This window comes from Rothia mucilaginosa (assembly GCF_019334805.1).
GTDB lineage: Bacteria > Actinomycetota > Actinomycetes > Actinomycetales > Micrococcaceae > Rothia > Rothia mucilaginosa_C.
The window spans coordinates 288357-346027 of the sequence record NZ_CP079822.1 but is presented as its reverse complement, the minus strand read 5'-3'; the positions used below and the strand labels follow the sequence as shown (position 1 = coordinate 346027).

Sequence of the window (57671 nt, the reverse complement as noted above, 5' to 3'; positions counted from 1 at the left end):
GGCGGCGGCTCCTATAACGCGTCCGGTGGTTTGCACGGTGTGGGTGCTTCCGTGGTGAACGCACTGTCTTCCCGCCTGGACGTGCAGGTGGACCGTGGCTCGAAGACCTACCAGATGTCCTTCCGCCACGGCATTCCCGGCTTCTTTGAGTCCGGCCGCACCCCCAAGCCCGAAGATCCGTTCACTCCCGCAACCGAGGGCACTGATGCTCTGCAGATTGTGGGTCGCGCTAAGCGCGGCGTGACCGGCACCCGTGTGCGCTATTGGGCTGACCCGCAGATTTTCACCCCCGACGCTAAGTTCAGCTACGAGGACTTGGCTGCTCGTGCGCGCCAGACCGCGTTCCTCATTCCGGGTCTGCGTATTTGCATCCGCGATGAGCGCCGACTGCCCGGCACCCCCGGCGAGTTGGAGCCCCACGAGGAAGTCTTCCAGTACGACGGCGGCATTAGCGAGTTCGTCGAGTTTCTGGCGCACGATGAGCGTATTACCGACACCTGGCGTTTTAGCGGCAGCGGATCTTTCACCGAGACCGTGCCGGTGCTGGGTGAGGACGGCCGCTCGCAGCTGACCGACGTGGAGCGCGATTGCGAAGTGGACGTTGCGCTGCGCTGGGGCATTGGTTACGAGACGACGGTCCGCAGCTTCGTGAACATTATTGCCACCCCCAAGGGCGGTACTCACACGACCGGTTTTGAGCAGGGCCTGCTGCGCGTGATGCGCAAGCACCTTGCCGATAATGCCCGCAAGTACAAGGTGGGTAACGACAAGATTGAGAAGGACGACGTGCTCGCCGGCTTGACCGCCGTGCTGACCGTGCGTCTTGCCGAGCCGCAGTTTGAGGGGCAGACCAAGGAGATTCTGGGTACCCCGGCGGTTCGCCAGATTGTGTCGAAGGTCGTGGGTGATGCGCTGAAGGCTCGCCTGGAGTCGACCGCCCGCGCCGAGAAGGCTCAGGCGACCGCCCTGTGCGAGAAGGTCGTCTCTGAGATGAAGACCCGCGTCTCGGCGCGCATCCATAAGGAAACTCAGCGCCGTAAGACCGCGCTGGAGTCTTCGTCCATGCCCACTAAGCTGGTGGATTGCCGTTCGACCAATGTTGAGCACTCCGAGCTGTTCATTGTGGAGGGCGACTCGGCGCTGGGTACTGCGCGTCTGGCGCGTTCTTCTTCGTATCAGGCTCTGCTGCCGATTCGCGGTAAGATCCTGAACACTCAGCGTGCCTCGGTGACCGATGTGCTCGCGAACGCCGAGTGCGCGGCGCTGATTCAGGTGATCGGTGCCGGTTCGGGCCGTACTTTTGATCTGGACTCTGCCCGCTACGGCAAGGTCATTATGATGACCGATGCGGACGTGGACGGCGCCCACATTCGTACCCTGCTGCTGACTCTGTTCTACCGTTACATGCGTCCGCTGATTGAGGCCGGTCGCGTGTACGCTGCGGTTCCGCCTCTGCATCGCGTGGAGGTGGTGCGCCGCGGCAAGCCGAACGAGATGGTGTACACCTACTCGGAGAAGCAGCTGCACGAGCTTCTGGATTCTCTGCGGGAGCAGGGGGTGTCCTATAAGGAACCCATTCAGCGTTATAAGGGTCTGGGTGAGATGGACGCCGATCAGCTGGCTGAGACGACGATGGATCCGCGTCATCGCATGCTGCGCCGTATTCGCATTGAGGATGCGGAGGCTGCCGAGCGTGCGTTCTCTCTGTTGATGGGTTCTGAGGTGGCTCCGCGTAAGGAGTTCATTATTGCGGGTGCTCATCAGCTGGATGCTGAGAGCATCGATATGTAGCTTGCGGTGTACCTTGCGGGGTAGTGGTGACTGGCGTGTCACATTTAATGATTTTTCCATGATAATAGTCACACTATTTCTTGGAAGTTTCAGTAAAATTGGTATGATTTAGGCAAATTTAAGCTTTGAGTACTGCTTGAACCACCTGTCATAATTCAGGAATCTGTCACCAAAACTTTGCAGAAATAATATAAAACCGCAAAGTTTCACCCTGGTTCCGAAAGTACCTCCCAACCCCGCAAGGCACCATCGTGTTTCGTCCCTCAATCCACCCGCATGCTGAGGGATAACGTCCAAGGTACCTTTAGCGAAACGTCAAACAATAAACGTCCATACTATGCACAGCATACTCACAGCTCCTCAGGAAAACCCTGTACCTTAGAAGCATGAGAGACACTGTGTCAGTAACTCTCGTACGCCCCCCATTGGCGGGGGACTACCCGAAATCTGGCACAAGCACACATTAAGTACACACATAGTAAGGACCTATCAATGGATCCCCTTGATTTTGGTAGGTGGCAGTTCGGTATTACCACCGTCTACCACTTCTTCATGGTTCCGCTGACTCTGGGTCTGGGCCTTGTGGTGACCTACCTGTACATTCGCTACGTTCGTACCAAGAAGGACGAATACAAGCGCATGACGAAGTTCTGGGGCAAGCTGTACCTCATTAACTTCGCTATGGGTGTGGCCACCGGTCTGGTTCAGGAATTCCAGTTCGGCATGGCGTGGAGTGAATACTCCCGCTTCGTCGGCGACGTCTTCGGCGCTCCGCTGGCAATGGAAGGCCTCTTCGCCTTCTTCGTTGAGTCGACCTTCCTCGGCCTGTGGATCTTCGGCTGGGACCGCCTCAAGCCTGCAGTCCACGCCTTCTGCCTGTTCATGGCTGTTCTCGGCTCCTGGATTTCTGCATTTTTCATTCTGGTTGCAAACTCCTGGATGCAGCACCCCGTTGGCGCAGAAATGATTGACGGTCGTCCCCGCATGACCGACATTGGCGCAGTGCTGATGAACCCCCTCGCATGGGTGACCTTCTCTCACGTCATCACCTCCGCAATTCAGGTTGCAGGTGGCTTCCTGGTTGGTATCGCATGGTACAAGCTGTGGCGTCGCCGCAAGGATGGTATCGACAAGGTCGTTGACGGCAAGGTTGTTGTTGGTGAGTCCGACAAGGGCGCACGTGACAAGACTGACTACCAGGTCTGGTTCAAGTCCCTGCGCCTGGGCGCTGTTGTGGGTCTCCTCGCCTTCGCAGGTATCGGCGCATCCGGTCACCTGCAGGCACAGATGATGATCCACGAGCAGCCCATGAAGATGGCTGCTGCAGAAGCCGCGTGCCACGATGGCACCGCCTTCTCCGTTCTGACCGTCGGCGAGCTCGGCGCTCAGAGCTGCGATAAGATCCACACCGTCATCGAGGTCCCCGGCGTGCTGTCCTTCCTGGCATACGACAACTTTGACACCCCGGTGAAGGGTATTCAGACCCTGCTGCCCGAGTACGAAGCTAAGTTCGGCACCAACCTGCCCAACAACCCGCTCTACGGTGAGCGTGCAGGTCAGAAGATTGACTACCTGCCCTCCCTCGAGGTCTCCTACTGGGGCTTCCGCGGCATGATTGGCCTGGGTGCAGTCGTACTGCCCTTCTATCTCTACGCGCTGTGGGTAACCCGTAAGAAGGGCGTGGGCACCGTCCCCGAGTCCAAGTTGCTCAAGAACGTTGCAGTCTGGTCCATCCTGGCTCCCTTCTTCGCTATCTCCCTCGGCTGGATCTTCACCGAAATGGGCCGCCAGCCCTTCGTTGTGGCTCCGAACCTTCAGGGTGACCCCTCGATTCACCTGTTCACTGCAGCAGCTATCTCCCCGGGTGTTTCCGGTGAAGAAATCCTCTTCTCCCTGCTCACCCTGGGTCTGCTCTACGGCGTGCTGATGGTGGTTGAGGTTTACCTGCTCATCAAGTACGTCAAGGCCGGTGTGGTGGCAGCAATGCCCGAGCTGGTTCAGTCGCACCACGAGGACGAGTCCAACGACAAGTCCAAGCGCGATGTGCTGGAGTTCGCCTACTAGGCGGGTAAGGATTGATTCACCATGAACTTTGATTTCAATATCTTTGCCGGTCAGCCTGGCCTGCCCACCCTCTGGTTCGTCGCCATTGGCGTCTTCCTCATCATGTACATGATTCTCGACGGTTTCGATCTGGGTGTCGGTATGCTGATGGGTTCCAAGTTCACCAAGAACGAGAAGGAACGTCGTCTGCTGCTGAACATCATCGGCCCCGTCTGGGACGGTAACGAGGTGTGGCTTGTGACCGGTGGTGCAGCTCTGTTTGCTGCATTCCCCATCTGGTACGCAGCCCTCTTCTCGGCTCTGTACATCCCCCTGACCCTCGCGCTGGTCTTCCTGATTCTGCGCGTGGTCGCCATTGAATACCGCGGCAAGAAGAACGATGAGAAGTGGATCCGTAACTGGAACATCGCTCTGTCTGTTTCTTCCTTCTTCATCGCGTTGCTCGTCGGCGCTCTGCTCGGTCTGACCTCCATGGGTCTGCCCATCAACGAGAACGGCGACCGCGTCGGCGGCGCCTTCGCATGGATCTCCCTGCCGGTTCTGCTCGGCGGTCTGGGCTTCGTTGGCTTCTCCCTGGTTCAGGGTCTTGCCTTCATCGCTCTGAAGACCGACGGTGACATCCGCCACCGTGCCCGCAACACCCTGGTACGCTGGTCTCCCGTCCTGCTGCTGCCGATTGTTGCATGGGTTCTGACTCTGGACTTCACCACCGGTAACGGCATCTCCTGGCTGTGCACCATCCTGGCTGTGGTTGCTGTTCTGATTGCTTGGATCTCCGCAAAGGGTGGCCGTGAGGGTCGCGCTTTCGCTGGTCTGTCCGTGTTCCTCGCATTCGGCGCTCTGGCAATCTTCACCGCAATGTACCCGAACGTTCTGCCCTCCACCCTGGACCCGGCATACTCGCTTACCATTGCGAACGCATCCAGCTCCGAGTACACCCTGGGCGTTATGACCTTCGTGACCTGCCTTGGTCTGCCGGTCGTGTTCGTCTACCAGGCATGGACCTACTGGGTCTTCCGTAAGCGTCTGCACGTGGATCACATCCCCGAGGCTCACGACGCTACCGAACTGGCTGAACTGCCGACCAAGTAGCATGTAGCTGATTGAAGGATCCCCCGAATTTCTCTTCTGAGAAGTTCGGGGGATTTTTCTATGCCCCCAGAGGACTATTCCTACAGAGGATATTCCCGCAGAGGCTGCAGCTCTCGGCAGATGAGTGGGCGCGCAAAAATTTTTGGTGCACACCCCCCCCGAAATTCGAGCGCGGCAAGGAGCAAAAAGTGTAATGTGGTGAGCAACTCACTCTTATGAAAGGTGTTCAACGATGAAGTCCCTCAACCGTAGCTCCACTGCATCCGCTCCTCGCACCGGAACTACCCCTCGCACCGGCACGCGCCGCCGCCTGCTCGCCACGGGTGCCCTGTTCTGTATCGGCATCATGCCCCTGAGCGCCTGCTCGCTCTTCAACCCGCCGCTGGAACGCGACGAAAGCGTCCACGCCATCTTCGACGCGGAACAGGACATCGTGAAGATGCCCCTGGACGATTACCTCTACTACGAGCGCACCAACTACGAATACACGGCCTTTCAGATTGCCATGAAGCAGTGCTTTGCCGAACACGGGCAGAACTACACCATCCAGGCTCCCTATTCTGAAAGCGCACCCCGCGGTGATTTGGGACGAAAGTACGGTCCCTGGAACGTCGAGTACGCCCAGAAGTACGGTTTTCAGAAGCGAGACCCCAACAACGCAGCCGCCCCCATCTCCTATAACTCGGGGGAGAGCATGAGCCCCGAGGACAAGCTTCGCACCGAATGCTACCCCAAGGCCCGCGAGACCCTGGAGGCCGCGGTGCCCGAAGGCAAGAGGCCCGAGAATGAAGGGCAGTCCACATCCAGTCGTATCTCTACTGAGGCGGGTAACGCCGTTTACGGTAGCAAACTGCACCGCGAGCTCGAAGAGAAGTGGAAGCAGTGCGTCTCAGACCGCGGCCTCACCCCTCGCTCGGCAGGCTCCGTCGCCGAGGAAACCCCGCTGGCTGAGCAGCTGAGCAAGAACAACGGATTCAACGAGCCCGCCTCCGAAGAAGAGATTCGCATCGCCACCATCCAGGCCGAATGTAACCAGCAGGTCGGCATGAGCAAGCAGCTCTACGACCTGGAAGCTCAGTACCAGATGCCGCTCATCCGCAAGTACCAGTCACAGCTTGAGCAGGACCGCAAGGCAGAACGTGAGCGTGACGAGAAGTTCAAGCAGTACGTTATGGAGCACCAGTAAACCGGGACGCTGAAAGACAGCACCACAAAAGACAGCGCAAAAACAGCTCAGAAAGACACCGCCATGACCACTCACTCACAGAACCAAAACAGCGGTCACCGCTTTAGCGAGCGCATCGCCCGACCCCGCGTGCTCCTGCTGCTGGCAATCCTCGCCATCGGCTCGCTCATGCTGTCCTTCTACCTTGGCACCCGCTACGCCGCAACAGGCCCCGACCCGACCGTGCAAGCGAAAACCGTGATCCCGGTCTGGGCGAAGGTCGAAGAACGCACCGTCAGCGAGGGACTCGCCATTGCAGGAACCACCAAGGCTGGAGAGACCGCCCCGATTAGCGCACGCACCAACGGTGAGCCGGTGCTCGTCTACCAGAACCAGAAGCCCGGTAACGTACTCAAAGCTGGTGACTTCATCGGCATTATCGGTGCCGACCCCGTCTTCGTGCTGGACGGGCCGCTACCGCTATACCGCGACCTGAACCTGGGCGATAACGGCGACGACGTGCTCGCCTTCCAGAAGGCACTGAACTCCGCCGGGTATGCCACCGCTCAAAGCGGCACCGTCACCGAAGACACCCTCGACGCCGTCACGCGCCTGCACCGCGCGCACCTGACCGGCGTGCCCAGCGAGGGGGTCACCAGCATTGCCCGCAGCAACTACGCGATTCTGCCCGGCGGCAGCCACACCGTCACCGCCGTTGCCGCGGTCGGTCAGCTCATCAGCGACGGCAACCCCATCGCGAGTGTAGAAACTAGCGAACCCTACGTGGAATCCAGCGTTGAGCTCTCCGTTGCCAATAAGCTCAAGGCCGGCGACCGCGTTAGCCTGCGCACTTCCACCGGCAGTGTGGAGGGCACCATCACCAGCATTGGTGAGCTGCAGAACGACCCCTCCAAGGGTGCGGCAAAGAGCGTGCGATTCAGCGCCGACGACCCGAGCAAGCTCACTCCGGGGCAGAGCGCATCCATCACCAGTAAGGGCAACACCTCAACCACCCTCGCCGTGCCGACTACCGCGGTACGCCAGGACTCCCAGGGCACCTACGTGCTCGTTGAAAAGGGCGGAAGCTCCACCTCGACCAGCAAGGATGCGCCCGCCACCGAACGAGTTAACGTTGAGGTTCTGCGCACCGCCGGCGGATACGCCGCAATCAACGCAAACCTCAGCGCGGGACAGAAGGTGCTTGTCTCATGAGCCGCCGTAAGATAACCCCAGACACAAGCCCAGGACGTGCGCCTACAATTGCGCCCAACGTAGCGTCCGCCGCTACACCTGCTGCCGGGCTCGGTACCGCGCCCGCTATCGAAATGCACGGCATTACCCGTGTTTTCGAGGGGAGCGAACGAGCAGTCCTCGACCACCTCGACCTGGTGGTCGAACGCGGCGAATTCCTCGCCATTATTGGTCCGTCGGGCTCCGGTAAATCCACCCTGCTCAACGCCATTGGCCTGCTCGACACTCCCACCAGCGGAACCTACAGCCTCTTCGGCAAAAACACGGAAGGACTCAGCGACAGAGAACGCGACGAAATGCGCCGAGACCACCTCGGCTTCATCTTCCAGTCCTCAAACATGCTGCTGGATGAAACCAGCACAACCAATGCCTCCATGGGCCTGCGCGTGCAGGGCGTACCCTACGGCGAGCGCCTGCAACGCACCGAAGAAACCCTAGAATTTCTGGGGTTGAGCGACCGCGCCAGCATCCGCACCCGCTACCTCTCCGGCGGCGAGAAGCAGCGCTGCGCCATTGCTCGTGCCCTCGCCACGCGCCCGCCGCTGATTCTTGCCGACGAGCCCACCGGCAACCTGGACAGCCACAATAGCGCCAAGGTCATTGAGATTCTTCAGCGCATTAACGCGACCGGCTGTACCGTGCTGGTGATTACCCACGACCCGGAGGTTGCCGCCGCCGCCCGCCGCGTGATCCGCATTGAGGATGGGCGGCTGCACGAGCAGAGCCGCACCGATTCGGCTACGGTGCCGGTTGCTGAGGTGCCGGTTGCCGAGGCTGTGTCGGCTGCAACGGATACCCCTGCAGAAGCTACGGTAGGTGCCCCGGTAGACGCCTCCGCGAGCCTTGCACCGGGGGAGAAGCCCGCTACGCATCGCCGCGGAAGCTTCCTCACCGACGACAGCATCGAGGCGATCTCTGCGCTCACCTCCCGACCGCTACGCACCCTGCTGCTGGGCCTGTCCTTCGCACTGGGCGTGGGCGGACTCATCAGCGCCTCCGGCATGAGCGAATCCGCCAGCTACCAGGTGAACCAGCGCCTGCTCGGATCCGAACAGTCCACGCTCTACATCAGCGACAGGGACAATGACCAGAACATGCTCGGAACCTACCGGCAGGGCGAATCCGCGCAGAATGTAGCCGACCGTATTAGCGCGCTGGACTACGTGAAGAACACCGGATTCGTCAGCAGTGTGGCACCCGCCGACGTGCGAATCACCCGGTTCAGCCCCTACGAGGACGAACCCAAAACGGCGATTGGACTCACTTCCACCTCGAAGACCAGGCTCGAGCAAATCGGTGCCCGCATGAACCCCGAAACCCTGCGTGCGCTCGAACAGATGAACGCGACCCTCACCCAGCAGAACGTTGCCGACCGTGAACGCTCCGAGCAGCTCTCCGGCGCTATTGTGTCGGTCTCCGCTGCCCGCGCCCTCGGCATTATTCCCGAAGATAAGGCTGCAGATAACGCCACAACCGAGCCCAGGCCCGGCGAGCTACCCGCCGTCGACTACGGCATTAAGCTCGGTGGGTTGCCGCAGGTGGCACCCGGTGTGAGCATCTGGGTGGAAGGTCAGCTGATGCCGGTCATTGGCCTCTTCGACCCCGGCAATAGCGGCTACGAATTTAGGAACACGGTCATTGTCTCGCCGGGCACACTTCAGCGCACCGGACGCGGCCAGGTCACATACATTGCCGAAACCGAACGGGGCTACGGCAAAGCGGTCGCCAAGGCAATTCCGCTGACCCTCAAGCCCGCTGAACCCAGCCAGATCAACGTGGAAACCCCCTCCGACCTGCAGAGCCTACGCGCGTCTATCGCCTCGGATCTGGGCCTGTACGTGGGTGTGCTCTCCGGTATTCTGCTGGTGCTCGCCTCCCTCTCGGCGGCAACCGCCATGTATCTGTCCGTGCAATCGCGCACCGCAGAGATTGCGCTGCGCCGCGCCATCGGATCGAGTAAATGGCTGATTGCCCGCATCTTCCTCATGGAGGGCGTCATGCTCGGCGTGCTCGGCGGCTCCATCGGCGCCTGCTCCGGCATGATTGCGACCATCATTCTTTCGCTCGTGCAAGGCTGGCAGGCGGTTCTCTCACCCGGATTCGTGGTGCTCGGCGTGGGCGTTGGCGCCCTTACCGGTCTGGTGTCTTCGGCATACCCGGCGTGGGTGGCATCCCGCAAGAGCCCCGCCGACGCTATGCGCGGCTAGAGTGAGCGCCGGGTGAGGACCAACCAATTACCTGAAACCTGACTGGTCAAATAGGTATTAGATAGCCCAACCCTTAAACTGATGGGAGGTAAAAACAGCAGAAGACTAAGGACAACACGTGAGTCGAACGCACACACCGCGTCACGCTGACAAACATCAGAACACTGAGGCACCAGAGGTGACCGAAGGAAAGCGCAATGACCGCACTGACCGCCGCCCACCTCTGGGCCCTGACGCCCGTAAAACCCTCAGCACGTTCGGTGTCATCACCGCCGTGCACACCATCGCGACGGTGCTTTTCAGTGCCGCCTTGGCTGTGATTATTGCCCGCGCAGCACACGCCGGTTTCGCCGCTGTTGCCGCCGAGCACGCGCGCCTCAAGGAGACGAGCGCGCCGGACGTGTACCGCGCCTACGTTGAGTTCGCCGGCTCCGCCCAGGCACACCTGGAAGCGCACGGCGGCTGGCTGCTCGGACTCGGCGGCATCTTCGGTGACGGCGACGCCATTACCCCCGGCCTGATTGCGGTCGCCGTGGCTGCCCTGCTTGTCCGCTCGGGTACCGACTACCTGCTGGCTGTGAGCGCGCAGCGTGCCGCCTCCGGGGCGAAGTCTCAGATTCGTTCCTCGCTGCTCAAGCGCGTGCTCGCCACCGGTGGCGCAGACACCCCCGAAGGTACCGGCGCGACCGCTGTGTTGCTTTCCCGCGGCCTGAACGCCCTGGACGACTACTACACCAAGACCCTGACCGCGTTCGTTTCCACTGCGGTTGTGCCGTTCATCCTCTGGGTCGTTGTGGCGTCCCTGGACTGGATGAGCGCCATGGTGCTGGCGTGCACCCTGCCGCTTATTCCGGTGTTCATGATTCTGATTGGTAAGAACACCCGCGACGAGACCGCAGAAGCTCAGGCTGAACTGCACCGCCTCTCCGACCATATTCTGGAGCTGGTACGCGGCCTGCCCGTCATTATCGGTCTGGGCCGTGAACGTGCACAGACTCGCGCCATGAACGCCCTCGGCCAGCGTTACCGTGAACGCACCATGCAGACTTTGCGTAGCGCCTTCATGTCTTCGCTTGCGCTGGAGCTCATCACCACCATTTCGGTGGCGCTGATTGCTGTGCTGATTGGTGTGCGCCTGGTCAACGGCACCCTGGGCCTGGACACCGCAATTCTTGTGCTGCTGTTGGCTCCCGAATGCTACCAGCCGCTGCGTGATGTGGGTGCCGCCTACCACCAATCGGAGGACGGCGTTGCCGCCCTGCGTAGCGCCCAGAAGATTATTGATGCGCCCCTGCCCGCCGCCGCTGCGGACTCGGCAGAGCAAAGCGCAGCATCGCAGAAGGCTCAGCCTTCCACCATCGCGGTTGAGGACCTGTCGGTGAGCTACCCGGCGCGTCCTGCCGTGCTGACTAACCTGTCGCTGAACCTGAACCGTCGCGTTGCCACTGCCAACGGTGAACGCGGCGCGGTCATTGGCGTGATGGGTGAGTCCGGCTGCGGTAAGTCCACCCTGCTGAACGTGTTCTCCGGTGCCGTGCGTGAAGGTCTGGTGCCCACCGGCTCGGAGGAGCCCGTGCACCTGACCGGTAGCGTGACCGGTCTGGGAACCACCCTGGTCATTCCGCAGTCGCCGGTCTTCACCGCACCCACCGTGCAGACCGAAATGGCTCTCTATGCGCTGAGCGCCACCGAGGCGGAGCGTGAGCGTGCAGCCACTCTGCTCGGTGAAGCGATGGACTCCAAGAAGTTGTCCGTCACCGATGCTGAGTCCGCGTTGCTGGTTGGCCCGCTGGCTCAGCTGGGCATGGAGAAGCTCACTGCCCTTGAACCCGGTGCCCTCAGTGCAGGTCAGGCGCGCCGCCTCGCCGTGGCACGCACCCTGGCTCGTGCCGAGGCTATCTACCGCGCCGGCGGTGAGCAGACCGTGCTGACCGTCCTGGTGGATGAGCCGACCGCACACCTGGACGCCTACTCGGCATACCTGGTGACCCGCGCCCTGCACCGCCTAGCGGAACTTGGCGCAACCGTGCTGATTGTGACCCACGAGCAGGAGCTTGCCGCCGGCTGCGACACCCTCGTTCGTGCCGTGCAGACCGCTCAGGGTTACACCTGGGCCGCTGAGGCGAACACCGCCCGCGTGCCCGTGCCTGCCGAAACCCCCGCGCACCTGCTCAAGGATCGGGCAGAATACGAGGCAGAAAGCACCGCCCCGGCGGGCGCCTCCGCAGCTGCCGAGGTCGAGGAAGCCGAGCCTGCCGGCCTGTTCGCAAGCCTGCGCACCCTGAAGGAACTGACCGGTATCGGTGTTCGCGCCGCAACCGGTCCGGTGATTATGGCTGCGATTACTTCCCTGATGGCTGCGGCACTGACCGCGCTGTCCGGCTGGCTGATTGTTCGCGCCGCCGAGGGTCCGGCAATGATGTACCTGATGGTCGCCATTGTGGGCGTGCGTTTCTTCGGTCTGGGTCGTGCCTGCGCCCGCTACGCTGAGCGTCTGATGACCCACTCGAAGGTTCTTGCCGCCGCAAATATTCTGCGTCTGCGCGCCTGGGTTGGCGCATGGCAGAGCGTGAGCAGCGTGCGTGCCCTGCTGCGTGGTGACGCGCTGCTCGAACGCCTTGTGGGTGGTATTGATGAGCTGCGTGACGGCGTGCCTCGCGTTATTATTCCGCCGGCTGCGCACCTGCTGGTCATGACTGCGGCGCTGATTACGACCGCGTGCATCCTGCCGCAGGCTCTGATTCCGGTCCTACTTGCCGTGCTGGTCAGCACTTTTGTGGCTCCGTGGATTGTGCTGCGCGCCGATGCCCGTGCGGAGGCGCTGGCTCGCCGCTCCACCGCGCAGATGCTGCGCCTGGGTACCGGCATGCTTTCGGCTGCTGAGGACCTGCGCGCTAACGGCGTGGCAACCACCGCTGAGAAGGCTAACGGCGCCCTGGACGCCGAGAACCTGTCCGCCCTGCAGAAGGGCTCGACCGCTCAGGGCGTGGGTCGTACCCTCGTGACCCTCAGCTGGTTCGGTGCGGCTCTGGCGAGCGCAATTATTGCGTACCCGCTGGCTGTTGACGGCACCGTGCGTGCCCCGGAAGCGGCGATTGTGGTGTTGCTGTGCACCGGCATGCTGGAAAGCTCCCTGGGTCATGTTGAGGCGGTCCGCTCCTGGCCCGCGTTCAGCCGCCTGCTCGCGACGATTGCCCCGAGCGTGCGTAACGTATCCCTGGAGGGTATTGTTGCCGTCTCGACCCTGAAGCGTTCCGTGCCGACCGAGGCTGAGGTGGACACCCACGTTCTGCCGCGTCGTGTTGAGCGTCTGCGTGCCCGCGCGGAGGCTGAGATGGAGGAGCTGCTGGAAGCTGACCGTCAGCGTGCTCACCGCTTTGACCGCCCCGAATCTGCAACTGATTCTAAGGCTGGCGCTCAGTCGGATTCTAAGGCTGTGCGCCCGCCGAAGCCCGGCGAACCCACCCTGGTCAGCTGCGGCACCCCGCAGGAACTCGGCGTGAAGGTCACCGACCCCGCCCCGGCACTGAGCCTGCAGGACGCAGCCGCCCGCTGGCCCGGCATGGACCACCCGGTCTTCACCGACCTGAACATGAACGCCCGCGCGGGCTCCTGGACTGCGGTGACCGGCCCCTCCGGTTCCGGTAAGTCTACCGTGCTTGCAACCGTTCTGGGCTTCTTGCCGCTGGAGTCCGGCCGCGTGCTGGCTTCCGGTGAGGTTCTGGAAGGTGAGCAGCTGCGCGGCTACGCGGCGTGGTGCCCGCAGGCGGCTCACATTTTTGAGTCGACCCTTGAGGGTAACCTGATGCTGGCTCGTGACCGTTCGGATCGCCCGAGCGAGGAAGAGCTGATTGAGGTTCTGCGCCGTGTGGGTCTGGGCGAGTGGTTTGACACTCTGCCTCAGGGCCTGCGCACCCCGGTGGGTGCTGGCGGTTCCTTCCTTTCCGGCGGTCAGCGTCAGCGTCTGGCGGTTGCTCGTGCCCTGCTGGTGAACTCGCCGGTGCTGCTGCTGGATGAGCCGACCGCGCACCTGGACGCTGAGTCTGCTCGCGCGCTGATGGCTGACCTGGATGCGGCGACCCGCTCCAGCTCCGTGGCTACGGTTCTGGTGTCGCACCGTCCTGAGGATATTGCCCGCTGCGATGAGGTGGTTCGCCTCTAAACGTGCCTGTTGGCAGGCACGACATGCGGGATTGCACATGAAGAAAGGCCCCGGTACATCAGTACCGGGGCCTTTCTGTGCGTTCATATCTCTGCGCGTTATATGCGCGCAGGTTCCTCGCGGCTTCGTCGCTCCCTGCTTCGTCCTCCCCGGCTTCGTTAGCAACCTAAGGTCGAAAGTCCGTGAACGGCGCGCCTAGAAGAGCTTTTCACCCTCCGGGCTAACCGCCAGCGCAGCAGAAACAGCCGCATAGTTCGGGCCCACAATGCCGATGCTCTGAGTAAGCATCACACCGGAACCATCACGGGCACCGTGCTCGGTCGGCAGGGAACGAGCCACACCGCCGGAGGACGCCGCCTTCGCCGGGCCCACGCCCACCCACGCCAGAGCCAGCTGGCTCTCACCGGTGAGGAATCGGTGCGCACGCACACCACCGGTCGCGCGGCCCTTCTGCGGGTACTCGCTCAGGGCGGTGACCTTGGCGCTTGCCAGGCCGTCCTTGCCGTTGGTGACGGTTACGACCTCCGCCGCGTCGCCGGGCGCGGTCACGCCCAGGGCGATGAGGCGGTCGCCATCGGCAAGCTTGATGCCTGCGATACCGCCGCCGGTGCGTCCCTGCGGGCGGACCTTTGCCGCGTCGAAGGTCAGTAGCTTCGCGTCGCGGGTGACGAAGGTGAGTACCGCATCGTCGGTGGGGCAGGGGGCGGCGGCTACGATTTCGTCGCCGTCCTTGAGCTTCATGATGTCCCACTCGGTCTGGTTCAGCGGGTAATCCGGGTTCAGGCGCTTGATCACGCCGCCCGCGGTTGCCAGCGCCAGCACCGTGTTCAGCGGTACGAGGGCGACCAGCTTCTCACCCTTGGCGAGCTGAACCAGCTCGGCTGCCTTCACCGCCGACGCCATGGAAGGGGTGCCACCGTTCTCGTCCAGCACCGCAATGTCCATAACGGACAGGCGCACCATGCGTCCTGCAGAGGTCACGGCACCGATCTCACCGCGCGCGGTGGTCGGCACAATCGAGGTGAACACGTCGTGCTTGAAACGCTTGCCGGGATCCACGAGCGCCTCGCGGATGGGCTTGCCGGGGGTTCGTCCCATCATGCCGGAGGCCGAAAGCAGCACCCAGCAGGGCTCATCCGCGATTTCGAGGGCGAGGCCCAGGCTCTTCTTCGCCTTGGACTGCGCGGTGACCGCCTCAATGGCGACCTGCATGTCGTCCTTGGATTTGAGCTGGGTGCGGCGGTCGGTGCCGTAGCGTTCGGCTACCTCTGCGAGCTCTTCGGAGACCAGTTCGCGCAGCGCCGCATCGGAGCCGAGGATACGCTGCAATTCCGCGATTTCCTGCTGCAGGGTGTCGCGTTCTGCTTCGAGTTCCAGGCGGGAGTACTTGGTGAGCTGGCGCAGACGCAGCTCCAGAATGTGGTTCGCCTGGGTGTCGGTCAGGTCGAAGACAGCCTTCAGCTTTTCGCGTGCCTGGGCGGTCTCATCAGATTCACGAATGATCTGGATGACCTCGTCAATGTCGAGGATCGCCACGAGCAGGCCTTCCACCAGGTGCAGGCGGTCGGTGCGCTTGCCCAGGCGGAATTCGGTGCGGCGGCGGACCACGTTCAGGCGGTGGTCAATGTACACGCGCATCAGGTCGAGCAGGCCGAGGGTCTGCGGCTGACCGTCCACGAGCGCCACGTTGTTAATGCCGAAGGAATCCTCGAGTGGAGTGTGCTTGTAGAGGGCGGCAAGCACCGCCTCCGGGTTGAATCCGTTCTTGATTTCGATGACGAGGCGCAGGCCGTTGGTGCGGTCGGTCAGGTCGACCACGTCGGAGATGCCGGTGAGCTTCTTGGAGTTGACGCCGTCCTTGATCTTTTCGATGACCTTTTCGGGGCCGACCATGTACGGCAGTTCGGTGACGACAATGCCCTGCTTGCGGGGGCTGACCTGCTCGATGGAGACCTTCGCGCGGGTCTTGAAGGTGCCGCGGCCGGTTTCGTAGGCGTCACGGATGCCTCCCAGACCCACGATGGTGCCGCCGGTGGGCAGGTCGGGGCCGGGGATGAACTTCATGATGTCTTTGAGGGTCGCCTCGGGGTGGGCGATGAGGTGGCGGGTACCTGCGATGACCTCGCGCAGGTTGTGCGGTGCCATGTTGGTTGCCATGCCGACCGCGATGCCGGTGGTGCCGTTGACGAGCAGGTTCGGGAACGCTGCGGGCAGCACGGAGGGCTGCATGAACTGGTTATCGTAGTTCGGTACGAAGTCAACCACGTCTTCTTCGAGGTCCGCGGTGAGCGCCTGCGCGGCGGGTGCCATGCGTGCTTCGGTGTATCGGGCGGCTGCCGGGCCATCGTCGAGGGAGCCGAAGTTACCGTGACCGTCAACGAGGGGCAGACGCAGCGCGAAGGGCTGGGCGAGGCGCACCATGGCGTCGTAGATTGCGGCGTCGCCGTGCGGGTGGAGCTTACCCATGACCTCACCGGTCACGCGGGCGCTCTTGACGTGGCCCTTATCGGGGCGCAGACCCATCTGCTGCATCATGTAGAGGATGCGGCGCTGCACGGGCTTGAGGCCGTCGCGGGCGTCGGGGAGGGCACGCGAATAAATCACCGAGTAGGAGTATTCCAGGAAGCTGGTTTCCATCTCGGCGGATACGTCGATGTCGACGATATTCTCTACCACATCCACCGGGTAGTCGCTGACGGCGGATTTGGATCGGCGAGCCATATATCTCCTCGTGTCGGTGTGTTTTCGCTCCTCCTATTTTAGCGGGTGGGAGCGGGTCAGACGGGCTGGCGGGTCAGCGTCATCTGTGGGGTACACCAAGCCGGTTGCGGGGCAGTAACCGAAGCGTACCGGGGGAGTGCATGCCGTCATATGCGCATGTATTAGCGTGGTCAAGTAGCATAGCCCGGCTGGAACCCTCTAAGGTAGAGGGGAGTAATACCTAACCGCCTTCATCGTGTGCGCCGACCGACGTCGCCTCATGAAGGCACCGCACGAAAGAGGTACGATGTACGCCACCACCCCCGAACGCGAGCAACTGGTCGCAGACATTAAGCATGCCGGTTTCTACCCCGACCTCGTGCTGGAAGTGGTGGATGACGCGCTGGCGGGCATGAACCCGGACGCGCACTTCGTACAGCATGAAACCCACTTCTCACGCGATGATTTTCACCGCCACATCACCGTGATGGTGCTCTGCGGTGAGCACGTCATCTTTGCGCACCTGGACGACCAGCACCTTGAGGGTGACGCGCAGGGTACCGTGGCGCATGTGAGCGTGGAGGCGGTGCACCTGAGCGCCCTGAACGCGGTCACCATCAGCTACGGTTTCAGCCAGCCGCAGGCGTACAACGCCGGTAGCACCGCCCCGACTGAGATTTCCTTCCAGATTGCCTGGACCGGTTCGCTGCACATGGAGCTGGCTCCTGCCGGTTGCCAGGATCCGCAGTGCAATGCCGACCACGGCTTCACCGGCGATGCGCGCCGCGAGGACATTGCAGTGCGTGTTTCTGCAACCGCTGACGGCCCGGAGTCGGTTCAGCGTGCGCAGCATTTTGCGCGTGCACTGCACCGTGCCCGCATGTACGCAACCCGCCGATAAATAGCACCGATAAGCACCGCCGATAAACACCCCGAGAGGAACCTATGACGGCCCCGTCCCGCACCGAACAGCCCACTCTGCACGATGTTCTGGGCGCGCCGTTGCCCCCCGCGCCCGCCTACGGCAGCAATAGCATCGCCGATGTGCTGGAGTCCGCCTCCTCTCTGGTGGCTCAGCGAAGCCTGGCGCGCCCCGCGCACGCCCTGGACGACGACCCGGCGTTCAACTCCGTAGCCGACCCGCTGAACCTTGCCGGTCGCCTCGCGGAGCAGGACGTTGACCCGGCGTCTTTCCGTCACGCCTGCGTGGTCATGGTGGACGGTCTGGGCGAGCAGCTCATCAATAGCTACGGCGGCTACGCGCCCGCCCTGCGTAAGACCCTGAACCTGGGTCCGCTGGACGCCGCGTTCCCCACCACGACCGCCGCCTCCCTGACCTCGCTGGGTACCGGCACGGCACCGGGCGCGCACGGCATCGCCGGTTACGAGGTGCGCAACCCGGCTGGCAATGGGGGAGCGGGCTCGGTCATGAACCACCTGTCCGGTTGGGACCAGTCGGTGGACCCGCACGCCTGGCAACCGCTGCCGACCGTGCTGGAACGCCACCACGAAAACCGCCGCGTGCTCACCATTTCGCTGGGTAAGTACCGCGGTACGGGCCTGACGGAGGCGGCGTTGCGCGGCGGTGACTTCGTGGACGCCGTCGGCTATAACGCCCGCGTCACCTACGCCCTGGAGGCGCTATCCAGCCGCACCCCGACCACCGTGTACCTGTACTGGGGCGAGATTGACGCGGCGGGCCACCGCTACGGCGTGGGCAGTGACGAATGGCTGCAGCAGCTGGAGGAGCTGAACTCGGCGCTGAAGCGTCTGGCGGAGCGCGCCCCGGCGTGGGCGGCACTCTTCGTGACCGCCGATCACGGCATGGTGAACGTGCCCGAGCATCAGCGCATCGACTACTCGGGCGTGGAGGAGCTGACCCGCAACATCGCAATGACCGCCGGTGAACCTCGTGCCGTGCACCTGTACCTCGAAGACACTTCGGAGGCGGCACGCACCGCCACCGCTCAGCGTTGGGCGCAGTACTGGGGCGAGCGCGCCTGGGTGATTGACTCTCGTGAACTGATGCGTGCCGGCTACTTTGGTCCGGTCATTACGGATGCGGCGCGCGGCCGCATTGGTGATTTGATGGTGTGCGCTCGCGACGACTGGGCGCTGTACGATATGCGCCACTATCAGGAGCGTGCCCTGCACATGGTTGGTCAGCACGGTTCGCTGACGGACGCTGAGCGTCTGGTGCCGTTGCGCATGCTCAAGACTTTCTAAAGTACTAGTCTTCTAAAGCATCAGAGGGCATAGAAAACCGCTGGTTATTCGGGTGAATAACCAGCGGTTTTCGTATGTCTAGATGCCCTTGCCTAAAGCCCGGCCTAAAGCCCCTGCCTAGAAGCTACTGCCTAGATGCCCTTTATTGAGCGGCGCGAGGGCGGCCGCTTACTTGCGGCTACCGAAGATGATGTCATCCCAAGCCGGAACGCTCACGCGCTGCTTCTTCGAGGAAGGCTTGGGCTTCTCCTCGGAGGCGGGCTCAGCTGCGGGTGCGGGCTCAGGCTGTGCTTCAGTGGCCGGCGCCTCGGCAACGGGCGCCTCGGCAACCTCAGCCGCGGGTGCGTCCTCGATGGGTGCCGGCAGGGTGAAGGACTCGACCGGAACGGATTCAGCGGGTGCTTCCGAATCCACAGCCAGCGGGTCGGTGGTCTCTGCGGTGGGCTCGGGAGCAGCAGGAGCTACAGGCGCAGCGGGCTGGGCGGGCTCGCGGTGCACGAACACCTCGGGCTCCTCAACCTGTGCCGGGCGCACCGAGCGGGCACGCTCCAGAAGCTCCTTGAGCTTACGCTCGTCAGCGCTCTCAGAGGAAGTAAGGGGTGCCGGTGCGGGCTCGGGTGCCTTCGGCAGACGGGCGGGAGGAACCTCCACGGGAGCCTTCTTCGCGGCGGCGGCAACAGCGTCCTCACTATTGCCCATCAGGAAGTACGCTGCCTCATTCGACGCGTACAGGCCCTGGTTCGCCGGGTTGTACACCCAACGTGCGGGGAAGACGACCTGCGCGGGCAGGTTCTGACGCACCGAATCCTTCAGTGCAATATCAACCTCAACGCGCCACTGGCCGTTCTCCTGCTGGCGGGTGGTCCAGTCCTGGGTTGCGTCCTCAAAACCGTAACGCTCGGAGACTTCCTCAATGCGGGCGCTCAGGGTCACGGGAATCTGTGCGGTACCCGAAGCAGAGCTGCGGCGACCAATCTTCACGCTCTGAGCGGCACGAATAATGTGGGCACGCTCAGCAACGATCGGCCACTCGTAGCGGCGCACGCGCTCCGGCTCCCAACCGGACTCTTCAGCGATTTCCTCAACGGAGGCACCCTGACGGAAACGGGTCTGAATATCGCGCGGACCGTAGGTGCCCTTAGCGCCCAGACCGCGGGCGGGCTGAATACGGCGAGCCTTGGTGATGCTCGTGCGCAGGTTCGCGTCAATCGGCAGCAAGAAGCGGGTGCCGTCAGCAGACTCAAGCACCAGATTTTCGCCGTCATCGTGAACGCCAATCAGACGCAGTTCAAGCATGAGAACCTCCATAGGTGAACCGGACGCGTTCGTGAATGTGTTGCACGGAACGCAAACTACCTACCAGGGTACCGTGAAAGCGCGGTAAATCAGTAGCGGAGGCGGGATTTTCACCAAAAAAACATGTACTTTCCGCACTGAAAAAGATAAAATGTGACGCCTAAACAGTCCAAAGCCTACCCAGGATTAGACAAATAGGGTGCCAATGGTGAACAATACCTGGCATGCCGTCGGGGTTAATTACACACCCGCGGCACCTAGAGCACTCAATAAACCAGCGTGGCCTAGTCCAACACACAGCCACAGAACCAACGGAGCGTGAAAGTTTGGCAACTGATTACGATGCACCTCGCAAGCAGGACGAAGAGCAGAACGAAGAGTCCTACGAGGAGCTGAACGCCCGCCGTTCCGAGATGCAGTCCGGTGCGGTGGACGAAGACGAGAACAGCGCAGCAGAAAGCTTCGAGCTGCCCGGTGCTGACCTCTCCAACGAGGAGCTGAACGTTGTTGTTCTGCCCGCTCAGGACGACGAGTTCACCTGCGCATCCTGCTTCCTGGTGCGCCACCGCTCGCAGATTGCACGTGAAGAGGGCGGCCTGTCCTACTGCATCGAGTGCGAGGGCTAAAACTTTAGGGAAGGGCTAACACCCACCCGACATACACCTCATGACGGGGCGAGTGCCGAGTGCACCCGCCCCGTTGAGTATGTGCCGTTGAGCATGTGAAAGCGCGTATGCGAAAGCGCGCGCAAGAACAGCGCCGCGTTCGCCCCCAACACGGCACGCTGTGGCACGCGCTCAACGCGAACACACAACGAAAACACCCCGCAGTAGAGCCTCAACACAGCGCGAGGTGATGGCACAGACACCCGCGAAAGGTTAGAGTATTGACCATGATGACCCCCGTAAACGTCCACATTAAGCTGCTCGACCCCGAGCTGCCCGCACCCACCTACGCAAAGCCCGGCGACGCCGGCGCTGACCTGCGCTCCCGCATCGACTTCGAACTGGAGCCGGGCGAACGCGCCCTCGTCCCCACCGGCGTGGCAATTGCCCTGCCTGAAGGTTACGTTGGTCTGGTGCACCCGCGCTCCGGCCTGGCAACCAAGAACGGTATCACCATTGTGAACGCACCCGGCACCGTTGATTCCGGCTACCGCGGCGAACTGATGGTCACCCTGCTCAACACTGACAAGACCAAGTCCTTCCACGTGCAGCGCGGCGACCGTATCGCCCAGCTGATCATTCAGAAGTACGAGCACGCAACCTTTACCGTGGTGGACGAACTGGAACAGACCGAACGCGGCTCCAGCGGCTTCGGCTCCAGCGGCATCCACTAGTCTGCTCTCACCGCGAAAACCGCACGAGAGAAGAGAAGAAACCCCCGCACCCTGCGTGCGGTGAAAGTAGGAATACCATGTTCGGATTTGGTAAGAAGAAGCACGCCGAGGAGGCTGAAAAGGCCGCCATCGACAAGGCTGTCGCCGAAGAGATTGAGGAGACCAACGTCGAGGTTGAGGAGCTGAAGGAAGAGGAGAACTCTCCCGAGGTCATCAAGTACGACCGCGTCAACGGCCCGCACGATATTGAAGAAGTCACCGCCGAAGACCTCGAAGACTACGTCGACCTGGGTGCGCTGCGCATCAAGCTGCTCGACGGCATGAACCTGCGCCTCGAAACTGACGACGCAACCGGCGCGGTGATCGCCGCAACCATCACCCGTGACGGCGCAACCTTGCAGGTGCAGGCATTCGCCGCACCGCGCACCACCGGCATCTGGGACGACATCCGTCACGACCTGACCGAATCCGTCAAATCCCAGGGCGGCATCGTCGACATCTACGCCGGCGTATTCGGCGCCGAGATGCTGACCCGCCTGCCCGCCGTCACCCCGGACGGCCAGCCCGGCGAGCGCATCGCCCGCTTCGTGGGTGTGGACGGTCCCCGCTGGTTCCTGCGCGGCGTCATCTCCGGCGCGGCTGTGCTCGGTGACGATAAGGCTGCCGCCTCCGTGGAGGAAGTCTTCCGCACCGTCGTGGTGGACCGTGGCGACGACCCGCGCCCGCCGCGCGAGCTGCTGCCCATGACTCTGCCCGCCGACCTGGTCGTTGCGGCTGAGGAAGAGCCCGCCGTGGAGGAAGAGACCGAGAACGAGCACAGCAAGCTGCGCCCGATGCCTCGCCGCGGCCCTGAGATTACCGAGATTGGCTAATGCCTGAGTTTTCGAACTACCCGAGTGCGCTCGCGGTTCCTGAGGAGCAGATTCTTGCTCCCGGGTACCCCGAGCGCTTTCGCGTACGCCTTGCCGGACGCGTGGAGCAGGTGTGGTTGCCTGCCCTGCAGGATAAACCGATGTACCGTGCCGAGCTGGTGGTGGCTAAGTCGAAGCCCCTGCAGTGGTCGAGCCCGCTGGCGCTGATTGGTATGCCGATTGTGGAGCCGCCCGGTGAGGATTTCGAGGAGGAGTCTGAGGACCCCGAGAAGCAGCACCATCTGAACACGGCGTCTTTGGCGACCGTGGCGGTGCAGGAGCCGCACGAGGTGTCTTTCCCGCCCTATGCGCCGTTTAATCCGGGGGATAGGGTCATGCTCAAGTGGCAGGGCCAGCAGATGGTGCCCGGCGTGCATGCCGGTGCGCTACTGCGCTGTTCCGGGGTGGTGTCTGTGAGGGCGCATCAGCCGGTGATTTATAACCCGCGCTATGAGATTGTGCCGCAATTCTTTGTGGAGAAGGGAAAATATGAGCGCTGAGCAGTCTTCGACCCAGCCCGATCCGAACGCTAACCCTGTACCTAGCCCTGCAGATGCCCCGGCGCGGGAGGAGAATCAGCTGGCGCAGAGCCTAAGCGCCTCCATGGGCGCGAATATGCGCCGCACCGCTAACGGCGACGTGGATATTCTGCACGCTATTGGCGGCTGGCGCGGCCTGGTGGAATCCTCCCTGCCCGCGGTGGCGTTCCTGGTGCTGTTCACCGTGACGAAGGAGCTGAACCTGTCCCTGATTGCGGCGTTGGCTGCGGCGGGCGTGTTCACCCTGATTCGTCTGGTGCAGGGCTCTAAGCTGGTGAGTGCGCTGACCGGTCTGGTGGGCGTGGCGATTTGTGCGTTTGCCGCGTACCGTACCGGTAATGCGAGCGACTACTTTGTGGTCGGTTTCTGGACGAACGGCGTGTACATTCTGGCGTATCTGCTGTCGATGCTGGTGCGTTGGCCGCTGATGGGTCTGATTTTCGCGGTCATTCGTGGTGAGGCGCTGAGCTGGCGCCAGAACCCGGTGCGTCTGCGTCAGTACATGCTTGCCACCTGGATTATTACCGTGCTGATGATGCTGCGCCTTGCCGTGCAGGTGCCCCTGTACTTCGCGAATAATGTGGAGGCGCTGGGCGCGACCCGCCTGATCATGGGTCTGCCGCTGTACGCTTTGGGTGTGTGGCTGGCGTGGCGCGTGTCGGCTCCCGAGGAGGCGCCGGTGAGCGAGGACCCCGAGGCGCTGGATGCTGAAGAAACTGAGGTGCCCGGAGAGTCTGGAAGCTCCAAGAACCGCTAAATCACAGTCCGTGACTTCGTGAAATAGCTTCATAAAAGTAAGCGAAAGCCCTGGTACCCGTATGGGTGACCGGGGCTTTCGCCTCCTCAAAAACTTACGTCTAAATGCTATGCAAAAGCTTGCGCATAAACGCTTAGGCGAACAGTGCGCGGATCTGATCCTCACCGGCAATGGTCGTGATGAAGAACAGCTCGTCGCCGCCCTCAATCGCCACGTCGGCACTGGGCGGGATTGGCGCGCCGTCACGCAGAATCGCGGTGAGCACCGTATCAACGGGCCACTGCACGTGATCCACGCGGTAACCGATGACGGGGTGGTCATCCGGCACCGTGTACTCGGCGAGGGTTGCGCCGCCAGCCTGCAGGGTCAGCAGGCGCACCACGTCGCCGACTTCCACGGCTTCCTCAACGAGGGCGGTCATCAGACGCGGGGTGGACACGGCAACGTCCACGCCCCAGGAATCATCAAAAAGCCACTCATTACGCGGGTTGTTCACGCGCGCCACGGTGCGCGGCACACCAAACTCACTGCGCACCAGCAGGGAGACCATCAGGTTTGCCTTATCGTCACCGGTTGCGGCAACGACCACGTCCGCCTTGTTCGGGTGCACCTGGCGCAGCACGGACAGCTCGCAGGCGTCACCAATATGCCAGCGCACACCGGGCAGGTCGGCGCGCTTCTTGACTTCGGGCTTGGAGTCGATGATGGTCACGTCGTGGCCGTTCATCATGAGCTCTTTAGCGATGGAGGCACCCACGGAACCGGCACCAACAATAAGGACCTTCACTTACTTCTCACCTTTCGAGTGGTCACGATGGCGGCCGATGAGTTCGAGGGGGTCGGGCAGCTCCGGGGGAGTGTCACCGAGGTGGAATTCATGCTCGATGACGGGGCCGTCGTTGTGCTTCTGCTCGGCGGGTTTCTTCGGTGCGTGGGGACGCTTAGGGCGCTTTCTGTGGCCCGAGGCGGGGGCGTAGTCCCCCTCAGCTTCTGTTTCTTCGTCTTCAACGCGCGGTGGGTGGGAGAGGATGCGGGTTACGTCCGCAACGTCGTCGGTGCGCATCATGACGTGCACGCTGTCGCCCTGCTGGTAGGCGGAATCGGGGCGGGGGAGCATACCCTCACCGAATCGGGTGATGTAGGCGATGCGCACCCCGGCGGCACGTTCGATGCTGGTCAGGGCGTGACCCGCCCAGCCGTCGTCGAGCGGAATTTCGGTGAGCATGAGGCGGCCCGAGGGTTCGCGGAAATCGCCCTTGAGCGCCTGCTCAGGTAGCAGGCGGCGCAGCACCTGGTCGGTGGACCAACGCACCGAAGCGACCGTGGGAATACCCATGCGCTGGAAGAATTCGGCGCGGTTCGGGTCGTACACACGCGCCACAACGTTCTTCACCTTGAACATTTCGCGTGCCACACGGGCGGCAATAATATTCGAGTTATCGCCCGAAGAGACCGCGGCAAAAGCGTACGCCTCGGTAATACCGGCACGCTTGAGGGTGTCCTCATCGAAGCCAACACCGGTCACCAGGCGGCCCTCAAAGCCCTTACGCAGCGGCTGAAAGGCGCGTTCGTCCTGGTCGATGACGGCGACCGTATGCCCCGAAGCTTCCAGAGTGCGCGCCAACATGACGCCCACGCGCCCGGCACCCATAATGACGAAGTGAGGCATACAACCCTCCGAATGTGTTGATGTTTTGTGTCGATAAGGCGTTACCGCCTACCTCTACCAGTGTAATGGGCGGGTGAGCCTCCACGCCGATGCTCCGTGATATTCCGCTCGCCATGCCCACTATTCGGCTGAATAAAATTGAGCTTTGAAGCCGCGACCTATAGCCTTAACAGCGTGAGGAATCGTTGGGATAAGATGCGCATCGCCCTGACCGGCAGGCCGGTCAGCACGCGAAATCTTTCGGCTGTCAATCTGCCGAAGCGCTACGCCCTGCCTCTTTTCGGTGCCGACGGCATCTCTTCGGTCGCCTACGCCGCCGACCAGATGATTTTGACCCTTGCCGCCGCGGGTGCGTCTGCGCTCGCTTTTTCGCCCTGGATTGGTTTGGGGGTGGCGATGGTGGGTCTGCTGGTGATTGGCACGTACCGGTACAACATTAATCAGATTGCTTCTGAGGGCGATATTCAGCTGGTGCACCGCAAACTGGGTGCGCTGCCGTCGATTGTGATGGGCGCTTCGTCGCTGATGGACTATATGCTCACAGTGGCGGTGTCGATGTCTTCGGCGTCCTCGTTTTTGGTGGCGTTGTATCCGCAGATTCAGGATTGGCGCACGCACATTGCTGTGCTACTCATTGTCGCGCTGACGCTGTTTGCGCTGCGTGGCGTGCAGCTGCTGGGCAAGATTGCGTACTGGCCGCTGTACGTTTTCTTGGCGCTGTTAGGAGCGACCCTCATTGTGGGTTGGATTCGTGCCGCGACGGGTACCCTGCCGCTGGCTGAGTCGGCGACCTACGTGATTGCCCCCGAATACCACGATCATGCCCTGGAAGGCTTGGCGCTGGTGCTGCTTCTGGCGCGTTCGTTCTCCGCCGGTGTGGTGGCGTTCTCGGGTGTTTCTACGATCTCTAATTCGGTGAAGTATTTCCGCCGCCCGAAGAAATATAACGCGGCGGTCACCATGATGATGATGGGCCTAATCACCTCGGTCCTGCTGGTGAGCCTGCTCGGTTTTGCGGCGGCAACCCGCGTGCACATGGTGCACGATACGACCCGTTTCTTGTTCATTGACGGGCACGCGCCGGGGGAGTACTTCCACCAGAAGCCGGCGCTGTACCAGGTGGCTTTGGCGATTTATCAGGGTGTTCCGTTCTTCGCGCAGCTGCTGGTGTTTGCCACGGTGGGCGTGCTGATTATCGCCTCGCTGACTGCGTTTACCGGCTTCCCGGTGATTGCCTCGTCGCTGGCTGATTACCAGTACCTGCCGGTGTTCTTCCGCAGCATGGAATCACGCGGCCTGTATGCGAACGGTGTGCTGGCGCTGTCGGCATTCTCAATTTTCCTCACCACCGTTTTCGGCTCGGACGTGTACTCGCTGATTCAGCTGTACATCGTGGGCATGTGCCTGTCGATGGTGCTGGTTCAGCTGGCGGTGGTGCGCTACCGCATGCGTCTGCTGCGCATCACCCTGGCACAGATGCCGCGCCGCGCCCTGATTCGTGATATCGCTGTCTCTGTGGTGGGTGTGGTCGTAACCGCCGCGGTGCTGGTCATCGTCGTGGTGACGAAGTTCGCCGCCGGTGCGTGGCTCTCCCTTGGAATGATTGCCCTGATGGTTGGAGGTATGGTTGTGACTCGCCGCCACTACGATGCGGTGGATGCCGCCCTGGACATCCCCCTGAACGCCGAATCCGTTGCGGATGTGGCGGCCCTGCCTTCGCGTGTGCACGCCATCGTGTACGTGGAGCGTGTGCGCCGCCCGGTGGTTCGTGCCCTCTCCTATGCGCGTGCCGGTCGCCCCTCCACGATTGAGGCGCTGACGGTCAACAATGACCGGGCCGCCCTGGAGGTCGTGAAGAAGCGCTGGTACGCCCTCGGTATTCCGGTGCCGCTGTCGGTCATTGACTCGCCGTACCGTGACACGGTGGATGCTGTCGTCTCGTATATTCGCCGCCGCCGCAAGAAGTCACCGCGCGATATTTTGGTGGTCTACCTGCCGGAATTCGTGGTGGAGCACTGGTGGCAGCGTCTTCTGCACCGCCGCACGGTGCGCCGCCTCAAGCAGGCGCTTCTGCATGAGCCAGGCGTTATGACGGCAACCGTGCCCTGGGCGATGCACGAGGATGAGGTGTATGATGAGATTTTTGATCAGCGCCTGCAGGGTAAAGAAACTGCCAACGATTCGACCGCGGAGGCTGACGGTTCTACGGCGGCAGTCGCCCCGAACGTGACCCGTTCTGCCGGTGGTGGCCGCGAGCTAATCCAGAGTAACCGCCACGCGGTGTACCGCGGCCGCCTGCACGAGGCGGACGCTGTGGCGCGCGAGAAGAAGCGCTAGCCGTATCGGCTAAGCCGATTTCTGAGCCTCCGTACACCCCGTACGTAGCCTCGTACATCCCCTCGAATAGCGCCTGGACTTTGCCCTTTACGCCCTATTCGGTACCCCTAGCGGGGCGTCGGAATCGGAATAAAGATACAAACCGGTGTAAAATAGTTCACATTAAGTGATTCTTTAGGAGACAATGCTGTGACTCACACTGCTACCACGCCTGCCGCCTCCAAAAAAGTAGACGGATACAGCGTCGGGCAGACCCTCACCGTCACCTGTGAGGCACCCGCACACGGCGGCGCCTTCGTAGCGCGCACCGAACAGGGCGTCATCTTTGTGCGTCACGGCATCGTCGGCGAACAGGCTGAAGTGCGCATCACCGCAATCGGCCCCAAGCGCCGCTTCTACTTCGCGGACGTTATTTCCGTACCCGTACCCTCCCTGGCGCGCCGTGCCCACCCCTGGATTCAGGCGGATGCGCTCGCCACCGAAGAGGAACGCGCCGCAGCAACCGGCGTACCCGAACTACTCGGCGGCATGGAGTACGGCCACATCAACCTGGATGAGCAGCGACGCTACAAGACCGATATCGTCCGCACCCAAATCAACCGCCTGGGCGGCCTGCCCCTCGAATCGCCGTTGCTGACCAACCTCATGGTTGAAGAGCTGCCCCTGCGCGATAACAACGAGGGTCTGTCCTGGCGTAGCCGCGTGCGCTACAACGTGACCAAGGTCCGCGCGCACAATAGCGAAGAGCAGAACAGCGGCAAGAAGAGCCCCGCCGTCACCTGGCGCATCGGCATGCACCCCTACCGCGCCTCCCAGCCCGTACCGGTCATCGACTTTCCCCTCGCCGCCACCGAACTGCGCAACCTGCAGCTTGAGAAGCTGAACCTGCGCGGCGTACGCGAAGTCGAGGCAACCGTCTCCTCCCGCGGCAGGGTCCTCTTGCAGTTCATCGTCGACCCGCGCTTCTCCATCGAAGAAGTCGCCAAAGACATCGAACAGCAGGCATCTGACGCCTGGGGACTGCTCGCCAAGCGCAAAATCTCCCTCTTCTTCACCCCGCAGCCTACCTCCAACGGCAAGCCCAAGCGCCGCCGCCCCGGTTCCGCCCACAGCCCCTACCGCCGCGTACCCGAAGGCGACCAGCTGCTCGGCGCGGGTCTGCGCTCCGTCACCGAAGAAGTCACCTTCGGCTCCCGCCGCTTCAGCTACCAGGTGTCCGCCGGCGGCTTCTGGCAGATTCACCGCGCCGCCCCCTCCACCATGGTCGGAACCATGCTCACCATGCTCCGCCCGCAGGAAGGCGAATGCACCCTCGACCTGTACGCCGGCGCGGGTCTGTTCACCGCCGCGCTCGCGGACGCCGTGGGCGCCACCGGCACCGTGGTCAGCATTGAGGGCTCCCCGGTGACCCATAAGGATGCGCGCTCGAACTTCGCGCCGGATGGCTGCTCCCGCACTGAGAACTCTGCGGACACCCGCATTGAGGTGATTCGCGGCGACGTGGCACGTCACCTGGTGGACTTGAAGACCGCCCTTGAGTTTGGCGAAATCCCCGCCATTGATGCGGTGGTCCTTGACCCGTCCCGTGAGGGCGCGAACCGAACCACCTTGGAACGCCTGGATGCGCTGGACCCCAAGCGTATTCTGTATGTGGCGTGCGACCCGGCATCCCTGGGTCGTGACACCGGTATTTTGCGTGAGCTGGGTTGGGACATGGTGCAGCTTCGGGCGTTTGATATGTACCCGAATACGCATCATGTGGAGTCGGTGGCGCTTTTTGAGCGTGCCCCGGCGAAGCCTCGTCCGCGCCGCCGCCGCACCACGTAGCGCGCGGCTAGTTGCCGTAACAAAGAAGCAAATAATCGCTGTGTTGGGCGGGTTGGGTTGTTCACCAGCCTGCCCACTAGGGGTTATTTCAGGCTGTTTTCGCTCAACCCGGTGCGTCTTGCTCTGCGGGCGCATAAATCTGCTTTTTGGCACTGTAAACGGTAGAATCATTGAAGAACCAACGCACGGAATGAGCCGTGCCCCAACCTTGAGGAGTGTGGGTGTATGTCCGCTGAAAACGCATTGCCGCAGGAGGAGACCCCGAATAGCGCCGCCGGTGGCGCACCCACCGCTGACTACAGCATTGGCGATGGCGCCACTGCCAAGTTGCTCCCGGGTATTCAGTCCCCGGCGGACCTGCAGAACCTCAGCTACGAGCAGCTGGAGGAGCTCTCTAAGGAGATTCGCCAGTTCATCGTGACGAATGTGTCGGCGACCGGCGGTCACTTGGGCCCGAACCTGGGCGTTGTGGAGCTGACCCTCGGCATTCACCGTGTCTTCGAATCTCCCAAGGACAACATTCTTTTCGACACCGGCCACCAGTCCTATGTGCATAAGCTGGTGACTGGCCGTCACGCGTTTAAGACTCTGCGTCAGAAGGGCGGCCTGTCGGGTTACCCGGATCGCGGCGAGTCTGAGCACGACATTATTGCGTCTTCGCACGCCTCCAGCTCGATTTCGTGGGCTGACGGTATTTCTCGCGCGCACAAGCTCAACGGTGAAGACGACCGCTACACCGTGGTTCTCATTGGCGACGGCGCGCTGACCGGCGGCATGGCGTGGGAGGCAGTGAACAATATCGCTGCCGACCGCACCCGCAAGGTCGTGATTGTGGTCAACGATAACGGCCGCTCCTACGCGCCGACCATTGGCGGTTTCGCGAACCAGCTCTCTGAGCTCAAGCACGGTGTGCAGCAGCAGGTGGATCGTGTGCGGCTCGATCACCGCTACGACAACGCCCTGGATGCGGTGCGCATCGGTCTGCAGCGCGGCGGCCCCGTCGGTCAGATGGTGTACCGCGGCCTGCACGGCATGAAGGCGGGCATTAAGGACGTCGTCGTACCCAAGGGCATTTTTGAAGACCTGGGCATGAAATACGTGGGCCCCATTGACGGCCACGACCAGCAGGCTGTGGAGAACGCACTGACCGCGGCGAAGAACTACGCCGGCCCGGTGATTGTGCACGCCATTACCGAGAAGGGCCACGGCTACGCGCCTGCCCGCGCCAATGAGGACGACCAGTTCCACGCGGTGGGCCAGATTGACCCGCTGACCGGTGAGGACGTTTCGACCAGCACCTCCGAGTCGTGGACCGGCGTCTTTGGTCGCGAAATCGCGGATATTGCGGATGAGCAGGAGAACGTCGTCGGCATTACCGGCGCGATGCTCATTCCCGTGGGTCTGCGCGAATTCCAGAAGCGCCACCCCGAGCGCGTTATTGACGTAGGTATTGCTGAGCAGCACGCCGTGGCGATGAGCGCCGGCCTGGCGTACGGCGGCATGCACCCGGTGGTTGCCCTCTACGCTACCTTCCTGAACCGCGGCTTTGACCAGCTGCTCATGGACGTTGCCCTGCACAAGGCGGGCGTGACCGTGGTGCTGGACCGCTCCGGCATTACCGGCCCGGACGGTGCAAGCCACCACGGTATGTGGGATTTGGCGATGCTGCAGTTCATTCCGGGTCTGCACCTGGCGGCTCCGCGTGATGGCGCGACCCTGCGCGAAGAGCTGCGTGAGGCTGTAGCTATTAACGATGCACCGACCGTGATTCGTTACCCGAAGGGCTCCGTGGGTGAGGACATTCCCGCCCTGGAGCGTCGCAGCGACGGTGTGGACGTGCTGGCACGCACCGGTGAACCCCACCCGGAGACCGGTCAGCGTGACGTATTGTTCGTTGCCGTGGGCGCTATGGCTCGCGTGGCTCTGGAAGCCTCGAAGGTGCTTGCCGCCGAGGGTATCCAGTCCACCGTGGTTGACCCGCGCTGGGTGATGCCGGTGCCGTCTTCGGTTATTGAGCTGGCTCGTGATCACCGTATTGTGGTGACCATTGAGGACGGCGTGCGTTCCGGCGGCGTGGGATCGCGCATCCGCCAGGAAATGCGTGCGGCTGGCGTGGATACCGCGCTGAGCGAGCTGGGTCTTCCTGCCGAGTTCATTCCGCACGCTTCCCGCGAGCAGATTCTTGAGGAAGTCGGCCTGACCGCGGAGACCATTATCGCGGATCTGCGTGCGCAGCTGGCTGGCGATAAGGTGCCGTTCGCTCGTGAAGAGGGCCAGAAGCCGCGCCACACCCGCTAAGCGGTCGTACCTGAAATGTGCCGCCTGAGCTTCTCTCAGTAGCGTGCCGCAATAGCAAGCGCTCAATGACAAGCTGCTCAATGACAAGCACAGTATAGACAGACAGAAGCCCCGCCCATTGTGATGGGCGGGGCTTTGCCGTACGTCTTCTGAACTACAGGTTTTAGGAATCCTTATTGGTGTGGGTGACGAAAATCTTGCCGCCCTTCACCTGCACTGGGTAGCTGGTCAGAGGCGCCTCCGCAGGGCCGTGCACTACCGAGCCGTCAGCTACGGCGTACTCGGAACCGTGGCAGGGGCACACGATGCGGTTGGAGTCCTGCACCTGCACCTGACAACCCTGGTGGGTGCACACGGTGCTGAACGCCTTGTATTCGCCCGAAGAGGGCTGGGAGACGATAACGGTCGTGGAGCCGTGGGTCAGCTTAGCCGCCTTGCCTACGCCCACGGCGGAGGCGGCGCCCATCTCTACGCTGCCTTCGGGTACGGTGACGTTGGAGTCACCTTCAGCGCAGGAGGCGAGCAGCGCACCGGATACGACGGCACCGGTGATGAGGGTTGCGCGGCGGGAAAAGACGCGAGCAGAAGATTCAATCTCTGCGGTATCGACTGCGGTGTCGACGGCATTAGATTCGGTAGCGTTAGATTCGACGGCGGCAGATGCAGTGGGGGAGGCGCATGCCTTCTGAGAGCGGCAGCATCCGTTGGGTGCGGGCATGGTGGTTCCTTTCGTGTACTCTCTCCACACTATGCCGGTTTGGGATAAAAATCGAATGAGAGCAGGCTAAGCTTCGTTCACGTTTGCTCCCGAGACAACTCCTGAGGCAAAATCCTGAGGCAACTCCCGAGGCACAAAAATGCCGGTCGGGTGGTCGCATCAGCAACACACCCAACCGGCACACACATCTATTCAGCGTTAGAGAAATCTACCCCAAGTGGCGGGCAAAAATCGGCGCGATCACGGGGGCAACCAGACCCGTCTGCCACGAACGCGCACCGTACTCGGCGAGTGCATCCCGCAGGGTCTGCTCGTCAAAACGAGCCGGCGGCTCCCAGCAGAGGCGGCGAACATAATCGGTCGTGATCAGGTTCTGCGCCGGAATGGTCAGCTCCTCAGAGAGCTCATCAATTGCCTGACGAACCTCGGTGAACAACGCCAAGTTCTCGGGGCGCTTAGACTCCCACGCCTTCAACGGCGGCGGGGCAGTCGACGGCAAAGTGAACGGTACAGCGTTCTCACCGCGTGCCGCCGCGGCAATAGCACGCACCCAGCGCGGGCCCTCACGACGCAGACCGCGCGTCTGAAAACCGGGGATCGCCATGATGGCGGGAACGTTACGCGGCATGGTGCGTGCCGCCTCCACAATCGCAGAATCAGGTAGCAGACGCTTCGCGTCGACGTCCTTCTTACGTGCCAGCGAGTCACGCTCAAGCCACAGGTTACGCAGCGCCGTCAGCTGCTTGACCGAACGCAACATCGTGCGGCCCTTCGTCTTACGCCAACGCTCCGGCTGATCCGTCGGATCCTTCACCGGGGTCTTGCACAGGTACTCAAACTCCTCCAGAGCGTACTGCAGCTTACCCTGCTGGCGGAGCAAATCCTCCAACGCATCACGCAAATCAATGAGCACGTCAACGTCCAGCAGAGCATAGTTCAACCAGGATTCCGGCAGGGGGCGGCGCGACCAGTCTTCCTTCGAGTGCTTCTTCGCCAGCTTATAGCCGAGAAGCTCCTCAACGGTCGCACCCAGGTTCACGCGCTCCAGACCGGCAAGACGCGCACCAAGCTCCGTATCAAACAGACGGTTCGGGCGCATACCGAGCATATCCAGGCTCGGGAAGTCCTGAATTGCGGCGTGAATAACCCACTCAGCATCCGCCAGAGCATCGTTAATAATGCGCAAATCCTTAAACGCCTCAGGGTCAATCAGGTACAGCTGATCTTCACGCTTAAGCTGCACCAAAAAAGCACGCGAACCGTAGCGGATGCCCTGGGCACGCTCCGTATCAACAGCCACCGGGCCGGACGCCGCCGCCAACTGCTCAGCGGCACGACGCAGACCGCTCTCAGTGGTGATGAGAGTCGGAATCGGTGAGGAAGGGGCCTCCAGAGGAACAACGTCCGGAACTTCGATACCGTGAAGGGTCAGCTGAGGGGTGCCTGCGGCATTCTGTTCAGCTGCGGTACTCATGCACTCAATCCTTTTCCTCTGTCTGATTCGACGCGCCCACACGATGCGCCAAATGCCCGGGTAGGCGTACGCCCGAGCAAACACGAGCCCGGGCGAGGTGGCGTGCCCGCGAAGGCACTACGCCATTCTACCCGCCCGAGCCTAAAGCCTCGAATTTAGAGAGACTCACAATAAGGGGCTCACCGGCGTGCCCGCTGGGGGCATTGGCGGGGTCTATTCGGTGGATTCCGCCTCGTCAACCGGAGTATCACCAGGCTGTGCTTCACCAGCCGGGGTCAGCGTCAGACACACCGAATTAATGCAATACCGCAAATCCGTGGGAGTCGGGTAGCCCTCACCCTCAAACACGTGACCCAGGTGCGAATCGCAGGCGGCGCAACGCACCTCCACACGGCGCATACCGAACGTCGTGTCCTCCAGGTAACGCACACGGTCCTCAGCCAGCGGCGCGAAAAACGACGGCCAACCACAATGCGAATCGAACTTCTGATCAGAACGGAACAGCTCCGTACCGCAGGCACGACACGAATACACACCCTCCGTGTGGGTGTTCCAGTACTCGCCCGTGAACGCGCGCTCGGTGCCGCCCTCACGCAGAACAGCGTACTCTTCAGGCTTGAGCACTTCACGCCAGTTCTTGGCGATAGCACCCACGCCGGGTAGCGAATTGCCCATCATGACTCCTTCAGTTTGCTCTCATGCCCAGGCTCTTACGGCTCACATAACGCCGCGGCCGGGCGGATTATTCCCGCTACGCGCGGACTAAGCACGGATGTCAGCGTACTTGCCGTTGGTGAGCTTCAGCAGGTCGTCCGGGGCGAGCTCAACATCCAGGCCGCGCTTACCGCCAGAAACCATGATCGTGTCAAAAAGCTGCGCAGACTCATCGAGCAGGGTGGGGGAGGGGGTCTTCTGACCCAGCGGAGAAATACCGCCCACCACGTAGCCTGTGCGGCGCTCGGCGACCTTCGGGTCGCACATGGAGGCGTTCTTCCAGCCGAGGGCTGCGGCGGCCGCCTTCACGTTGAGCTTGCCAGAGACCGGCACGATTGCGACCGCGAAATCCTTCTCATGCACGATCAGCAGGGTCTTGAACACCTGCTCCTCGGAGGCACCGAGGTTCTTCGCGGCTTCTTCACCGAAGGAGGTGACGCCCTCAACATGCTCGTATTCACGCATCTGGAAGGGGGTGTTCGTCTCGGTCAGCAGTGCTACGGCGGCGGTTGCTGCGCCGCTCTTCTTACCTTTAGTTTTCTTAGCCATAGATACCATTTTACGGAAGTCACCACGCGCCGATACCTATGCGCTGATACCTATGCGCCGAGAAGCCACATGTGTTTCGAGAAGCCACAATAATGGTGGCTTCTCGAAACACATGTGGCTTCTCAATGGTTATGGGGTTATTTCAGTAACCCTTTTTCCTTCAGCTGCTCTTGAGAAAGCGAGCCAACGACAGTCCAAAATCCATCTGAATATTTGAGAATGTAAGCGCCGTTATCGTCCCCTTCGGCAGTATTTTTGTCTTCGGTATATGACCCGTCGGGTTCAACATACATTACGAATTCCCAAATGTGTTCCAGCATGAGAATGTATTCTTTAGTTTTTTCATCATAGATAAAACGCCAAAAATGACGTTTGTCTACGTTCTGAGGTAGCCTTTAGGCTCCCTTTTTTCTTAGTAAATACCGATGAGTAATTGCATGCCAAGACTAGTCAGGATGATAGCAATCCAGCAAAGGGCTCCAAGAAGAATGGATTTTCCACTGGATTTGATCATAGCAATGAGGTTGGTTTTGAGACCAATAGCACTCATAGCCATGATGATGAGGAATATGGAGAGTTGTTTGAGAGGTGAAAAGAAGCTAGTGCTGACACCGAAAGATGTGAGAAGAGTAGTTAGCAGAGAAGCTAGGATAAAGTAGAGAATGAAAACGGGGAAGATTTTTTTTAAGCTTCACTCCTTGGTTGTTGCCTTGTTGACGGCTTTGCCAATAATAGGAGAGGAAGAGAACGATAGGGATAATAGCTAGAGTACGTGTCAGCTTGACAATAGTTGCAGGCTCAAGAGTGTTTGCATTGTAAAGACTATCCCAGGCACTAGCAGTAGCTGTCACAGAGGAAGTATCGTTGACCGCAGTACCCGCAAAGAGAGCAAAACCTTCGTTGGAAAGATGGAGCCAAGAACCTAGAGTTGGAAAGATAAGAGCTGCCAAGACATTGAAGAAAAAGATAACAGAAATGGCTTGGGCCACTTCTTTTTCCTTGGCGTGAATAACAGGAGCAGTCGCTGCAATGGCAGAACCGCCACAGATAGAAGAACCTACACCGACCAAGGTAGCAAGCTTTGTATCCAGATTAAAAAAGCGTTGGAAAAAGAAAGCAATAATTAAAGCGATAGAAATGGTCGAAATGATGACAGGAAGGGAAGATTTTCCAACTGCGAAAACTTGTGAGATACTGAGTCCAAACCCAAGCAAAATAACAGCATACTGAAGCAATTTTTTGGAGCTATAAGTCAAACCGGCATCCAGTTGTGTATAGGAAGTGAGAAAGGGATGGAGAATCATTCCGATAAAAATGGCGAAAACAGGTGCTCCCACAACAGGCAGAAATCCTCCTAAAACCCAAGAGATGATAGAAATGATCAGACAGACTGACAGCCCTGCCCAATTTTTTGATAGAAATGACATAAAAACCTCCGAAAATAGATACTCCTTATTATAGTCTTATTTGGTAAACTAGAAAGTAGGAATACAGACCCAGTCCGGGGAGCGCACCACCTCAGCCTCCGCGCTGATAAAGGCCTTCGATATCCTTGAGGAACTTAATATCCTTCTCGTAGGTATCCAGCATAGAGGGCCATACATACTGCATGTCACCGGTCTGAATACCGTAGTTACGGGCTCTGACCCAATCGGTCATCATCTCACGAAGACCAGCAAAGGTTTCAGGGTACTGTTGCGGCTTAGCCTTCGGAAGAGGGACGTTCTGAGCTATACCGTATGCATCAGCTTTGCGGTACTCGCCGTCGGGTGCTTTAGAATTACCTGAATACCCGCGAGTTACTCTCGGAGTAGCACTCGCCGAAGGCGAGTCAGACGCCGCTGCAGACGCCGAAGCCGACTCACTCGGGGCGGCGGAGGCGGTGGCTGCCGCCTCATTAGCCGTCTGCTGGCCGCACGCCGCAAGCAGGGCACCAATGCCCATAAGTGTGCCGCCGCTCAGCATCGCGCGGCGAGTAAGAAGAATGGAAGTCATGGAAATACATTCCTCGTATCGGTGTGAAGTGTGAATAGGTGGCTGGCTAGAAACCGGAAGACTAAACAGCCGAAGGGAATAACCCCGATAGCTGAGAAGCCACATGTGTTTCGAAAAGCCACGAAAGAAGTGGCTTCTCGGCGAACATGTGGCTTCTCAACGTAAGACCCGCGGCGGGCTTTACATATCGGGCCAGTCGCGGTGCAGCGAATACTCCGTATCCCCGTCACCGTTATCGTTGAGGTGCCAACGCTGGCCGGTACGGATATCGGCCTTGCGTAGGCGAGGGTTCGGGTTATCCTTCTTACCCATGGTCGGATCATTCTTGCAGCCCCAACGAGTGTCGTCATAGCTGCAGTCGCCAGCCACGCGTCCCACATCGGTCCACCAGACACGGATCAGCAACGGATCGACAGTTTCCTTCGTCAACACGACATCCAGAGCATGCCAGTCACCGCCGTTCACACGGAAACGACCAGAGTAAGAGACCGTTGCGTAGGCATGGAAGTTGCCCGACCGCTGATACGCATAACTGGTTGCGGTCTTGCGTGGCTCTTCGCCGCGTGCCCTGCTGACCGGCTTGCCCATGGTGTAGAAGCTGCCCTCGTCACCGTTGCCGTATTGGATGGTCATCTGGGTGGGGTAGGATTCCATCTCTACGTGGCCGATCATGAGGTCGCCTTCCCATCGTGCGGTGGGTGCGTCGACGTAGAAGTTGACGGCCTGGTTCTTATAGACGTTAGGGTTATCTTCGCCCTGACCAGAGCCAAGGTTATAGGACTGCTTCAGTACAGGGGCCTGGATATCGGTTTTAGCGAATTGGTCCTCAACTTCTTGGAGCATTTCTTCAGGAGAAGGGCCCTTGGGTTGCGCGGGGTCATTAGAGGTGAGAGTTTTGGTATCAAGTGGCTGGCAATATGTTCCTAGTCCTGTTTTCGGATTGTAATTTACCTCTTCGCCACTAATAGGCATCTCACGGATACGGCTGTATTTACCAGGTTGTCTTCCCGCTGCAAGACATTCCGCTTCACCTTGCTTGCGCGCATTACCTTTGGGAATATACATAGGCTGCCCCAAGTTGTCTTTTACTTCGTCATAATTTCTACGGAATTCTTCTTCCTTCCGCTGGTTCTCCGCTTCTATTTCAAGGGATGATTTAGCGGCAGGTGAGTCTATCCTAGTATCTAGGGTGCCTTTCCTCGCAAAGTTTTGTTGTGGAGTCTTTTCCTTAGTGAGGCATATAGCATGGCCGTTATCGCTACTGCATTCCTGGCTGTTCGCAGGAGGAACGCTCATAAAAACAGATGATGTGATAACAGCAAAAGTGAGTATATATGCACTTCCCATTTCTCTGATATGGAACATGCTATTTCAACGACCCTTTTTCCTTCAGCTGCTCTTGAGAAAGTGAGCCAACGACAGTCCAAAATCCATCCGAATATTTGAGAATGTAAGCGCCGCTATCGTCCCCCTCGGCCGTATTCGTGTCTTCGGTGTATGACCCGTCGGGCTCAACATACATTACGAATTCCCAAATATGCTTCAGCATAAGGGTGTATTCTTTAGTTTTTTCATCATAAATAAACTGACCATCGAGCTGATATTTGTCGAGACCATTAATGATCCATCCGCCGCGCTTATAAAGGCGTTCGACATATCCGTAGAATTTTTCTTCGTCAGTTTCTGGTTTCACATATGCTTTAGCGTATTCGCAATCACCCGTCTGGACTGCATAGTTGTGGGCTATAGTCCAGTCGTTGATCATGTTGAGAGCGCCCTCCTGAGTTTCGGGGTATTGTTTCCGGCTCGGGGGCTTGGGTACGTTTTGCGCGGGTCCGTAGCCGTCGGCTTTACGGTATTCGCCGTCGGGGGCTTTGGACTGTCCAGAGTAGCCTCGGATAGTAGACGAGGTTGCCGAAGCTGATGCAGATTCAGAAGCTGCCGCAGATGCCGAAGCGGTCTCACTCGGCGCCGCGGAGGCGGTGGCTGCCGCCTCGTTATTTGCCTGCTGGCCACATGCCGCAAGCAGGGCACTGAGTCCCATGAGTGCGCCGCTACCCAGCAGGGTACGGCGGTTGAAAATGGTCGAATCCATAGAAGATACGCTCCTATCATCGGTGACGGTGTGTTATTTAGTTGCTAGTCAGACCGTTATTCACAGGTCAAACTGACTGCCGGAAGAAAAACAGCCCCGTAGCGCGCCCAACAAACGCATCAATGCGCTATGGAACACTACAGTTACCACCCTACCGCATGTTTGCGGTCGTTTGCATTCTTTTGGGTGCTACAGCGACGAAACATCACCATACGAATACCTCAATGCTTTATGCATCAAATAAGTACCTGCACGCAAAGAATTTACATGTAGCGGTGAGTGTTCCCCGATAAAAGAATTCCCGCAGCAGACCAGGGGAGAGGGCCGCGGACCAAAAGAATGAACAGCAAGCTAGGGGAGTAGACAGTAGGGTGGAGAAATAGCCGATAGGTTAAGGGAATATTCGATAGGCTATTGCCTCCTCCGCGGGTATAAAACCCACGGCGAAGACACTAACCTATCGAACGCAGCACCCCGTCCGAGATAGAACCAGCCAACGACGTCCCCGCCTGAAGCAAACCCCGGCACATCCTCACCCTGCTCGCCTCCGTATCCCCGCACAGCACTTACACACCCAACACACCCACATCCCACTCCCTCCCCGTGCCCGCAATGTGGCGGGCAACTCATGCGACTCACGCGGGGTGTTAGACAGTACTACACTTAAAGCGGAAGTCACATCGCCGTCACTGAAGAAAAGAGTTTTTGTGCCCACCACGACCGTACACTTGACCGACCGCATCCCTCGCGTTTCTGCTGATGAGTTGCTGGCGGGTTTCCGCCCCTCTGAGCGTTTTGGCGAAGTGTCTTTTGATAGCTACATTCCTGATCCGAATCAGCCGTCGCAGGCTGAGGCTGTGCAGAAGCTGAAGGATTTTGGCGACAAGATTAATGGTGGCGGCGCTGGTGCCGGTTTCTTTGGTCGCCTGTTTGGGGGCAAGAAGAAGGATTCGACGAAGGCTGGCCTGTACCTTGACGGCGGTTTTGGTGTGGGTAAGACTCACCTGTTGGCGTCGCTGTGGCATTATGTGGATGGCCCGAAGGCGTTCGGTACTTTTGTGGAGTACACGAACCTGGTGGGTGCGTTGACGTTCCGTAAGACGGTTGAGGCGTTGAGCAGCTACAAGCTGGTGTGTATTGACGAGTTTGAGCTGGATGATCCGGGTGATACTGTGCTCATGTCTCGTCTGATGCGTGAGCTGGCGGATGCTGGCGTGAAGCTTGTGGCGACGTCGAACACGCTGCCTGGTGCGCTGGGTGAGGGCCGTTTTGCGGCTGAGGATTTTAAGCGTGAGATTCAGGTGCTTGCTTCGCAGTTTGAGGTGCACCGTGTGGATGGTGAGGATTTCCGTCACCGTGGCCTGCCTGCTGCGCCGGAGCCTGTTGCTGATGATGCGTTTGATGCGAAGGTTGAGGAAGTGTTCGGCGGCCAGACTGTTGGCGTTGATAACTTCGCTGACCTGGTGGAGCATCTGGCGAAGGTGCACCCGTCGCGTTACCGTCAGCTGATTGATGGCCTGGATGGTATTGCGTGGCGTGATGTTCACCCGATTACTGAGCAGTCGGTGGCGCTGCGTTTTGTGGTGTTGGCTGACCGCCTGTATGACAAGGACTTGCCGATTGTTTCTTCGGGTGTGCCTTTTGACAAGGTGTTTACCGAGGAGATGCTGGCTGGTGGTTATCAGAAGAAGTACTTCCGTGCGGTGTCTCGTTTGACTGCGTTGGCTCGTGAGGGCATGCTCGGCGAGTCTGAGTAGCTGCTGCTTGACGCTGCGAAACCGTGCAGTGTGAATGCGTGAACTGCGCCGAAAAGTTTTATAAGTGAAGACCCCCGCCGGATGCTCCACGTGAGGATCCGGAGGGGGTCTTTGTTTGTCTTGGCTAGTCTTCGTTATCAAGCTTGAAGCTCTGCAGGCCTAGCTGGGTGCTGTACACCAGCTCGTGGTCGCAGAGAATATACGAGTACACGCCTGCTTCGACCTCTTCGAAGGGCAGGATGAGCTGCCCCTCCAGCATGAATGATTTCTGCCAGTTCTCGATGCGTTCCTTCTCCAGCTGGTCGAGTGCAGCGTCGAATCGGAGTATCCCACCCCTGACGCGGTGGTTGGGTGCATCTGAGTACTGGTAGGGGAGTCGAATCGATGAAGCCGCAAGTTGCATGCTCTGCCAGTAAGTCGGTGGGTCATCGGCTGAAGCGTCAAAGCAGAGAGAATCAGCCTCGTCTGTACCGTTGATGGAAGGCAAGAGTCGGTAGTTTTTAATCGCGCTCTTGGGATTGCCCGGCTGGTTCCGTTCTACCACAATTGCGATAACTTCCAGGGACGCGTCGGTGTCGCGAACCTTTGCCTCGCCGATTTGTTCGTCAGAGAATCGCCGGTCGTTGGATTGGAGAAGACTCTTCATGCAACCCGCCATGGTGTACTCACCCTGAGGCGCGCAGAGCAGATAGCCTTCAGCTCGGGCCTTGGCTTGTTCTTTACCCTTCTCGTATTCCTGCTTGGCGTTCTCGTAGATTTCTGCCCAGGCACTAGGAATCTTAGTAGACGTATTTTCCTGGTAGGTCTTCTGCACCAGCGGACTGATGTCCGCAGGAATTCGAATCGGCTCACCGTCGAAGTGGGGGAGTAGCTGTGCGTAGCTGCTGAGCAGAATCATCGGCTCATAGACTGCTTTGGATCCACGCGGGAAGTCGGGTGCCTCAATGTGCGAGCCGAAAGTTTCAACTCCTCGCACGTAGCACACCGGCTTGCGGTATGCGGGGGTGCGTTCCGAGCTGCTGCGGCTATCGTGACGGTGTAGACGTCCCATGCGCTGAAGTACCAGGTCAACCGGCGCGAAGTCGGTAATCATCACGTCAAAATCCAGGTCAAGTGACTGCTCGATGACCTGCGTACCCACCACAATGAGGCGGTGCGGGCGCGAGGAATCCTCCCCGTCAGCTTTGCTGTAGTGTGCCTTCTTGCCGAGCTTGGAGACAAGAATTTCTTCTTGTTCGGCGCGGTGTGTGGCGGTAAAGCGAGAGTGCGTGAGGATTACGTGCTCTTCACCGAACCGTTCACTCAGAAATGCGTGCATTTCCTGGGCTCGGCCAACGGTATTGCAGATGACTGCGGCGCATCCGTGGTCATTGGCGAGCGGTTCGAGCACGTTCAGGACGCTTTCGGGGCTGTCGTCAATGAGTTTCAGCTCGATTTCGGTTTGCTCTACGGGCTGTTCAACCTTCCATTTCTTGGGAGTTCCGTTGTCTTCGGCGGTGAGCGTGTGGACGACGGGGTAATCCAGATCGAGGAAGGGTTCTTCGGACGCTTCCGGCTTAGGTGCTGCCTGAATACCTGCGAGTCGAGCTTTCATTTTCGCCATCAGGTCATTCTGTGATGGGGGAGCAGGAGCAGCTACTTTGTTCGGTTCTGCTCCAACCTTCAGACCCTTGGCATAGTGCTCCATGAGATCATCACGAGTGGCTGACGGCAGGGTCGCTGACATGAGAATGACGGGCGCATTCATTTGACCCATCCAGTAGAGCGCAGTAGAAAGGTATTGGTTCATGTATGCGTCGTAGGCGTGAACCTCATCAATGATGATGACCTTAGACGCAAGCCCAAGGTATCGGAGCATCACATGCCGTGCTTGCAGAGCGGTCATGAGAACCTGGTCGATGGTGCACACAACGAAGCTGGAGAGAAGTCCCTTCTTTGTACCGCTGAGCCAGCTGTGTCGCGCGAGGGACGTTCCGGGGCGTAGCGTTTTTCGGTTGTTTTCTCGCCCGGGGGTAGAAGACTCGTCGAAAATATCTGCTTTGGAGAGTGCCTCATAGGACTTGTTGAACCGGTTCTTGGAATGACCCAGGAACATGGAGTGCGGCTCAATAGGTCCGCCGTGTTCTTGCGCCACGTTATTTGTCTGGTATTCCACCCATTCGATAACACGGTCAAAGAGGGCATTAGAAGTTGCCTGAGTTGGTGCAGCAAAGGCTACACCGGTGCGACCGGTTGCCTGCGCAAGGAACTCGGCAGCAATAAGACCGGCTTCGGTCTTACCTTGACCCATGGGTGCTTCGATGCACATCATGCCGCCGCTTTGCATGGAGCGTGCCGCTTCGACTACGACTTCCTGCATGGGGCGTAGGGTGGGATTCTTCCACCCAAAACGGGATGCGTAGAGATTAACTGCAGGTGCGCCGGGGTGGGTATCCAGCGCGGCGATCCAGCGTTGTTCAAGCCCGAGAGCTTGCCAGCCGATGCGCGCTCGCTGTTCCTGTTCGGCTGAGCCGAAGGTTCCCATGGGGAAGAAATCAGGGTTTGAGGCAATCCAGTCTGACATGATGACGAAACCGGTAATGCAGAACTGCACGGAGACGGGGATAACCTGTCCGTGCTGTGCTAGCTGCTGTAACGCCGAGGATGCACCGAAACGTTCCAGTGTGATGTCGTAGAGTTCCTGCCAGGTGGCATGCCATTTGGGGGAGAGACGCTCCAAAATGACGTTGCTCAGTTCAGTGGATGCAGAGAGGTAGTCTGCTGGTGTGCCGTGGTGCGCGCCGGAAATACTTGCAAGAGTTTCAGCGACTTTACTCGGCATGCCCTCGATATTGTTGGTGAGCAGATGAATGAGAATACTCTGGCTGTACTTGCTATGGGGGCAGCGCATACCGCTAGTGGGGGTCACAAGGTCTTCAGGGAACTCAAAGTCCTGCTGCTCGATACGCTGACGGTATATAGCGAGGTTTTCGTCGCGTCGTGCATCGAGCTGCCCGGAGAATTCGGGGGTTGCTTTGCCCATGTCGTGGGTGGCGGCGAGCCAGCATACAAGTGCGCGCGTATCTTCCATAGAAAGGTGGAGGTGCTCACTAAAACGCTTCTGCAGACCGGGGGCGAGCCACGTATCCCAGAGGCGGGCGGCAACAGAACCAGCATCGAGCATGTGCTGAACGAGGGAGAGGCCGCGGGTAGGGGAGTCCTTGTCTCCTGTTTTTGCCCAGAATGATGCCGTTTCAGGTGTTGAAAGATGCTCAGGGGCGGGTGCCATGATTCTCCTTAGACGATAGACTAGTGCGTACTTCGCTGCGGTGCGAGGCGTATGTTCCCCGAAGCAGACGGGGATGAGCCAATGTGGTTATTGACAGTTGGTTTGAGTTGTTCCCTGCGTCAGCGGGGATTCTGCTTTCTCTCTCGGTTAAGCATATCAAAAATATTAAACATGTGATTAATACAGTTGATTTTCTTGACTTAACCTTCTTGATGGTCCTATGATGAACTCAACAAGCCAATGAAGGCTCTTCAAAGAACCTACTGACAAGGCTTAATTACCTGGTCTACTCTCATTGTGGACCAGAGTCCGATATTGTGCTCGCTTGTTCGTCATTCGACAAGGAGCTGATTTCAAAGAAGAAAGGAGTGGGAATGGTTGTCATGGAAGAACCTAGGTTCAATCTTGTAGATGAAGCATGGATTCTTGCCCGGCTTAAGTCGGGCGAAGTAGTCGAGCTGTCTCTGCGCGATTATTTCAAACGGGTGTATGAGATTGACCGAATTCAATCGGATAACCCGCTGACGGATACTGCAATTTTTGGTGTCGTGCTCGTGATTTTTGCTCGTGCATCCTTCCTTGCAGACAGTATCGATACCTCTAATGGTCCGGCCCAATGGATTCGCCAGATGCGTGAGCCTGACGCTAATAACCTGGCTGCTGTTCTGGGATACCTTGAAATTTTCAAGGATCGTTTCTGGTTGGTAGGCGGCGAGCGCCCCTTTATGCAGGTGCATGATTTGCATACGGCAAAGGGGGACACGAAGCCTGTTAGTCGCTTGGTTTTGGATTCTGAAAGCGAGTACTTCTCGCAGCGGGCTGAGGTGACATTGAAGTCTCTGAGCTTTGCTGAAGCAGCTCGGTATCTCGTAACGCTTCATGCCTACGACTACTCAGGTATTAAATCTGGTGCTGTAGGTGACCCCCGTGTTAAGGGTGGCAAGGGCTATCCTCTGGGCGTTGGCTGGTACGGCGCCACCGGCAAGGTGATTGTTCACGGCGCCAACATGATGGAAACCTTGCTGTACAGCCTGGACTACGAGCAGTTGACCGATAAAGAGTCATTCGAACAAGACGTTCCAGTTTGGGAACGTGCTGAACCTGATACCGCAGCACCGCGTGCATACACTGGTGGTCCTGCGGCTCAGTACAAGGACCAGCCGGTGCCCGCGAGCGGTATGTGCGAGATTTTGACCTGGCAGTCACGTCGCATCCGTCTGCATCATGACGGCAATCGTGTGACTTCGGTACTTATCTCCAACGGTGATAAGTGGCTTGATCGCAATACCTATACTGACCCTCTGACGGGGTATCGGTACAGCAAGAATCAGTCGTCAAAGACCGAACAGGTATGGATGCCGCAGACTCACGCGGCTGAACGTACCCTGTGGCGTGGTGCTGATGCTCTGCTGACTCGTCTTACCCCGGAATCTGAGAAGCAGAATAAGCCTGCTCCCGTGATTCGTCAGCTGGGTTCGGGAAGGTACTTCCCGACCGATGCGGAGGTACAGGTTCAGCTGGTGGGTGTCGAATACGGTACCCAGAGCTCCATCATCGAGAACATTATTTCTGACTCTATGACTCTTGAGCTTTCTCTGCTGACTGATGAAGGCGTGAGTGCGTCCCAGATGGTTCGCGAGAACATCCAAACCACCATGGACGCGGCAATCGCTCTTGGGCAGTTTGCTGGACAGCTTCTACAAGCGGCAGGTCGGGAATACGAGTTCCGTGCGGATGCTACTGAAGCTCTCCTGAACCGTATGGAAGATGCTTTCCGCCTCTGGCTTGCAGATCAGCGAGCATCGGAAGATATCGCTGAGAAAAAGAAGGAGTGGCAAAGCCGTGTACGTGCCGTAATCACGCAAGAATCAGACCTTCTTAAATACAACGCTGGCCCCAAAGCCATGCTGGGTACCTTCGGTAAGGACCCTGCTGGTAATGAAGTTCTCTACAATGTTGCGCGTGCGGATCGCCTGCTACATGCTCGCCTGCGTAAGATTATTCCCCTGGCTTACCAGGACTCTACATCTCACTCTGACAAGGAGGAAACCAATGAGTGATTACACCGCGCAGGATGAGCTACAACGTTTCGTCGTGGCAAAAGTGATGCGCCTGTACCACCAGAAAAGTAACGGTGTCTCAGCAGCCACGGCTCAGCTTGCTCAGCTTCGCCGAGGTGTGGGTGCATCGCCCTTTCAGTACCCGGAACTCTTAGGAATCATCCTGGAAAAGGAAGATGGCACTGAAGGTATTCCTGAACAGTACCGAGGGAGGGGAGACCAGCCGAGTAATGCGGAGAGCGCTGCGTACACTGCTTTGACTCTTTTTGCTCTGCATCAGCAGTCGCAGAACCAGCCCATGCACGATGCAGAGGTTTCTTTTGGCAACGCGGTAGGCAAGCTGGTTGGCGACACCGCAACGTCAATGAAGAAGCGTTTTGATTCTCTGCTGACCGCTCAGACGGAGAATGCTCGCCAGCATTACCTGCGTAGCCTGATTACTCTGCTTCGTTCCGAAGGTATTGCCTTCGATTACGGTCGATTTGCGGTGGATTACATGCGTCTTCTGAATCCTGCGACGCGTCAAAAGGTTATGTACCGCTGGAACCGCGACTTCTCCTACGGGCTCATCCCTGTTCGCGCTGCTGCGAGCAAAACCACTAAGTAACTATTACTCCTGAAAGAAGGAAAACATCATGACTACTTTCGTCGACATCCACGCCCTGCAGACCCTGCCCCCGTCGAATATTAACCGTGACGATACCGGCAGCCCCAAGTCCGCTTTCTTTGGCGGCGTTCAGCGTCAGCGTGTTTCCAGCCAGGCTTGGAAGTCCGTCATTCGCCGCGATTTTGAATCGCATCTTGACCGCTCGCAGCTGGGTGTACGTACCCGCCTGGTTGCTGACAAGGTAGTGGCGCGTATCTTGGAGCTTGCGCCCGAGTTCGATGCTGAGAAGGCTGAAACGGCTGTTGTTGCAGCTTTCAAGGCTGCAGGTATTACGCTCAAGGAACCTAAGGCGAAGGAAGGCGAAGAAGCAGGACGTCCTGTTTCTGGCTACCTGCTCTTGCTGAGCAACCAGCAGATTGACAAGTTGGTGCAGGCAATCATCGAAGCTAACGGCGAGAAGCTTCCCGCGAAGCAGGTTAAGGAAATCCTTGATACCAACCACAGCGTTGATATTGCTCTCTTCGGTCGCATGCTGGCGGATGCTCCCGATTTCAACGTTGATGCGGCTTGCCAGGTAGCACACGCTTTGAGCGTCCACGGTTCCGAACCCGATTTTGACTACTACACTGCAGTGGATGACGTCGTTCGTTCTTCCGATGACTCTACCGGTGCGGGCATGATCGGCACCATTGAGATGGCGGCAAGCACCTTCTACCGCTACGCCAACATCAACCTGGATGCACTGAACGCTAACCTGGGCGATGTTTCTGCAAGTGTTGAGGCAACTCTGGCGTTTGTCCGTTCCTTCATTAACTCCATGCCTACCGGTAAGCAGAATTCTTTCGCTGCACGCACCCTGCCTGACGCGGTTATCGTGACCGTTCGTAACGACCGCCCCATCTCCTACGTGAACGCCTTTGAGAAGGCTATCACCGAGGTTGAGGGCCGCCGCGTAGTCGCAGCTCGTGCGCTCGCATCTGAAGCTAAGAACATTGAAGAAGCATACGGTTACGAGCCGGTCGCTTCGTATGTTCTGGCTTTGGGCGACCTCAAGGAAGAACTGGCTGGTCTGGGCGAGTCTGTCACTCTGAAGGGTCTGCTGGAGTCCCTGGAAGCTCAGCTGACTGCTCTCACCTCTCAGGAGTCCTAATGCCTACCCTGCTCTTGAAGATGAGCGGGCCGTTGCAGTCATGGGGCACTCAGAGCCGTTTCCGTCGCCGTGATGCCGGACATGAGCCGAGCAAATCTGGCGTGATTGGAATGGTCGCTGCAGCCTTGGGACGCTCGCGTAACGAGCCGGTTGATGACTTGGTTTCGTTGAAGTTCGCGGTGCGTACGGATGCCTCTGGTACCCTGATTCGTGACTATCAGACCGCTAAGAACTGGGCTAAGAGCCCGAAGGGCGCGGTTTCTCTTTCGACCCGCATGTACCTTTCTGACGCTGTTTTTGTAGTGGCTCTCGATGGGGAACGCGAACAGTTGGAGACTATCGAGTCTGCGCTGAAGAAGCCTGTATATCCTCTGTATCTTGGGCGGCGTGCGTGCCCGGCTGGTTACGACCTTGTCCTGGGTATCCGTGAGGAGTCTGCTGAGGAGGCTCTGCGTTCGTTGGAGTGGCAGGTTCCTGAGTATCGTCGTAAGGATTTTCCGAGCCCGGTAGCGTTGCGCATCCTGCGTGATGCGTTGCCTGGTGAGCGCGGTGATTTGGTTCAGGATATTCCGGTGAGTTTCAGCCCGGAGTACCGTCAATATGCTGCCCGTGAGGTGGTTACTGCGGAGCCTCTGGTATTGGAGAATCCTCAAGGACGAAAGCTTCATGCTGCAGCCTCCTCGGTTGATGCAGAATCTTCCGAGAGCCCTGCCGAACCTGATTTCTTGAATGTGGTGATAGACGCATGACGTATTTTTCTCGTTTCATGATTAATCCACAGCGTCGTGGCGCGTGGAAGTTGTTGCGTAGCCCGCAGGCGATGCATGCAGCTGTGATGGCGACTTTGCCGCCGGATACGGATTATTCTGAGAGCCGCATCCTGTGGCGTTTGGATGAGTCTAAACATGCTCCGGTTCTGTACATGTTGAGCCCTGAGAAGCCTGATTTTTCGGCTCTTGTGGAGCAGGCTGGCTGGCAGACTCGCCCTGGTGAGAGTGCTCATTATGGTCGTTTGCTGGCGAAGTTGGAGAACGGTCAGGAGTGGGCTTTCCGTCTTGCCGCAAACCCTGTGAAGCGTCACACGAATAAGCAGACGGGTAAGCGCGACACGTTCCCGCACGTGACGGCTGAGCAACAGCAGGCGTGGATTCGTGAGCGTGCTCCGCAATGGGGATTTGAAGTAATTCCCACGGTTGAGGGTCAGGATGTTGAGGAGTGCCCGATGGTTTCTTCTCGTCAGGACCTTGCGTTTGCCCGCCGTAACGCTGAGGGCAAGGTCGGTAAGGTGACTCATCGTAAGGCTCAGTTCGACGGCGTTCTTCGCATCACTGATGTTGAGCTATTCCGTAAGTCTCTGCTTTCCGGTATGGGCAGGGGCAAGGCGTACGGTATGGGCCTTCTGACGTTGGCGCCTCTGTCCCGCTAGGTAATGCGGGTGAAGGGCGGGGGACTGTTCTGTGTGATGGTGCCCCGCCCTTTCTTTATTCACTCATACTTTGTGCCGATGCTGGCACGCTGATGTTCATAGGAGAAGATCATGCAGGGGGCTATTCCTCCGAGCTCGTCTGAGCTGTTTCGTAGTTCTGACCGTTTGAGTTTTGTGTATGTGGAGCATGCGACGATTTCCCGTGCGGATAGTGCGGTGACGTTTGTGAAGGAAGAGGGCGTGGTTCATTGCCCTGCTGCGAGTTTGAGCGCTTTGCTGTTGGGGCCGGGTACTCGTATTACTCATCAGGCGATGGCTTTGTTGGGGGAGTGCGGTACTACGGTGGTGTGGGTTGGCGAGCAGGGTGTTCGTTATTATGCGAGCGGTAAGTCTGTGGCTCGTTCTTCGCGTCTGTTGATTGCTCAGGCGAAGTTGGTGTCGAATACGCGGAGCCGTTTGGCTGTGGCGCGCATGATGTATCAGTGGCGTTTTCCTGGTGAGGACACGAGCGAGCTGACGATGCAGCAGCTGCGTGGTAGGGAGGGCGCTAGGGTGCGTTCTGTGTATAGGCAGTGGTCTGAGCGGACTGGTGTTCCGTGGGAACGCCGTGAGTATGATCCGAATAATTTTGGTGATGGGTCACCGATTAATCAGGCGTTGTCGGCTGCGCATGCCGCGTTGTATGGGATTGTTCATGCAGCGATTGTTTCTTTGGGGTGTGCGCCTGGGCTGGGGTTTGTGCATACCGGGAATTCTTGGTCTTTTGTGTATGACATTGCTGATTTGTATAAGGCTGAGATTACGATTCCTGCTGCGTTTGAGGTGGTTTCTGGCTATACGGAGGGGATGGATATTGGGTCTGTGACGCGTAGGGCGGTGCGTGACCGTATTCGTTCTGAGAGGGTGATGGAGCGGGTTGTGCGGGATATTCAGCGGCTTCTGTTGTCTGAGGAGGTTCCTGAGGAGATGCTTGAGCTGGATGTTGTGGGTTTGTGGAATGAGCAGGGTGAGGCTCAGCGCGGTGGCATGAATTATGGGGATGGAGGGGTGGACTGATGATTGTTATTGTTTTGTCTGCTTGTCCGGTGAGTCTTCGTGGTGATTTGACGAAGTGGCTTTTGGAGATTAATCCTGGCGTGTTTGTGGGGCGTGTGAGTGCCAGGATTCGTGAGAAGTTGTGGGCACGTGTGTTGGAGTCGGGTGGCACTGGTAGGGCGACGATGGTGTTTCCGGAGGATAATGAGCAGCGGCTTGAGTTTCGGGTGAATAATGCGGATTGGGAGCCTGTCGACTTTGAGGGTGTGAAGCTGATTTATCGCCCGGTGGTTCGCAAAACGGTGCCAAAATCTGGGTGGAGTAAGGCGAGTAAGTATCGCCGTGCTCGTCGTGGTTAAGAATAACTGTTTATCGTGTATTCTGGATACAGGCTCTGGCTCCAAAGTGATTCTATTTTGCTGATGTAGGGGGTAAAGCCCCATGTCAGCAAGTGTGCTCCCCGCGCGAGCGGGGATGAGCCCACCGGCGACCATGCCCACATGGGCGTTGCAGGGTGCTCCCCGCGCGAGCGGGGATGAGCCCAGGTCGGAGATTCAGTGACCTTGCAATCCACGGTGCTCCCCGCGCGAGCGGGGATGAGCCCCCCTCGCTGGGACACCCGAACGCGATTACCGGGTGCTCCCCGCGCGAGCGGGGATGAGCCCGGCTTCTTTTTCGGGTGAGAGAAACGCAAAAGGTGCTCCCCGCGCGAGCGGGGATGAGCCCAGCCTGTGGGTGTTTAGAACATCATCCTAGACGTGCTCCCCGCGCGAGCGGGGATGAGCCCGTCACCGGGGAATGGGAAACCGTAAACACCACGTGCTCCCCGCGCGAGCGGGGATGAGCCCCAAGAGCACAACGGTTTTATACCGGAGCTTAGGTGCTCCCCGCGCGAGCGGGGATGAGCCCCACAGGCCAGCCACAGGGCCAGCGGAGCAAAAGTGCTCCCCGCGCGAGCGGGGATGAGCCCCCACGGGTCGAAGTCCGCAGCTTCGACCGGAAGTGCTCCCCGCGCGAGCGGGGATGAGCCCGCGATTACCGGCGCGCTACCGCTATTCATGCGGTGCTCCCCGCGCGAGCGGGGATGAGCCCAGGTGACCCCCCGGGGTGCAACAGGTGACCCCGTGCTCCCCGCGCGAGCGGGGATGAGCCCAGGTCGCTAACACCCATTAGAATATTTCCGGTGTGCTCCCCGCGCGAGCGGGGATGAGCCCTAAGCGGATGAGAAGAGAAGGTGCTACAGAATGTGCTCCCCGCGCGAGCGGGGATGAGCCCCGATGCCCTGCCGGACTCACTGCCACGACATCGTGCTCCCCGCGCGAGCGGGGATGAGCCCCTCACCGTCGAGGTTCAAAGATGCAGCGGCTGGTGCTCCCCGCGCGAGCGGGGATGAGCCCTCGCGCGGAGTCAACCGCTGGCTCTGCGCGTGGTGCTCCCCGCGCGAGCGGGGATGAGCCCGCCGCCTTCTCACGCATGAATGCGATATCAGCGTGCTCCCCGCGCGAGCGGGGATGAGCCCTTGTTGCCGTTAGTATTAGACCTCTGCGCTAGGTGCTCCCCGCGCGAGCGGGGATGAGCCCGCCGCCGGGGAATGGGAAACCGTAAACACCACGTGCTCCCCGCGCGAGCGGGGATGAGCCCTACCGCGTCACCGTCTACGACTCACTCAGTGAGTGCTCCCCGCGCGAGCGGGGATGAGCCCCAAAGGTAGTTAGCGGGGTAAGCTCACGAAGCGTGCTCCCCGCGCGAGCGGGGATGAGCCCCCATGATAACGTTGGCCTGCATCCCCTGTTTCGTGCTCCCCGCGCGAGCGGGGATGAGCCCGTAACAGCGGACTCGCTGTTCAGTAGCGAGGAGTGCTCCCCGCGCGAGCGGGGATGAGCCCCGTCGCGGCTCGCGGTCTGAGGAGTCAAGGTGGTGCTCCCCGCGCGAGCGGGGATGAGCCCCATACGGTGCGCGGGGCGGTAATTACCTCAGAGTGCTCCCCGCGCGAGCGGGGATGAGCCCCCCCTGCTTGAGCTGGCCTACCACGGCGGCATGTGCTCCCCGCGCGAGCGGGGATGAGCCCACGGCAGAAAGGTTTGGGCTGCGTTAGCGCTGGTGCTCCCCGCGCGAGCGGGGATGAGCCCGGCAAACCATGCCTCGGCGGCGGTCTGCGTGAGTGCTCCCCGCGCGAGCGGGGATGAGCCCAGCGCCCGCAAGTTGGCGAAGGAACAGCGCCGGTGCTCCCCGCGCGAGCGGGGATGAGCCCGTTCCCGCAGCCACGGCGGCGCGGTCATGCTGGTGCTCCCCGCGCGAGCGGGGATGAGCCCATGATGACCTCAATGGCTTCAGCAACTGCTACGTGCTCCCCGCGCGAGCGGGGATGAGCCCGTCCCGGAGGAGGTATCCGTCCGAAGTACCACGTGCTCCCCGCGCGAGCGGGGATGAGCCCTTTTGTACTTGTGACAAATATATAGTTCCTTGGTGCTCCCCGCGCGAGCGGGGATGAGCCACCCAAGAATCAGACGGCAACCTGCGCAGGATGCGTGCTCCCCGCGCGAGCGGGGATGAGCCCGCAATTCGCACCCGCCTGAAGCGCCTCAATGAGTGCTCCCCGCGCGAGCGGGGATGAGCCCCAACCCGCGCCGATGTTCTCAGCAATGGAGCCGTGCTCCCCGCGCGAGCGGGGATGAGCCCACCGCGCGCGTCAGCTTGTCCAGGTCAGGTTTGTGCTCCCCGCGCGAGCGGGGATGAGCCCAGCGCGCGAACTGAACCGACATAAGAAGGAGAGTGCTCCCCGCGCGAGCGGGGATGAGCCCGTATCGGCACCCTGTCGAGCTTTCATAACCCCGTGCTCCCCGCGCGAGCGGGGATGAGCCCGGCACCCGGACCCGCGTTATAGCCAGCCATGAGTGCTCCCCGCGCGAGCGGGGATGAGCCCGGTGGGGGTGCTGTCGTTGTCCCCTTTAGGGAGTGCTCCCCGCGCGAGCGGGGATGAGCCCCGACTTGACAAAATTCAAGAAGCCTTATATGAGTGCTCCCCGCGCGAGCGGGGATGAGCCCACTGATACCCTATGCAGAGCGGCGCGGCTTGCGTGCTCCCCGCGCGAGCGGGGATGAGCCCCGACTTTGCGAGCTTCTGAATAGCCGAGTCCTGTGCTCCCCGCGCGAGCGGGGATGAGCCCAAAAAGCGGGTCGGCATGGCGAGCAGCTCCTGGTGCTCCCCGCGCGAGCGGGGATGAGCCCGTCACCGACGTGCCTATCCATATGCGCCTGACGTGCTCCCCGCGCGAGCGGGGATGAGCCCGTCACCGACGTGCCTATCCATATGCGCCTGACGTGCTCCCCGCGCGAGCGGGGATGAGCCCTGAATCTGTGGACGTTGTGACCGGCGAGGTCGGTGCTCCCCGCGCGAGCGGGGATGAGCCCGAAAAACCCACCCGGTGCGGGTGGGTCTGGTTGTGCTCCCCGCGCGAGCGGGGATGAGCCCAGAGAATGGCTCACGGGTGGAGAGGCAACCCAGTGCTCCCCGCGCGAGCGGGGATGAGCCCGGCCAGCTCTTCAGCAGCCTCAACCACCGCAAGTGCTCCCCGCGCGAGCGGGGATGAGCCCGCGCGGCAGACTCCAGAGCATTACGCGAGCTCGTGCTCCCCGCGCGAGCGGGGATGAGCCCACTGGCGTGCTCTATGAAACCGGCACCGGCATGTGCTCCCCGCGCGAGCGGGGATGAGCCCCAAGCTGTCCGATTCTCTGCTACTAGCCTATGGTGCTCCCCGCGCGAGCGGGGATGAGCCCAGCAAATCAGAAAAGGACATAACATCATGGCAGTGCTCCCCGCGCGAGCGGGGATGAGCCCCGATGCACTACAAAACCTTCATACCCGGCACAGTGCTCCCCGCGCGAGCGGGGATGAGCCCCATCGCGCGCGTCCCTGACGAACACCGCCAGAGTGCTCCCCGCGCGAGCGGGGATGAGCCGACTTATGGTTCTGAAGTGGGCGGCAAGTCTGAGTGCTCCCCGCGCGAGCGGGGATGAGCCGTGACGGTCACCATGAGTGCCCATTCCTGGATGGTGCTCCCCGCGCGAGCGGGGATGAGCCCTGGCGTCAGTTCATCAAGTTCTGGGATGCAGAGTGCTCCCCGCGCGAGCGGGGATGAGCCCTGGGCGCCCTCTTCACCGCCAACGCTGAGGCAGTGCTCCCCGCGCGAGCGGGGATGAGCCCACAGAAGATTCACCAACCCGGGGATTCAGAGCGTGCTCCCCGCGCGAGCGGGGATGAGCCCGCCGGTAGGGATGCACTGTTTAAGGCTGGCGAGTGCTCCCCGCGCGAGCGGGGATGAGCCCTTGGAAGTCCACGGCGATTTACACACCACAGCGTGCTCCCCGCGCGAGCGGGGATGAGCCCCACGCCGGGACGACCGCTAGAAGAAGTCCACTGTGCTCCCCGCGCGAGCGGGGATGAGCCCCCGGCGCTGGTTTACCGGAACACAAATTCAGGGTGCTCCCCGCGCGAGCGGGGATGAGCCCGGCGACCCCAACGTCACGCAGTCCGGTTATGTGTGCTCCCCGCGCGAGCGGGGATGAGCCCCTACCTGGAATGCGAAAGCAAGCCAGAACCGGGTGCTCCCCGCGCGAGCGGGGATGAGCCCGCCTACAATGAATTGGCTTCGGTGCTTGGTGCGTGCTCCCCGCGCGAGCGGGGATGAGCCCGCGGCGGCAACCTGCTCACCCAGCGAACCAGCGTGCTCCCCGCGCGAGCGGGGATGAGCCCATCGGTAGCCTTTGCAGATGCCATAGTCTCAGGTGCTCCCCGCGCGAGCGGGGATGAGCCCCGTTCACAGTCGAACGACGATAGAACGAACGTGTGCTCCCCGCGCGAGCGGGGATGAGCCCTTCTTCTGTGGGAGGAGGAGTATGACCCCGCCGTGCTCCCCGCGCGAGCGGGGATGAGCCCCCTCGGATTGCTCTTGGTAAGCGATGCTCTGCGTGCTCCCCGCGCGAGCGGGGATGAGCCCGACGGCGAGGATGTATGGCATCTGATGGAGTCGTGCTCCCCGCGCGAGCGGGGATGAGCCCCAACCGAGAGGAACACTAAACCATGAAGATTAGTGCTCCCCGCGCGAGCGGGGATGAGCCCCCCCCGGTACGCCTCGCATATACTTACGGACTGGTGCTCCCCGCGCGAGCGGGGATGAGCCCCAACGGCAACGCCCAACGGGATTTGTGCACTGGTGCTCCCCGCGCGAGCGGGGATGAGCCCGCCGTGACCGGCATCAGGCTGCACCCCAAGAAGTGCTCCCCGCGCGAGCGGGGATGAGCCCCCCAAAGGGATACCGTCATAGTCCTGAATCTCGTGCTCCCCGCGCGAGCGGGGATGAGCCCCTCAACCTCGATTGACTGACCATAGGCGACGGGTGCTCCCCGCGCGAGCGGGGATGAGCCCCGGGCATTATGCGTCTAGTATCGGTATGTCGCGTGCTCCCCGCGCGAGCGGGGATGAGCCCAAGGCGCTCGCCACCCCCTCCCGCCCGCTCGGGTGCTCCCCGCGCGAGCGGGGATGAGCCCTTTCTCAGCTAGGGCAATGTTGTTTAGCGCCTGTGCTCCCCGCGCGAGCGGGGATGAGCCCGATTTGGTACCCCCCCCCTACCAATTCGTTACCGTGCTCCCCGCGCGAGCGGGGATGAGCCCAGCCCTAATCACCGACCCGCCCTACGGCATTAGTGCTCCCCGCGCGAGCGGGGATGAGCCCGCAAATAATGGACTTGCTAGGAATCCTACTAGGTGCTCCCCGCGCGAGCGGGGATGAGCCCCGCCTTCGCCCCTGTGATTCTCTGTCAGAACCGTGCTCCCCGCGCGAGCGGGGATGAGCCCCGCCTTCGCCCCTGTGATTCTCTGTCAGAACCGTGCTCCCCGCGCGAGCGGGGATGAGCCCGACCTGTTGGCACACCGGGTGAGCTTTGGTACGTGCTCCCCGCGCGAGCGGGGATGAGCCCAGGCCATGAGACAGACCAGCATCAAAAAGCCGGTGCTCCCCGCGCGAGCGGGGATGAGCCCGTCTGCGTGGTCTCCGCGAAACCCTTGCGGGTGTGCTCCCCGCGCGAGCGGGGATGAGCCCCACGCGCTCATCCTGATCTTTTCGGCTGCCAGGTGCTCCCCGCGCGAGCGGGGATGAGCCCCCGTATGCGTGCTACTCGACTCCTCAATGATGGTGTTCCCCGCGCGAGCGGGGATGAGCCGGCGGGCACGTACCTCATCTTCATACTCGGCAAGTGTTCCCCGCGCGAGCGGGGATGAGCCCCAGAGGCAGGAGGCGAGCACGTGCCAGGTGATGTGTTCCCCGTGCGAGCGGGGATGAGCCCGTCCCGGCTGACGTGATGATTGGCCTTGCTGGGTGGTCCCCGCGCGAGCGGGGATGCGCCTCGACTGGCTGGACATTCAGTCGCGAAAAACTGGTGTTCCCCGCGTGAGCGAGGATGAGCCGGCGCTACGATATTCATATCAGCTAAATAAAGTGTGTTCCCCGTGCGAGCGGGGATGAGCCGTTCCGCCGCTCTGAAGCACGCGAGCTGTACACGTGTTCCCCGCGTGAGCAGGGATGAGCCGTTCCTTTACTGCCAGGGTGAAATTTCCCTGTGGTGTTCCCCGCGTGAGCGGGGATGAGCCGGGACGCAGGGGATGGGTGGTGTCGGTTTTCGTGTGTTCCCTGTGCGAGCGGGGATGAGCCCGCCGTTGCACATGCCGCCGCTGCGGGGACGTAGTGTTCCCTGCGCGAGCGGGGATGAGCCGAGCTTAAGACGATGGTGATTCTGGGGTTAGGTGTGTTCCCCGCGCAAGCCGGGATGAGCCGTTCGTTGAATGGTCGGTTCTGGACGGTCAGGAGTGTTCCCCGCGCAAGCGGGGGTGAGCCGTTCGTTGAATGGTCGGTTCTGGACGGTCAGGAGTGTTCCCCGCGCAAGCGGGGGTGATCCCCCTCCTAGGCTCCCGGCTGGAGAGGGGAGCCGATGTTCCTCGTACTAGCAGGGGTTAAGCTTCGGCGTTGCCGGATTCGTTGTTGCCGCCCACTTCTCGCTGGTCTTGGCTGGGTTTACTCTCAGAGCCTGCAGGGCATCTAGAAATGGCGATGAAAGCCGAATACCTGTAGTAGGTCTTGGCGTCTGGTTGTTTGAGCTGGTAGGCATTATAGTCGTGACTAATACTGTCCAGATGGTTG

Annotated in this window: 40 protein-coding genes and 1 CRISPR repeat array (1 of these 41 only partly in view); of the genes, 25 read left to right on the top strand and 15 right to left on the bottom strand. The window is 60.2% G+C overall.

Features of this window, described 5'->3' with window-relative positions; translation table 11 throughout:
- The 7 genes from LPB405_RS01300 to LPB405_RS01270 all read left to right on the top strand — a co-directional run.
- A protein-coding gene (locus LPB405_RS01300; RefSeq protein WP_070543255.1) for a DNA gyrase/topoisomerase IV subunit B crosses the window boundary here: on the top strand, nucleotides 1-1791 show its 3' portion. Its footprint begins 312 nt before the window's first position; the window shows 1791 of its 2103 coding nt (coding positions 313-2103); its start codon lies off the left edge, out of view; it ends in the stop codon at nucleotides 1789-1791.
- Between the two features lie 492 nt (nucleotides 1792-2283).
- Entirely contained in the window at nucleotides 2284-3855 is a 1572-nt protein-coding gene (locus LPB405_RS01295; RefSeq protein ID WP_219101640.1) for a cytochrome ubiquinol oxidase subunit I, read from the top strand.
- Between the two features lie 21 nt (nucleotides 3856-3876).
- Complete coding sequence (cydB, locus tag LPB405_RS01290; RefSeq protein WP_219101639.1) at nucleotides 3877-4947, top strand: cytochrome d ubiquinol oxidase subunit II; 1071 nt, start codon at nucleotides 3877-3879, stop codon at nucleotides 4945-4947.
- A 232-nt stretch (nucleotides 4948-5179) separates the two neighbouring features.
- Nucleotides 5180-6133: a hypothetical protein gene (locus tag LPB405_RS01285; RefSeq protein ID WP_049340615.1), complete on the top strand. Its 954-nt coding sequence runs from the start codon at nucleotides 5180-5182 to the stop codon at nucleotides 6131-6133.
- 63 nt (nucleotides 6134-6196) lie between these two features.
- Nucleotides 6197-7324 carry an efflux RND transporter periplasmic adaptor subunit gene (locus LPB405_RS01280; RefSeq protein WP_219101638.1) on the top strand — a complete coding sequence of 376 codons (1128 nt, stop codon included), beginning with the start codon at nucleotides 6197-6199 and terminating at the stop codon, nucleotides 7322-7324.
- Nucleotides 7321-9570 carry an ABC transporter ATP-binding protein/permease gene (locus tag LPB405_RS01275; RefSeq protein ID WP_219101637.1) on the top strand — a complete coding sequence of 750 codons (2250 nt, stop codon included), beginning with the start codon at nucleotides 7321-7323 and terminating at the stop codon, nucleotides 9568-9570. Before LPB405_RS01280 ends, LPB405_RS01275 begins: the two co-directional genes overlap by 4 nt.
- Before the next feature lie 178 nt (nucleotides 9571-9748).
- Entirely contained in the window at nucleotides 9749-13732 is a 3984-nt protein-coding gene (locus LPB405_RS01270; RefSeq protein ID WP_257604942.1) for an ATP-binding cassette domain-containing protein, read from the top strand.
- Between the two features lie 195 nt (nucleotides 13733-13927).
- Here the strand turns inward: LPB405_RS01270 and LPB405_RS01265 are convergent, their stop codons facing one another.
- Nucleotides 13928-16453, bottom strand: coding sequence for a DNA gyrase/topoisomerase IV subunit A (locus tag LPB405_RS01265; protein ID WP_219101635.1), 2526 nt, complete (start codon nucleotides 16451-16453; stop codon nucleotides 13928-13930).
- Between the two features lie 286 nt (nucleotides 16454-16739).
- On the opposite strand from LPB405_RS01265, the gene LPB405_RS01260 reads away from it, so the two are divergent.
- Together LPB405_RS01260 and LPB405_RS01255 are read left to right on the top strand one after the other, a co-directional pair.
- Entirely contained in the window at nucleotides 16740-17333 is a 594-nt protein-coding gene (locus LPB405_RS01260) for a DUF5998 family protein (protein WP_005506389.1), read from the top strand.
- Between the two features lie 44 nt (nucleotides 17334-17377).
- Nucleotides 17378-18658 (top strand): alkaline phosphatase family protein, encoded by a 1281-nt coding sequence (locus LPB405_RS01255; RefSeq protein WP_219101634.1) that lies wholly within the window; start codon nucleotides 17378-17380, stop codon nucleotides 18656-18658.
- A gap of 168 nt (nucleotides 18659-18826) precedes the next feature.
- On the opposite strand, the gene sepH is transcribed toward LPB405_RS01255, so the two are convergent.
- Nucleotides 18827-19954: a septation protein SepH gene (gene sepH, locus LPB405_RS01250; protein WP_219101633.1), complete on the bottom strand. Its 1128-nt coding sequence runs from the start codon at nucleotides 19952-19954 to the stop codon at nucleotides 18827-18829.
- A gap of 326 nt (nucleotides 19955-20280) precedes the next feature.
- Between sepH and LPB405_RS01245 the strand changes: the two genes are divergently transcribed.
- The 5 genes from LPB405_RS01245 (at nucleotide 20281) to LPB405_RS01225 (ending at nucleotide 23500) form a co-directional block, all read left to right on the top strand.
- Nucleotides 20281-20580 (top strand): DUF4193 domain-containing protein, encoded by a 300-nt coding sequence (locus LPB405_RS01245; protein ID WP_005506382.1) that lies wholly within the window; start codon nucleotides 20281-20283, stop codon nucleotides 20578-20580.
- A 266-nt stretch (nucleotides 20581-20846) separates the two neighbouring features.
- Complete coding sequence (gene dut / locus LPB405_RS01240) at nucleotides 20847-21293, top strand: dUTP diphosphatase (RefSeq protein WP_219101632.1); 447 nt, start codon at nucleotides 20847-20849, stop codon at nucleotides 21291-21293.
- Between the two features lie 77 nt (nucleotides 21294-21370).
- Complete coding sequence (locus LPB405_RS01235) at nucleotides 21371-22165, top strand: DUF3710 domain-containing protein (RefSeq protein ID WP_049362059.1); 795 nt, start codon at nucleotides 21371-21373, stop codon at nucleotides 22163-22165.
- Nucleotides 22165-22704, top strand: coding sequence for an asparaginase (locus LPB405_RS01230; protein ID WP_219101631.1), 540 nt, complete (start codon nucleotides 22165-22167; stop codon nucleotides 22702-22704). The genes LPB405_RS01235 and LPB405_RS01230 overlap by 1 nt, the downstream gene beginning before the upstream one ends.
- Nucleotides 22694-23500 carry a DUF3159 domain-containing protein gene (locus tag LPB405_RS01225; RefSeq protein WP_219101630.1) on the top strand — a complete coding sequence of 269 codons (807 nt, stop codon included), beginning with the start codon at nucleotides 22694-22696 and terminating at the stop codon, nucleotides 23498-23500. Before LPB405_RS01230 ends, LPB405_RS01225 begins: the two co-directional genes overlap by 11 nt.
- Before the next feature lie 133 nt (nucleotides 23501-23633).
- Here LPB405_RS01225 and LPB405_RS01220 read toward each other — a convergent pair whose 3' ends face one another.
- Nucleotides 23634-24287 (bottom strand): potassium channel family protein, encoded by a 654-nt coding sequence (locus LPB405_RS01220; protein ID WP_005506372.1) that lies wholly within the window; start codon nucleotides 24285-24287, stop codon nucleotides 23634-23636.
- A complete protein-coding gene (locus LPB405_RS01215; RefSeq protein WP_219101629.1) occupies nucleotides 24288-25169 on the bottom strand; it encodes a potassium channel family protein in 882 nt (293 codons plus the stop codon).
- A gap of 195 nt (nucleotides 25170-25364) precedes the next feature.
- On the opposite strand from LPB405_RS01215, the gene LPB405_RS01210 reads away from it, so the two are divergent.
- The 3 genes from LPB405_RS01210 to dxs all read left to right on the top strand — a co-directional run bounded on the left by LPB405_RS01210 (nucleotide 25365) and on the right by dxs (nucleotide 31631).
- Nucleotides 25365-27506 carry an APC family permease gene (locus LPB405_RS01210; protein WP_219101628.1) on the top strand — a complete coding sequence of 714 codons (2142 nt, stop codon included), beginning with the start codon at nucleotides 25365-25367 and terminating at the stop codon, nucleotides 27504-27506.
- Between the two features lie 189 nt (nucleotides 27507-27695).
- A complete protein-coding gene (locus tag LPB405_RS01205) occupies nucleotides 27696-29333 on the top strand; it encodes a class I SAM-dependent RNA methyltransferase (protein ID WP_219101627.1) in 1638 nt (545 codons plus the stop codon).
- 225 nt (nucleotides 29334-29558) lie between these two features.
- Nucleotides 29559-31631 carry a 1-deoxy-D-xylulose-5-phosphate synthase gene (dxs, locus tag LPB405_RS01200; RefSeq protein WP_083318009.1) on the top strand — a complete coding sequence of 691 codons (2073 nt, stop codon included), beginning with the start codon at nucleotides 29559-29561 and terminating at the stop codon, nucleotides 31629-31631.
- Nucleotides 31632-31794: 163 nt separating this feature from the next.
- Here the strand turns inward: dxs and LPB405_RS01195 are convergent, their stop codons facing one another.
- The 10 genes from LPB405_RS01195 to LPB405_RS01155 form a co-directional block, all read right to left on the bottom strand.
- Nucleotides 31795-32349 carry a Rieske (2Fe-2S) protein gene (locus LPB405_RS01195; RefSeq protein WP_219101626.1) on the bottom strand — a complete coding sequence of 185 codons (555 nt, stop codon included), beginning with the start codon at nucleotides 32347-32349 and terminating at the stop codon, nucleotides 31795-31797.
- A 208-nt stretch (nucleotides 32350-32557) separates the two neighbouring features.
- Entirely contained in the window at nucleotides 32558-33823 is a 1266-nt protein-coding gene (locus LPB405_RS01190) for an HRDC domain-containing protein (protein WP_219101625.1), read from the bottom strand.
- Between the two features lie 213 nt (nucleotides 33824-34036).
- Nucleotides 34037-34498 carry a peptide-methionine (R)-S-oxide reductase MsrB gene (msrB, locus tag LPB405_RS01185; protein ID WP_219102032.1) on the bottom strand — a complete coding sequence of 154 codons (462 nt, stop codon included), beginning with the start codon at nucleotides 34496-34498 and terminating at the stop codon, nucleotides 34037-34039.
- Between the two features lie 87 nt (nucleotides 34499-34585).
- Nucleotides 34586-35086 carry a Cys-tRNA(Pro) deacylase gene (gene ybaK / locus LPB405_RS01180; protein WP_070506566.1) on the bottom strand — a complete coding sequence of 167 codons (501 nt, stop codon included), beginning with the start codon at nucleotides 35084-35086 and terminating at the stop codon, nucleotides 34586-34588.
- A gap of 137 nt (nucleotides 35087-35223) precedes the next feature.
- On the bottom strand, nucleotides 35224-35406 hold the full coding sequence (locus tag LPB405_RS01175) for a hypothetical protein (RefSeq protein WP_044150542.1): 183 nt from the start codon (nucleotides 35404-35406) through the stop codon (nucleotides 35224-35226).
- Nucleotides 35407-35498: 92 nt separating this feature from the next.
- Nucleotides 35499-35726, bottom strand: coding sequence for a putative sulfate exporter family transporter (locus LPB405_RS09025; RefSeq protein ID WP_257604986.1), 228 nt, complete (start codon nucleotides 35724-35726; stop codon nucleotides 35499-35501).
- On the bottom strand, nucleotides 35686-36513 hold the full coding sequence (locus tag LPB405_RS01170) for a YeiH family protein (RefSeq protein ID WP_257604940.1): 828 nt from the start codon (nucleotides 36511-36513) through the stop codon (nucleotides 35686-35688). Before LPB405_RS01170 ends, LPB405_RS09025 begins: the two co-directional genes overlap by 41 nt.
- A 91-nt stretch (nucleotides 36514-36604) precedes the next feature.
- Complete coding sequence (locus tag LPB405_RS01165; protein WP_049358785.1) at nucleotides 36605-37081, bottom strand: DUF6318 family protein; 477 nt, start codon at nucleotides 37079-37081, stop codon at nucleotides 36605-36607.
- A gap of 180 nt (nucleotides 37082-37261) precedes the next feature.
- Nucleotides 37262-37924, bottom strand: a complete 663-nt coding sequence (locus LPB405_RS01160; RefSeq protein WP_219101624.1) for a hypothetical protein — start codon at nucleotides 37922-37924, stop codon at nucleotides 37262-37264.
- Nucleotides 37925-38447: 523 nt separating this feature from the next.
- Nucleotides 38448-39176: a DUF6318 family protein gene (locus tag LPB405_RS01155; RefSeq protein ID WP_219101623.1), complete on the bottom strand. Its 729-nt coding sequence runs from the start codon at nucleotides 39174-39176 to the stop codon at nucleotides 38448-38450.
- Between the two features lie 707 nt (nucleotides 39177-39883).
- On the opposite strand from LPB405_RS01155, the gene zapE reads away from it, so the two are divergent.
- Complete coding sequence (zapE, locus tag LPB405_RS01150; protein WP_049327058.1) at nucleotides 39884-40933, top strand: cell division protein ZapE; 1050 nt, start codon at nucleotides 39884-39886, stop codon at nucleotides 40931-40933.
- Between the two features lie 124 nt (nucleotides 40934-41057).
- On the opposite strand, the gene cas3 is transcribed toward zapE, so the two are convergent.
- On the bottom strand, nucleotides 41058-44201 hold the full coding sequence (cas3, locus tag LPB405_RS01145) for a CRISPR-associated helicase Cas3' (RefSeq protein WP_219101622.1): 3144 nt from the start codon (nucleotides 44199-44201) through the stop codon (nucleotides 41058-41060).
- Nucleotides 44202-44575: 374 nt separating this feature from the next.
- On the opposite strand from cas3, the gene casA reads away from it, so the two are divergent.
- The 7 genes from casA to cas2e all read left to right on the top strand — a co-directional run bounded on the left by casA (nucleotide 44576) and on the right by cas2e (nucleotide 50838).
- Complete coding sequence (gene casA, locus LPB405_RS01140) at nucleotides 44576-46261, top strand: type I-E CRISPR-associated protein Cse1/CasA (RefSeq protein ID WP_219101621.1); 1686 nt, start codon at nucleotides 44576-44578, stop codon at nucleotides 46259-46261.
- Entirely contained in the window at nucleotides 46254-46868 is a 615-nt protein-coding gene (casB, locus tag LPB405_RS01135; protein ID WP_219101620.1) for a type I-E CRISPR-associated protein Cse2/CasB, read from the top strand. Before casA ends, casB begins: the two co-directional genes overlap by 8 nt.
- 28 nt (nucleotides 46869-46896) lie before the next feature.
- Nucleotides 46897-48018 (top strand): type I-E CRISPR-associated protein Cas7/Cse4/CasC, encoded by a 1122-nt coding sequence (gene cas7e, locus LPB405_RS01130; protein ID WP_070688854.1) that lies wholly within the window; start codon nucleotides 46897-46899, stop codon nucleotides 48016-48018.
- Nucleotides 48018-48767, top strand: coding sequence for a type I-E CRISPR-associated protein Cas5/CasD (cas5e, locus tag LPB405_RS01125; RefSeq protein ID WP_219101619.1), 750 nt, complete (start codon nucleotides 48018-48020; stop codon nucleotides 48765-48767). Before cas7e ends, cas5e begins: the two co-directional genes overlap by 1 nt.
- The gene (gene cas6e / locus LPB405_RS01120; RefSeq protein WP_219101618.1) at nucleotides 48764-49444 is read left to right on the top strand and encodes a type I-E CRISPR-associated protein Cas6/Cse3/CasE; all 681 of its coding nucleotides are present in this window, start codon (nucleotides 48764-48766) and stop codon (nucleotides 49442-49444) included. Before cas5e ends, cas6e begins: the two co-directional genes overlap by 4 nt.
- Nucleotides 49445-49555: 111 nt before the next feature.
- Complete coding sequence (gene cas1e / locus LPB405_RS01115; protein ID WP_219101617.1) at nucleotides 49556-50500, top strand: type I-E CRISPR-associated endonuclease Cas1e; 945 nt, start codon at nucleotides 49556-49558, stop codon at nucleotides 50498-50500.
- Nucleotides 50500-50838 carry a type I-E CRISPR-associated endoribonuclease Cas2e gene (gene cas2e / locus LPB405_RS01110; RefSeq protein ID WP_219101616.1) on the top strand — a complete coding sequence of 113 codons (339 nt, stop codon included), beginning with the start codon at nucleotides 50500-50502 and terminating at the stop codon, nucleotides 50836-50838. The genes cas1e and cas2e overlap by 1 nt, the downstream gene beginning before the upstream one ends.
- Nucleotides 50839-50932: 94 nt before the next feature.
- Nucleotides 50933-57247: direct repeats of the CRISPR family, unit length 29 nt; unit sequence GTGCTCCCCGCGCGAGCGGGGATGAGCCC.
- Nucleotides 57248-57671: the final 424 nt, after the last annotated feature.

Coding starts and splice junctions, on each gene's coding strand:
- cas6e (WP_219101618.1), top strand. CDS start 48,764: ATGACGTATTTTTCTCGTTTCATGATTAATCCACAGCGTCGTGGCGCG.
- LPB405_RS01225 (WP_219101630.1), top strand. CDS start 22,694: ATGAGCGCTGAGCAGTCTTCGACCCAGCCCGATCCGAACGCTAACCCT.
- LPB405_RS01280 (WP_219101638.1), top strand. CDS start 6,197: ATGACCACTCACTCACAGAACCAAAACAGCGGTCACCGCTTTAGCGAG.
- LPB405_RS01170 (WP_257604940.1), bottom strand. CDS start 36,513: ATGTCATTTCTATCAAAAAATTGGGCAGGGCTGTCAGTCTGTCTGATC.
- dxs (WP_083318009.1), top strand. CDS start 29,559: ATGTCCGCTGAAAACGCATTGCCGCAGGAGGAGACCCCGAATAGCGCC.
- cydB (WP_219101639.1), top strand. CDS start 3,877: ATGAACTTTGATTTCAATATCTTTGCCGGTCAGCCTGGCCTGCCCACC.
- LPB405_RS01195 (WP_219101626.1), bottom strand. CDS start 32,349: ATGCCCGCACCCAACGGATGCTGCCGCTCTCAGAAGGCATGCGCCTCC.
- LPB405_RS01175 (WP_044150542.1), bottom strand. CDS start 35,406: ATGCTGGAACACATTTGGGAATTCGTAATGTATGTTGAACCCGACGGG.
- cas5e (WP_219101619.1), top strand. CDS start 48,018: ATGCCTACCCTGCTCTTGAAGATGAGCGGGCCGTTGCAGTCATGGGGC.
- LPB405_RS01265 (WP_219101635.1), bottom strand. CDS start 16,453: ATGGCTCGCCGATCCAAATCCGCCGTCAGCGACTACCCGGTGGATGTG.
- LPB405_RS01165 (WP_049358785.1), bottom strand. CDS start 37,081: ATGACTTCCATTCTTCTTACTCGCCGCGCGATGCTGAGCGGCGGCACA.
- LPB405_RS01255 (WP_219101634.1), top strand. CDS start 17,378: ATGACGGCCCCGTCCCGCACCGAACAGCCCACTCTGCACGATGTTCTG.
- cas3 (WP_219101622.1), bottom strand. CDS start 44,201: ATGGCACCCGCCCCTGAGCATCTTTCAACACCTGAAACGGCATCATTC.
- msrB (WP_219102032.1), bottom strand. CDS start 34,498: ATGGGCAATTCGCTACCCGGCGTGGGTGCTATCGCCAAGAACTGGCGT.
- LPB405_RS01210 (WP_219101628.1), top strand. CDS start 25,365: ATGCGCATCGCCCTGACCGGCAGGCCGGTCAGCACGCGAAATCTTTCG.
- ybaK (WP_070506566.1), bottom strand. CDS start 35,086: ATGGCTAAGAAAACTAAAGGTAAGAAGAGCGGCGCAGCAACCGCCGCC.
- dut (WP_219101632.1), top strand. CDS start 20,847: ATGATGACCCCCGTAAACGTCCACATTAAGCTGCTCGACCCCGAGCTG.
- LPB405_RS01285 (WP_049340615.1), top strand. CDS start 5,180: ATGAAGTCCCTCAACCGTAGCTCCACTGCATCCGCTCCTCGCACCGGA.
- cas7e (WP_070688854.1), top strand. CDS start 46,897: ATGACTACTTTCGTCGACATCCACGCCCTGCAGACCCTGCCCCCGTCG.
- LPB405_RS01160 (WP_219101624.1), bottom strand. CDS start 37,924: ATGCTCCAAGAAGTTGAGGACCAATTCGCTAAAACCGATATCCAGGCC.
- LPB405_RS01230 (WP_219101631.1), top strand. CDS start 22,165: ATGCCTGAGTTTTCGAACTACCCGAGTGCGCTCGCGGTTCCTGAGGAG.
- LPB405_RS01190 (WP_219101625.1), bottom strand. CDS start 33,823: ATGAGTACCGCAGCTGAACAGAATGCCGCAGGCACCCCTCAGCTGACC.
- LPB405_RS01260 (WP_005506389.1), top strand. CDS start 16,740: ATGTACGCCACCACCCCCGAACGCGAGCAACTGGTCGCAGACATTAAG.
- LPB405_RS01295 (WP_219101640.1), top strand. CDS start 2,284: ATGGATCCCCTTGATTTTGGTAGGTGGCAGTTCGGTATTACCACCGTC.
- LPB405_RS01215 (WP_219101629.1), bottom strand. CDS start 25,169: ATGCCTCACTTCGTCATTATGGGTGCCGGGCGCGTGGGCGTCATGTTG.
- casA (WP_219101621.1), top strand. CDS start 44,576: ATGGTTGTCATGGAAGAACCTAGGTTCAATCTTGTAGATGAAGCATGG.
- LPB405_RS01155 (WP_219101623.1), bottom strand. CDS start 39,176: ATGGATTCGACCATTTTCAACCGCCGTACCCTGCTGGGTAGCGGCGCA.
- LPB405_RS01275 (WP_219101637.1), top strand. CDS start 7,321: ATGAGCCGCCGTAAGATAACCCCAGACACAAGCCCAGGACGTGCGCCT.
- casB (WP_219101620.1), top strand. CDS start 46,254: ATGAGTGATTACACCGCGCAGGATGAGCTACAACGTTTCGTCGTGGCA.
- LPB405_RS01235 (WP_049362059.1), top strand. CDS start 21,371: ATGTTCGGATTTGGTAAGAAGAAGCACGCCGAGGAGGCTGAAAAGGCC.
- sepH (WP_219101633.1), bottom strand. CDS start 19,954: ATGCTTGAACTGCGTCTGATTGGCGTTCACGATGACGGCGAAAATCTG.
- cas2e (WP_219101616.1), top strand. CDS start 50,500: ATGATTGTTATTGTTTTGTCTGCTTGTCCGGTGAGTCTTCGTGGTGAT.
- cas1e (WP_219101617.1), top strand. CDS start 49,556: ATGCAGGGGGCTATTCCTCCGAGCTCGTCTGAGCTGTTTCGTAGTTCT.